Origin of the sequence: Actinomyces sp. HMSC075B09, assembly GCF_001812395.1 — a bacterium.
Classification (GTDB): domain Bacteria; phylum Actinomycetota; class Actinomycetes; order Actinomycetales; family Actinomycetaceae; genus Gleimia; species Gleimia europaea.
This window is the reverse complement of the sequence record NZ_KV808735.1, coordinates 156,937-214,607: the sequence shown is the minus strand read 5'-3', so window position 1 is coordinate 214,607 and position 57,671 is coordinate 156,937. Positions and strand designations below refer to the sequence as shown.

Here is a 57,671-nt window from a genome sequence, read left to right as displayed (position 1 = left end):
GCTCCATGCGGCACCCGATTCAAAACCACTGCTATCGCGATGTTCCTCGCCGCCGCATCCTGGAGCATTCGCCATGGAACCGCATCTGCATATCGGGCTGCTGTAGTCACAAAAACCCATAGGTCAGCCGCGTCCAGCAACTGCCGTGCAAGCGCCCGATTATCCGCAACCACCGAATCCAAGTCGGGCGCATCAATGATTGCAAGGCCGCCTGGGACCTGCTCATTTGCGCGAAGCTCCAGCTCATTCCCCACGTCCTCACTCGGAGCAGAGGGCGGCGCATCCGTAGCTACCCGGCGACGAGGCAGGGTGGGAAGTATCCTCTCATTTTCAAACCAGCGCGCATCTTCTGCGCGATGAAGCAAAAGCGGGCTCCTGGTAGTTGGCCGCTTAGCGGACGAGGCAGACACGTGCTGGCCCACTAGCGAGTTCACGATCGTTGATTTACCCGCTCCCGTAGAGCCTCCCACCACGCATACCAACGGCGCATCCAGGCTTTGCAACCGCGGCAAGATATGATCCCCCAGGCGCCGCGCCGACCGCTTCGCCACCTCTCGCGCATTAGCTGCTTCGGGCAGATCCAGCGGTAGCGCAACGTCGGCAAGCACACCCTCAAGCGCGCTTAGAGAAACATATTCTTCCACCTGCTACTCCCCCAGTATGACTGCGGGCTTCAAATCTCCAGCCGGTGGCGTCCACGTCTGCGGATCAGCACTTTGCTGCTCGCCCGAGCGAATGTCCTTTACCTCGTGCATACCATCCTCGCCAATGAACCACACGAACGGAATGCCACGCCTATCCGCGTAACGGATCTGCTTTCCAAACTTCTGCGAGTTCGGCGAAACCTCAGTTGCGATCCCGCGTGCGCGTAGCGCTGTAGCGACATCTTCGGAGGCCTCCCGCGACTCTTCGTTCACTACGGCAACGAAGACAGCGGTTGGAACCGAGCGCGAGGCAGTTGCAAGCCCCTCGGCCAAGATACGCGAAACAATGCGAGATACCCCGATAGAGATGCCCACGCCCGGATAGGAACGCTTCCCATCCGATGCGAGTGAATCGTAACGGCCACCGGAGCAGATAGAACCAAGATCCTTGTGCCCCTCGAGTTCAGTTTCGTAAACCGTGCCCGTGTAATAGTCCAAGCCGCGCGTGATCTTAAGCTCAGCGCGCAAACGGTGCGGCGCCCGCTTCTCTCCGGCGGCCAACAGCGCACCAAGTTCCTCTAAACCTTCATCCAGGATCTCATTGGAAACGCCAAGCCCGCGCACCTCATCCAGCACCTTTTGATCATCGCCAGAGATTTGGGCAAGCTTCAAAAGCTGATCAATCTGCTCGGATTGGAAGTCAAACTCTTCCATCTCCGCGCGCACTCCCTCAGGCCCTATCTTGTCGAGCTTGTCGATAGAACGCAGCGCCTGTTCCACGTTTTCAACACCGATTCCCTCGCAAAACCCCTGCACGATCTTACGGTTATTGACCAAAACAGTTACGGGAGGGATTGGGAGCTTAGAAAACGCCTCTAAAATCACCAGGGGAATCTCCACCTCGTGGTGGAACGCGAGCATGCCATTACCCACGATGTCGATATCAGCCTGTGTGAACTCGCGGAAACGGCCATCTTGCGGGCGTTCACCGCGCCACACCTTCTGGATCTGGTAGCGGCGGAATGGGAACTGAAGTTCACCAGCATTGTCCAGGACGTAACGCGCAAACGGCACCGTGAGGTCGAAATGCAGGCCGAGTGTGCGGTCTTTCTTGGAATCAGAACGCTCTTGCAACTTGTCTTGCAAACGTTCTAGCAGGTAGACCTCCTTAGAGGTTTCCCCCTTGCGAAGCAAGTCATCCAAGGTCTCGACAGCGCGAGTTTCAATGGAGGCAAAGCCGTGGAGTTCAAACGTCTCACGCAATTGGTCAAGGATGTGCTGTTCCACAATCCGCTCCGCGGGAAGCCATTCGGGGAAACCGGACAGTGAGGTACGTGCTGGCATTATTTTCTTCCTATTAGTAACTGATTATTAGCCGAGTTCTTTTGCTCGTTTAACGTAAGGATTCGTGGCCTGTTCATTGCGCCAGTTCGTTGCGGGACCGTGGCCGGGAAGCATCCACGTATCCGGATCCAAAGCATTAGCCAGGGTGCGTAGCGAGTGACGCATTTGTGTCTCATCGCCGCCGGGTAAGTCGGTACGTCCAACCGATCCGGCGAAAATCACGTCGCCCACAAACGCAACCGGTTGCGACATCTGCAACGGCCCCAACCCAGTGCGGATAGACGGTAGAGCAGCATTGGTCTCAAAGGTCTCGCCGGCAGAAATCTCCATTAGGAAAAGGGCCGAGCCTTCCGTATGTCCGGGCGCGGGCAACATCAGCATATTAAGGCCATCGATCGGCTGGAACACCTGGCTTGGAACCTCCTGCAAATGTGCGGGCTTGTTCCACGTTCCGAAATTTCCAAAACCAATCGAGTGTGACAGCGGATCTTCCATTCGGTACATGTCCGGGCCCGGCACGTACACGGTCGTGTCAAACTGCGCGCATTCCCAAACGTGGTCGAAATGCCCGTGCGTTAGCAAAACAGCACCGGCAGATAAGCCTGCGCTTTCCAAAAATGCTTTCACGGGTTCGCTTGTTCCTACGCCGGGATCCACCACTAGCGCGTTAGCGGCTTCATCTGGCACCACTACGTAGCAGTTCTCCCCCAGAGCTACAGATTCGATCCGTTCAATCCTCATAGCTCTAACTTTAGCGGAAACCGCGTAGGCTCACCGCAACTGCCTTGGCTCACCAAGCAGATGAATGTTGGACAAAGTGTGAAATGACACTAAATCGACGTAGGATGAGCATTGCGGAACCATCCGCTGTGCACATTGTCGAACGGTCAGGCGAATGCCAACCCCGTCCTCGTTAGGAATATCGTGAGCGATCAAAAAGAACCTATTAACGCTAAGGCTGGCGATCTAGAGATTTCAACAACCGAAGAAACCAAAGTTCCCATGGTGGTTGTGCCTGCTTCTTCAAGCGAAGACCCCACCGCTTTTGGCCGGGTGGATGATGAAGGCAACGTCTGGGTTAAGGAAAATGGAGGCGAACGCCAAGTTGGTTCGTACCCCGATGGTGTTCCCGACGAGCCCCTCGCTTTGTACACCCGCCGATTTGAAGACCTTGAAGCAAAGGTAAACCTATTCGAGATGCGTCTTCCTACCCTCGCAGCAAGGGAGATTGAGCAGACACTGAAGTCACTGGACGAGGAAATCAAGGAACCCGCTGCCGTAGGTAATCTGGACGCATTGCGTGAGCGCGTTGCGAAACTCCACGAGGCTGCGAAGGAACGTAAGGAAGAAGCCCTAGCTGAGCGGGCTGCTGCTAAGGCCCAGGCGCTGACCGATCGCGAGGCCGTCGTTGCAGAGGCCGAGTCTATTGCCGCACAGGATCCCGAACGCACCCAGTGGAAGAATTCCGGGCAGCGTCTGCGCGATCTCTTGGACGAGTGGAAGGCTCTGCAGCGTAAAGGACCGCGCCTTGACCGCGCTGATGAGGACGCCCTGTGGAAGCGGTTCTCTTCTGCCCGCACGCGTTTTGATCGTCATCGCCGCCAGTTCTTCTCGGCACTGGACGCGCGTCAGGCCGAAGTTAAGCGCGTCAAGGAGGCCCTAATTGAGGAGGCCACCGCGCTACAGAACTCCACCGAATGGGGTCGCACTTCCGCGGCTTACCGCGATTTGATGGATCGTTGGAAGCAAGCCGGCCGCGCCTCCCGCAAGGAAGATGACGCACTGTGGAAGCGTTTCCGCGAAGCACAGCAGGTATTCTTCGATGCTCGCCGCGCAAACTCCGAGGCCGTAGATTCGGCTTACCGCGAGAACCTAAAGGTAAAGGAAGCACTCCTCGAAGAGGCTGAGGCGCTCCTTCCCATTGAAGATCTTGAAGCCACTATCGAGAAGCTACGCGGCATCCAGGATCGTTGGGAGGAGGCCGGTCACGTTCCGCGCGCGGACATGAACCGCGTTGAAAACCGCATGCGCGCCGTTGAAAAGGCAGTTCGTGACGCAGAGGAAGAGCAGTGGCGCCGCACCGATCCAGAAACGAAGGCTCGCGCGGAAGGCATGCTCGGCCAGCTTGCTGACTCGATTGCCGAGCTCGAGGGTGACCTCGCGAAGGCTGAAGCTGATGGCAACGAGAAGAAGGCGGCTTCGATCAGAGACGCGCTTGCAACTAAGCGCGCTTGGCAAGAGCAGATCCAAGGTTCTGTGGACTAGCCCGGCTAACCACACTTTTGGAGGGGAGAGCAACCGCTCTCCCCTCCTTCTTATGTCTACATGGCTACCCAGCTATGGGCGGGGTTGCTTCTGCTTTTTCTTGTTCTTCGCCTTCGTAGAGTGTCCGCCATGAACGCGCGCAGCCTCAAACACTCCGTCCACGCGGCGCAAACCGTTCAACGTGGCGTTAATGTGCGAAGGCTCAGCCATTTCAACAGTGAAGCGCACTGTTGCTACTCGATCCGGCGAAGTGGACATATTGCCCGAGAGAATGTTCACCTGATAGTCCGAGAGCACCTGGGTTAGATCCCCCAGCAGCCGAGCGCGATCCAGCGCCTTAATTTGAATCTTCACCAGATAGTTTGAGGATGCGTTTGTGCTCCACTCGACGTTCACGAAACGCTCCGGATGGTTGCGCTGTAGCGCTACGGCGTTAGAACAATCCGGTGAGTGTACGGAAACCCCCTGCCCGCGGGTAATGAACCCAATGATCGGGTCGCCCGGCACCGGCGTGCAACACTTCGCGATCTTGACCCACACGTCACCGCCGCCCATGCCTTCAACGAGGACGTCCGAGCCGGCTGTGGTGGGATCCCATCTGTTTTGATGCGCGCCCGGCGTGACTCCCTCGGAGAGAGTTTCTTCGGTTCCGAAATCCCCACCGAGGGATTGCATGATCTTTTGCATCACGCTCTGGGCAGAAATCCCGCCCTCCCCAATCGCGGCATAAAGCGAACCGATGTCGGGGTAGCCCATGGATGCAGCGATTCCCACGATGGTGTCGTGATTCATGAGGCGTTGTAGCGGCAGGTGTTGCTTGCGCATGGTGCGGGCAAGTTTTTCCTTGCCGGCCTCGATGGCCTCTTCTCTGCGCTCCTTGGAGAACCACGCTTTGATCTTTGAACGCGCCCGCGAAGACGCCACGAAGTTCAGCCAGTCCCTGCTAGGGCCTGCGTTCGGAGCCTTCGAAGTGAAAACCTCAACGATATCGCCGCTCTCCAGTTTCGATTCGAGGCTAGAAAGCTTGCCGTTCACGCGTGCGCCTACAGTTGTGTGTCCCACCTCGGTGTGCACAGCGTAGGCGAAGTCTACGGGAGTTGCGCCCGCGGGTAGAACCTGCACCTCGCCCTTCGGGGTGAACACGTACACCTCGTCGCCGGCAATTTCGTAACGGAGCGAATCCAGGAACTCTTCCGGATCACCGGTTTCGCGCTCCATTTGAATAAGGCCTCGCAACCAGTTCATTTGCTCTTCCGGCTTCATCCGGTCCGAGTCGGCGCTCGAGGTCTGGGACGCGTTGGGATCCTGCTTGTACCGCCAGTGCGCAGCCACACCGTACTCGGCGCGGTCATGCATCTCATAGGTACGCACCTGGATCTCAACTGGCCGCCCACCCGGCCCCATCACCGTGGTGTGGAGCGACTGGTATAGATTGAACTTCGGCGTTGCAATGTAGTCTTTGAAACGTCCTGGCATTGGCTGCCAGCGCGCGTGAATAGCGCCGATAACCGCGTAACAGTCGCGCACCGACTCAACGAGCACTCGCACGCCCACGAGGTCGTAAATATCGTCAAACGCCTTACCGCGCACAATCATCTTTTGATAGATCGAATAGTGGTTCTTCGGCCGCCCCGAAACCGTGCCACGCACGCCGTTCTCCCGAAGATCGTCCTCGATAGTTAAAACCACTTCACGCAGGAATTTGTCACGCTCGGGTGCGCGCTCGGTGACCAACCGGTCAATCTCTTGATAAATCTCCGGATAAAGCGTTTTGAAGGAAAGCTCTTCAAGTTCCCACTTGATCGTGTTCATGCCCAACCGGTGCGCAAGCGGCGAATAAATCTCGAGCGTCTCGCGCGCCTTCCTCTGCGCTGATTCGCGCGGCACGTACTGCCACGTGCGGGCGTTATGAAGGCGGTCCCCCAGCTTAATCAAGAGCGTACGGATGTCTTTAGACATAGCCACAATCATTTTGCGAAGCGTCTCAGACTGCGCCGCCGCCCCGTACTTCACTTTGTCTAGCTTTGTCACGCCATCAACGAGGAGTGCTATGTCCTGACCAAAATCAGCGCTGAGCTGTTCAAGTGTGTACTCGGTGTCCTCAACCGTGTCGTGGAGCAAAGCGGCCACGAGAGTTGGAGGGGTCATGCCGATCTCTGCGAGGATAGTTGCAACGGCGACGGGGTGCGTAATATACGGCTCGCCGGACTTGCGCATCTGTCCTTCGTGATACCTCTTTGCAGTTACGTACGCGCGTTCAATGACATCGGTTTCAGCCTTCGGGTGATAGGCCTTTACAGCACGGATAAGGGGCTCAATCTCGGGTGCGGTTGAGCGTCTGCGCGACCCGAACCACAGCAGGCTGGACCGCACGCGCGAACCACTTACCGGATTAGCGCTGTCTGTGTTACCAGTATTCGACGTCATTCCCTCATGTTATCTCAAACACAAAATGATATTTGAAATTACTGTATGCCCGTCCCATGCGGGACGGGCATACAGTATTGGCTTTGGGTTAGCGAAGAGTTAAAAAATCACGCCAGCTTCAACGGGAATTCCCTCGAGCTTCGCGCGCCCTCCAAGCTCTGAAAGCTCCAGTAGAACGTTCACCTCAACGACCTCGGCCCCACATTGCTTGATCAGTTCAACTGCTGCAGCGGAGGTTCCGCCAGTTGCGAGCACGTCATCGATGATGAGAACGCGACTGCCCTCCTTAACGGAATCAGGACGGAGCTCCATGCGAGCCTCGCCATACTCGAGCGTGTAGTTTACGCCAATCACAGGTCCGGGAAGCTTCCCTGCCTTGCGTACCGTAATCATGCCCACGCCAAGCGCAGTTGCAAGCGGAGCGGCCAGAATGAAGCCTCGCGATTCCAAACCGGCAATCGCATCAACGCGGCCACGGTAGTGGTCTGCAAGCGCATCGATAAGGGCCTTGAAAGCCTCACCGTTAGCGAGCAGTGGCGTAATGTCGCGGAAGAGAACACCCGGATCCGGGAAGTCAGGAATCTCACGCAGATTGTCTTTGATAAGCGGTTCAATCCGACTACGCAGTAGGTCTTTACTCATTGCCCTTACTTCCTCTTCTTACGCTTTGGCTGTGCGGCTTGGCCCAGGTGATGACCGGGCTTGAGATTCGACGTATGTACGGTCTCGAACGTCGAGTCATTATCTGACGCGTCGGTACCGACCTTCACTAGCTTATCCCCGCGCGCCTCTAGAACGCTCTTGGTGTGGCCACCGATGCGTTCGCGCTTGCCCTCAAGCATTACCAGTACGGCCGGCGCGATGAACACGGAGCTGAAAGTACCGACCGTCATGCCTACAAACAGGGCGAGCGAAATATCAGTCAGTGTGCCCGCACCAAGCAGGAAGGATCCGAGGAACAGAATAGACCCAACGGGCAGGAGCGCGATGATAGACGTGTTAATAGAACGCACGAGCGTTTGGTTAACCGCCAGGTTTACTAGCTCACCAAACGTGTAGCGGGTTTGCTTTGTAACGTTGCGGGTAAGCTCGCGCACACGGTCAAACACAACCACGGTGTCATACAGCGAGTACGCCAGAATCGTGAGGAAGCCAATTACCGTAGCCGGCGATACTTCCACCTGGATAAGGCTGAAGAATCCAACCGTTAGGAAAACGTCGTGAAGTAGCGCCCACAGAGCGGACAGCGACATCGTCCAAGAACGGAAGTAGAACGCCATCATGGCGCCCACGAGAACCAGGAAGATCACGAGCGATTGCAACGCCTTCTTGGTCACATCTGCACCCCAAGATGGACCGATGTTGGTTGCATCAACGTCACTTTCAGAAATGCCGTAAGCCTGCGCCAACGCTGCTCGAACAGTAGCGGTCTTATCCGCACCGATGTCCTGGCTTTGCACGCGCAGTCCGTCGGTGCCAAGCTGAGAGACCTTAACCCCTTCGCCTACGCCGTTGGCCTTCATCACGTCGTACGCGAGCTGCTGCTCGGTGGTTTGTACGTGCGCGAGGGCAAACTGAGATCCGCCGCGGAACTCGATTGACGGGTTGAGCCCGCGAACCGTGATCAAAAGGATCGATATCAAGATCACCACTGCACCCGTGGTGAACCAAACCTTACGGTTCTTAATGAACGGGTAGGATTTCTCTCCCGCATATAGGGCATTGCCCCATGAAGCCATACTCATTGTTACTTCCCCTCCTCTTCCGTGGAGGCATCCTCGGCGGTGTCAACCACTGCCGCCTCGGCTTCCATCTTTGCCGCTTCTTCAGCCTCACGACGCTGCTGTGCAATCGACTTACGCCCCGGCTGGTCCGCGCTCTTTGCGTGCTTCTCATTTCGCTTCGGCTCACGGAAGCGGCCTCGGCCTGCGTAAATCGCGGCAGACTTAGCGCCCAGGTGCTCCGGATCAAGACCGGAGAGCTTGTGACCACCGCCAAAGAACTCGGTGCGAACGAGGAGTTCCATAAGCGGGTGGGTGAACCACAGGATGATTGCAAGGTCGACGAGGGTGGTCAGGCCCAGAGTGAATGCAAAGCCCTGCACGCCGCCAACTGCCAAGAAGTAAAGGACCGCAGCAGCCAGGAGGTTCACGAGGTCAGAGACGATAATCGTGCGCTTTGCACGATCCCAGCCTTCGCTCACTGCCGAAACCAGCGGGCGTCCGCTCCGCACCTCATCGCGAATACGTTCAAAGTAGACGATGAATGAGTCTGCGGTAATACCAACCGACACGATCAGACCGGCCACGCCAGCCAGGGAGAGTCTGTATCCCATGAGCCATGAAAGGAGCGTGATGAGCGTATAGACGATCACACCCGCTGCAATGAGCGAGCCGCCTGCAAGTATCGACAAGCCGCGATACTGCCAGATCAGGTACAGCAACACGAGCACGAGGCCGATGATGCCGGTTAGGAGGCCGGTGCGCAGGTGGTCTGCGCCAAGCGTTGCGGAGATACGTTGCTCGGACTCAACCGTGAAGTTAAGCGGGAGCGAACCAAACTGGAGCTGATTAGCCAAAGCGCGGGCCGAATCTGCGGTGAAGTTACCTTCGATAAGCGCCGAACCATTCGGAATAACGCTGTTCATGCGAGGGGCGGAAATCACGTTGCCGTCCAACACCACTGCGAAGCGGTTACGCGTGGGATCAACCGATTGTAGATCTACCAGACGCTTGGAGACATCCGCGAAGATGTCAGTACCTTCCTTGTCGAACTGAAGCGAAACAATCCACTTACCTGTGGATTGGCCCTGCTCATTTCGGTTCATGCCCGCCGTTGCAGAAGTTAGGTGAATACCTTCAAGATCAACCGGGCCGAGAATGTACTTCTCGTTTCCCTCAACATCGCAGGCAACCAGTGGTTGCGCCGGATCGTCAACCGATCCCTTCGCGCGCTGTTCGGGCGCCTTACAGTCCGTGGTAAAGAAAGTATGCAGAACCTGCTCGGTAACCCAGTTCGGATCCGAATTATCCTTCGGCTCAGCCACCGGCTTATCGGAAATCTCGCCGTCCTTGTTCGTATCCGCGAGGGTATTAGCAAGCTCTTCCGGTGTCAGCTGCGACAAATCCGGTCCCTCAGCAGCCGTAGGCTCGGCCTGTTCTTCTGCGGGCTCAGTTTCTGAGGGCTGCGCGCTGGGGTCAGTCACGTTCTGATCCGTGCCTTCCCCCGATTGAGCGTTCTTGTATTTCTCCGGGTCAACAACCGCGGGATCACCCGCAGCAAGGACCGGACGGAACCTCATAACTGCAGACGAGCGCACGAGGTTCAAAGTTTCCTCGCTAGGCTCACCGGGCAGCGCCACAACAATGTTGCGCCCCGCCTGGCTCGTGATCTCAGCCTCAGCAACGCCGGATGCGTCAATACGTTTGCGGATGATCTCGATAGCCTGATCCAGGTCCTCCTGAGCGACGGTGACATCCTTAATGTCCTCGCCCTCTTGCGGAGTAGGCGTCAAGATCAGCTGCGTACCACCTTGCAAATCGAGTGCAAGGCCGGGCACCATGCTCGCACTACCGCGTGCAGACCCAATTCCGAGCGTTATTAATGCAATTATTATGAGGATCCCAAGGCTCATCAACTTACGCCCGGGTCTACTCGCTTTCTTAGCCACTTTGGTTCCTTGTTATTTTCTTGCGCCTAAAACTGGCACCTAGTTCTCTTCGCGAGGCTTATCCGACTTAGTGAAGGAGTCATCCCAAATGTCCTCGGCGTCCTCTTCGCCGCCGTCCGTATCCTGCACCGGCGCTTCTGGCAAATCCTCTTGCACAGGTTCCACAGCGGCCTCTTCTTCGGGCTGTGCGGTGATCTCGCCCACCTCGTCTACGTTCTCGTCATCACCCGCAAGAGTGGACTCAAACGGAGGCTCAGCTGCCATCGCGATAGCGCGGCGATCCCAATATGTTTCGTCACCGCTCGGCGACTGCAGAATGTAAACGTCACCATCAATATCCGACACGATGCCGTAATACCCAGAAGCGGTACGGACCCAAGAGCCAATGCCAATCTCGTCGTGCATCTTCTCGAGCTGCTCCTGCTGCTTCTTTCTTCCACGCGAAGACATAAACATCAACACAGCGAGCATGATGAGAAGGATGATCATGAATTCCAAGGGTCGACTCCTAAATATCGTTTGTATCCTAGGTGATTCTATTGTTATTGCCGCCCAAATGCACCCTTCTAGTACCCATAAGAAGTTCGCGTTTGGTCACATTCGCGCTTTTAACCGTCGAATAGCGTTCCCGGCTCTGGCGGGGTAAGTCCCATATGGTTCCACGCCTGAGCGGTTGCCGCTCTGCCGCGCGGGGTGCGAATCATGAAACCTTCCCGCACCAAGTAAGGCTCCGCCACGGTCTCAACAGTTTCCGGCTCTTCTCCAACCGTAACAGCCAGCGTTGCAAGCCCCACCGGACCGCCCCCAAAACGGCGCACTAACGCCTCCAACACGGCGCGGTCCAACCTGTCCAATCCCTGCGGATCCACCTCGAACAGTTCCAGGGCCGCCCTCGTCGACTCAAGATCAATATGCCCGTCGCCGTGTACCTGCGAATAATCGAGGACGCGGCGGAGCAGCCTATTCGCAATGCGCGGTGTTCCCCTGGATCTACGCGCGATCTCTGCGCCCGCTCGCTGATCCAAACGTGCACCAAGCAGGTTTGCCGAGCGTTTTACCACAAGTTCGAGTTCATCTGCCTCGTAGTACTCCAGGTGCGCAGTGAAACCAAAGCGATCGCGCAAAGGGGCGGGAAGCAGGCCGGACCTGGTGGTTGCTCCCACCACGGTGAATGGCGGGAGGGTGAGCGGAATTGACGTGGCTCCTGGACCCTTGCCCACGATAATGTCTACGCGAAAATCTTCCATTGCCAGGTAAAGCATCTCTTCTGCAGTGCGGGCAAGGCGGTGAATCTCGTCGATGAACAAGATATCGCCCTCCTGCAATCCGGACAGGATCGAGGCGAGGTCCCCAGCATGCTGAATCGCAGGCCCGGAGGTGAGCCGCAGCGAAGAGTTCATCTCGTTGGCCACAATCATTGCGAGCGTTGTTTTGCCAAGCCCGGGAGGGCCCGCCAACAAAATGTGATCGGGCGTCGTGTTGCGGTGATGTGCAGCAGAAAGAACCAGGTCAAGCTGCGCGCGAACCGTTTGCTGGCCAATAAAGTCTTCAAGTTGCTTTGGGCGTAGAGCGGCTTCTGCTGCGCGCTCTATATCGCCCGCGTCCGCGCCCACTATACGATCAGTATTCTCATCCACGGTTACCTCCCAGGTTTACCAGCGCGGCGCGCAGCATGTCGGAGGCATTCAAACCGCTGCCCGCAAACTGATCGACAGCAGCCTGAGCCTGCTGCTTTTGCCACCCCAAGCTCTGTAGCGCGGCAATGACTTCATCAGCAACCTCATCAGCCACCGGTTGCGGCTCCAAAGTAAGACCCTTCGCCGGCCCGAGCTTGTCACCAATCTCCAAAATCATGCGTTGCGCCGACTTCTTGCCGATGCCCGGAATCTTCTGCAGCATCTTCTCATCAGCCGCGGCCAAAGCGCCTCGTAACTCATCTGGCGTATACACGTTCAGTGCAGCAAGCGCAGTCTTCGGGCCAATACCGGAAACCCCTTGCAAAATATCGAACGCCTCAGACTCGTCCTCAAGGAGGAACCCAAACAGGGTAAGCGAATCCTCTCGGACCACCAGATTCGTATAGACATCCACGTCTTCGCCGCGGCGAATTTCAAGCAACGAGCGGCCGGGCATGTACACCCGCATACCGAACGCCCCTGCCTTAATCACGGCAAAATCCGGGTCGATCGACGCCACCTGCCCACTTAGCGAAGAGATCATTGTGCTCCTTTAGTCCTGCAACAACCCTAACGCTTACCCTGGACACGGGGATCAACCGCACCCTTACGGCGCGTTGTCGCGATCGCGTTTGCCCACTGCTGCTGAGCCGCAGTCATCTTCCCTCGAGCGGAGACGCCACCGGACAGTGACACATTAATATCACCATCCTGGCCGGCGCCCTGAAGCCCCGTACCGCGCCACGCGTGACAGATAGCGATTGCGAGTGCGTCCGCCGCATCGGCCGGCTTAGGCACCTTTTGCAACCCAAGCACGCGCGCAACCATATGCTGTACCTGCGCCTTACCGGCAGTGCCCGAACCTGTGACCGCCGCCTTCACCTCCGAAGGTGTGTGAATCGCGAGTGGCAACCCTGCCCTGCCCGCGCACAGCATCGCCACACCCATGACCTGCATCGTTGTAGTTACCGACTGGAGGTTATCCTGAGCGAAAACGCGTTCAATAGCCATTACCTCGGGCTCGTAGGTTTTTATTGCGAGGTCTATTTCATCCCCAATTTTTGCAAGCCGAAAATGTGTGGCCAGAGACTGCGAGCTACGGGCCACCCCAACGTGAACGAGGCTGGTACGACGCGCGGCATCGACGTCAACAACGCCGATGCCGCAACGGGTCAAACCCGGATCAATACCGAGTACGCGCACTACTCTTCCTCTTGGAATTCCTTTAGTACTTCGTCGGAAGCCGTGAAGTTGGTGTAGATATCCTGCACGTCGTCAGACTCTTCCAAAGCATCAATCATGTTCATGATCTTGCGCACGCCTTCAGCTTCCAGCTCCACCTTGGTGGAAGGCACAAAACCAACCTCAGCCGAGTTGTAGTCGATGCCCTCCTCCTGCAAAGCGGTACGGACGGCCACCAAATCATTTGGCTGGCACAAGATGTGGAATTCATCGCCCTCGACCTCTACCTCTTCAGCGCCTGCATCAAGCACGGCCATGAGGATCGAGTCTTCATCCGTATCGCCCTGGTTAGGCACCTCAATAATGCCCTTACGAGCAAACAGGTACGAAACCGAACCCGGATCGGCAAGCGAACCACCCGAACGCGTGAAAGCAACGCGCACATCCGACGCGGCGCGGTTGCGGTTATCGGTCAAGCACTCAACTAGAACTGCAACGCCATTGGGACCATAACCTTCATACATGATGGTTTCCCAGTCAGCGCCACCGCTTTCTTCACCCGAACCGCGCTTGCGCGCGCGTTCAATGTTGTCGTTGGGAACCGAGTTCTTCTTTGCCTTTTGAATAGCATCGTAAAGGGTTGGGTTAGCATCCGGATCGCCACCACCCGTGCGAGCCGCTACCTCAATGTTCTTTACAAGACGAGCAAAAAGCTTGCCGCGCTTCGCGTCAATTGCAGCCTTCTTGTGCTTGGTAGTTGCCCACTTTGAATGCCCTGACATGAAGAACCTCCCAAAACTGTTTTAACCGCTTAGTTACGTTTTATTGTACTCATCGATTTTAACGCAAGAACGCACGCCTTCGTTATCTCGCCATTTCGCCAGCAAGCGCGGCAACTGGCTGGGGAAAACATTCTCTCTCCCGCACAGCTCCATTACCTCGTCCACATGGAACCAGCGCATTTCATCTAGTAGGTTGCGCTCGTCGTTGCTCCAATGCGAATAGTCCAACTCCACCGCGGCCACGCGCGCTAAAAAGAACTGTTCGATTTGCCTACGCGTGCGGTCAGCGAAGAACATTTTCGCATCCCTGCAGATGACCGGGCCTTCCAGATCACGCGCATCCAACTTGATGCCCGTTTCCTCAAAGCACTCGCGCACCGCCGCTTCGCGATGGCTCTCCCCCGCTTCTAAGCCGCCGCCCACCGTGAACCACCAGGAGTGACCCAAATCATTTGCATCATGGCCGTGCACAAGTAGCACGCGGCCCGCCTCGTCAATCAAAATGACTCGAGCCGCATGGCGAGTTGGTAATCCATCTTCACCAATCGGCCATTCGTACTCTTTTTCAAGCACGAGGAGCCTCATCGTCGAAGTCAAACGGTTCAGGCATTGGTGCGCGCCCAGCAAGGTGGAACATCCGCACGTCCGCCTGTGAACGTAGCCTTACCACCTGCGCTACCTGCTGATTATAAAAACGCCTTGCCGCGCGTAGTTCGAAGCCATTGATGCGCAGTTTTTGGGCAATCTGCGGATTCTCGCGCTCAACCTGGTCCCAAACCCGCACGAGCCAGGCTGAAATATCAGATTCGCTTGCTCCCGTGTGGTCGCTTTGCCCCGCCGGTGCAGTTGCAAGTAACTGTGCTAACTCGTCGGATGGGAAGTCCGCCCCAAAAGAACCATCGTTCAATGCGGTTTTGAGGATTTGCCGGCGGGTCTTCAAATGGTTGAACATGACCACTCGAGCCTGCTCCACCTGCCTATGCAAGCGGTCTACTCGCCGCGCTCGCGAAACCAGCCACAGTCCCACCAGCACAAGCAATACCAGGGTTACAGCCAAAACCTTTACTCCCACGGCTAATCCCTTCTGTTAGCAAAATACTGGCGCAACGAATCTATCAGCGTATCCGTGTTCTCCACCTCCACACTGGCAGTTCCAACCACGGTGGCGTATACCGCGAGGATCTTGTCCGTCACTACACCCCAGTCGTACATCTTCGACGCCTCGTGCCCCGTTTCGGCCAACCGGGCAGCCTCTTCAGGGCGGGCGAGGACGTCGTTAATAACCCGCGCTAAATCGGCCGAGTCAGCCGAAGTGAATAGGCGCCCCAGAGCTCCCCCATTGAGCACGAGGCGAAAAGCCTCAATATCAGAAGCAATCACCAGCGTCCCGGCCGACATTGCTTCAACCAGGACGATCCCAAACGACTCTCCTCCAGTTTGCGGTGCTATATAAGCAGTTGCCCCGTGATAGAGCGAGTTGCGAGTCTGCGGATCCACGTCCCCTGCAAACTCGACGTTGTCCGGGTACCTCTCCATCAGCTCGCGCACCGGCGCATCATCGCCGCGCCCGGCAATTATGAAGCGGACATTCGGATGCCGGGCCACAACCTCGTCTATTGCGCCGGCAAGCACGTGCAATCCCTTGCGCGGCTCATCGATGCGTCCAATCCAAAACAGGGTCGGGCGCTCCCGCGTGCCCTTCCACTTTTCAATATCGGGTGCATTCGCAAACGGCTCGCGGTAAACCCCGTTGGGAATGATGACCGCGTCACCGCCCTGGTGTTCAATGAGGGTTCTACGCGCCTCGTTGGACACCGCGATCCGCCCGCTAATGCGATCGAGTAGAGGCCGCAGAATGGGAACGGCCAGCTTCAACGACCTCGATTTCACCATTGAGGTGTGGAACGTGGCAACGATAGGGCTTTTCGAGTTCGCCAAGGCAATCAGCGAGATTGAGGGGGCCAGAGGCTCATGAATATGCACAACATCGAATTTGCCTTCTTCAAGCCACGCTTTTGTTTCACTCACTGCTTTGGGACTGAGAGACAACTGGGCAACCGAACCGTTGTAAGGCACCGAGTAAGACCCAGAGACCTTGCAAACAAATTCGGGAACATCGGCCTTTTCAACCGGGGCGAGCACACTTACCTCATGCCCGCGACGAAGAAGCTCAGTTGCAAGATCATTCACGTGATATTGCACGCCACCAGGCGAATCAAACGAGTACGGGCAAACAATCCCGATCTTCACTGCGTGTCCTCCCTCTTGGCACGCTCCCTGGCGCGAGCGAGCCGCGCGGGATCCAAATCCTCTACAAACAGCGGTTGCATCATGTGCCAATCCGCAAGGTTCGATCGAATGAGCGGCACAATAGCGTCCACCCAACGCTGTGTGTCAGCCGGTATGTCGCCGGTTACCTCTACCTGCCTGGCATGCAGGTGATAGGTTGCTTCCCGACCCGGCAGGCGGCTCATGTGCAGGGCAAATAGCGGAGCGTCCAACTGACTAGCAAGAGCGGCCGGCCCAGCCGCAACCAGCGCACTATGACCGCCAAAGTCTACTTCAATGCCGCTACCTGAAATATCGCGATCGGCAAGCAGAGGAACCATCACATGCTTGCCCCGTACGTATTCGCGGAGCTGCTCGAACACACCCCTTTTTGCAGCGAACACTTTCATGCCAAACGCTGCGCGGCTTTCCACAAAGTAGTCGAATAACTCCGGTGGTTCGAGCGCCTCTGCAACCGTAACGACCGGGGCAAGATGAAACGAGGCGAAGGCCGCAGCTAGATCCCAATTTCCCCCGTGGGTCATCGCGATAACGATAGGGCCGTCCTCTTGGGCAACCGCTTGAGCCAAATCGTCGTCAACAGACATACTTCGTGTAATCCGCGTTTTGCTCCACCCGGGCAGCGAGGGAGACTGAGCGAACATTTCAAAATAGGATGCAAATGCCTCGCGAATATGCGCGCTATCCAACGGCTTATCGCTAAGGCGCTGATGGTTTGCAATCAGTTGCTGCTTGGACTTGGAGTCAAATAACGAGGCCACAACGCCGCTACCTCGACCAAGACCCGCCGCTACCCGTGGGGGTACGTGTCCGAGCGCCTTAAAAGTCGTAACGAGGCCGTGGCTCACTTACCGCTCAGCTCCCGCTTCACAGCGAAAATGCGCTGAGCCACCGTAAAGAGTGAAGCAAAGGCAACCCAGGTGAGGGCGAGCGCCATGACCCAAAGCGGTAGCCCCAAGCCAACCAGGAACGCTCCCACAAGCCCAACGATTAGTCTGTCCGTACGCTCGGCAATACCCACCTTCGCCTGCGCGCCCACAGCCTCGGCTCGGGCTCGAGCATATGAAACCGTCACCGCGCCAATCATCGAAATGAGGCCAGCTATGAACGCCCAGGTTCTCTCCGAGGAAGGAGCGTAGTGCGCGGCGATCGCAAAAGTGAGGGAGCCGAACACGGCACCATCACTGAGCCGGTCAAGAGTGGAATCGAGGAAGGCCCCAAAGGTGGATGAGCTACCGGTCAGCCGCGCGAGAGTTCCATCAAGCGAATCTGCGAATAGGATAACTGCCAGCACGATTGGTCCGATTATCCATTGTCCAGTTCCTAGAAGGCCTACAGCGGCCGCGATAGAGAGGACTGTACCCACTACCGTCACTTGGTTCGGCGTGACGCCAAGGCGAGCGAGCACCTTGGCTGGCCCCGTGAAAACCTGCTTTACCAGTCCCCTACCATGATTTCCGAGCATTACACACGCTCCCAGTTTGCAACCAGAATCTGCCTCGCATCCTCAATCAGCTGCGGCACAGCCTTGGTCTGCCCAATCACGGGCAAGAAGTTCGCATCCCCCTTATACCGGGGTACAACGTGCTGATGCAGGTGCGCCGCAATACCTGCGCCCGCTACCTCGCCCTGATTCATCCCCAGATTGAAGCCCTGCGCCCCCACTGCCGTGGTGAGTACCTCCATCGCGCGCACGGTTAGCTCCGCAATCTCATTGCGCTCTTCCACGCTTATGTCCGGATACAGCGAAATATGCCTATAGGGGCATACCAGTAGGTGGCCGGAGTTATATGGGAATAGATTCATGAGGACGAACGCGTGCTCACCTCGATGAACAATCAGGCCCTCTTCATCGCTTAGCGAAGGCGCGCGACAAAAGGGGCAGTCGCAGCTACTAGTCGTTGCCGGCTTTTCTTCGCCCTCAACATACGCCATGCGGTGCGGCGTCCACAGACGCTGGAATGCGTCCGGGACCCCCGCAAACTGAAGTGAGCTTTCTACCTCCATCAGTTATTTCGCCGTTCCTTCACCGCTGTGACAATGCGTGCTACTGCCTCGTCAACGGGTACGTTGTTGTCTTGCGAACCATCCCTGAAGCGGAATGAAACCGCGCCGGCCTCTGCGTCCTCACCGCCCGCAATCAAAGTGAATGGAATCTTATCCTTCGACGCGTTGCGGATCTTCTTACCAAAACGGTCATCCGACTTGTCCACTTCTACGCGAATGCCTTGCGCACGGAGCTTGCCCGCGACTTCCTCCAAGTAGTCCGTGAAGACGTCGGCAACCGGAATCGCCCGAACCTGTACGGGAGCGAGCCACGCCGGGAAAGCACCCGCGTAGTGTTCAGTGAGGACAGCAAAGAAACGCTCGATGGAGCCAAACAGAGCGCGGTGAATCATCACCGGACGTTTGCGCGTACCATCAGCCGCCGTGTACTCCAGCTCGAAACGCTCGGGCAGGTTGAAGTCCAACTGGATCGTCGACATTTGCCAAGTGCGACCGATAGCATCCTTAGCCTGTACTGAAATCTTCGGGCCGTAGAATGCTGCACCGCCCGGATCTGGAACTAGATCCAAACCCGAAGCCGTAGCTACTTCTTCGAGCGTACGAGTTGCCTCTTCCCACGTCGCATCGTCACCTACAAACTTGTTCGGATCCTTCGTGGACAGCTCCAAGTAAAAATCATCGAGGCCGTAATCGCGAAGCAAGTCCAGTACGAACTCAAGGAGACCGGTTAGCTCATCCTTCATCTGTTCACGCGTGCAGTAGATGTGCGCATCATCCTGGGTAAACCCGCGCCCGCGCGCGAGGCCATGGACCACGCCCGACTTCTCGTATCGGTAAACCGTGCCGAACTCAAACAGACGTAGTGGGAGGTCGCGGTAAGAACGCCCCTTCGACGCAAAAATCAGATTGTGCATAGGGCAGTTCATCGGCTTCAGGTAATAGTCCTGCCCCTCCTTCACAACCTTTCCGGTCTCTTCATCAACAACCTCGTCCAGGTGCATAGCCGGATACATACCGTCCTTGTACCAGCTCAGGTGGCCCGACTTCTCAAAAAGCGCACCCTTGGTGATGTGCGGCGTGTACACGAAGTCATAGCCGGCCTCAATATGACGCCTGCGTGAGTATTCCTCCATCTCCATGCGGACAATGCCGCCCTTCGGGTGGAATACGGCCAAACCGGACCCAACCTCGTCCGGGAACGAGAACAGGTCAAGCTCGTTGCCCAGCTTGCGGTGATCACGCCTCTCAGCTTCCTCAAGACGGGTGATGTAAGCCGTCAGTTCATCCTTCGATGGCCATGCAGTACCGTAAATACGCTGCAGCTGATCGTTGGCCTGGTTACCCAGCCAGTAAGCGGCCGAAGTCTTCATCAACTTAAAGCCGTTTCCGATCAGCTTCGTATTAGGAATGTGTGGGCCGCGGCAAAGGTCGGTCCAAACCGTCTCATCCTTGCGATTGCGGTTGTCGTACATCGTGAGCTCACTGCCCCCGACCTCAACAGAAGCTCCCTCGGCGTCTGTATTCCCCTTTGATGAGATGAGGTGAAGCTTATACGGCTGATCAGCCAGTTCAGCCTCGGCTTCCTCTGCAGACACGACGCGGCGGCGGAAAACCTGGCCCTCCTTCACGATCCGCTTCATGCGCTTCTCGATCTCTTTGAGATCCTCGGGGGTAAATGGGTCTACGTTGCCGAAATCGTAGTAGAAGCCATCCTTGACCGGCGGACCGATTCCCAAGTTAACCTGCGGGTTGATGTCCTGTACCGCCTGTGCCATTACGTGCGTACACGAGTGACGCAAAATGGCCAAACCTTCGTCAGAGCTGATATCAATGCCTTCGACGGTAGCGCCCTGCGGAATCTCCAGGTACAGATCCTTAGCCTCGCCGTTTACTCGCATCGCGATAATCGTGCGCTGATCCTTGAAGAACTCCGTACCGGTGGTACCCGCCTCAAAAGAGACTTCTTCACCATCAATTTGCGCCCTGATTTCGGCCACGAGAACTCCTAATAATCTTCCAAACGAATTACTAGTTGTTATCGTACCGCGCTCGCACGGTCCAGTGTAAAAGGTAGCCGGCTATCGAACCTTGTTGAGGAGCTTTTCACCCAGGGCTCGCGCACCCGTATAGGCCCGTTTCCCCTGCTTCGCGATGCGCAACCCATCGTAAAGGACAGGATGAACTGGAAGATCCCATGCGCCATCGACCTCGGTCGCAGCCGCGGCGAAGCGACGCTTGTATATGCCGAGCTCATACAGTTCAGGGAACCGTGTTGAATCCACGCCCATGAGGTCAAGGCTAACGATGCCCTCTTTGCCCAGCTCCAGAGTTGTCCAGCAATCCAAGTACTCGCTGGCCAGCACTTGCCTACCCGCGCTAGAGTGCGCGCCATAGTAGGCTGCGGCTTCGCCGTCATTCATAACAACCATTACCCAAGCGACTATGGCACCCTCGTAGCGCACCCCGTACAGACGCGCGTGATTCGGGCGAAGCGCGTCCAGCATGTTCCAGTACACGCTGATCGGGTGAATCGAGAAACCATTTCGATTCGCCGTCTCTGCAATGACATCGTAAATCTCATTGAAAGCCTCGCGGTCAATATCGGTGAGGTCAACCGCCTGAGCTCCCCCCTCTTGCGCGCGTTTGAACGAGCGACGCATAGAGCGACGCCCCTCCTTAGGCATTGCGGCAAGCATTTTTTCCATATCGCCACCGCACGTGTCGATGAGGACCGTCCTGTCATAGGACATCGTATTAATCAGCTCTTTCAGATCCGGAGCCGAATACCTCGCGTGCAGGCGCACGAACGCAACCTTTGGATCACGTTTCTTGACCTCTAAGACAAGTGCCTCACGGAGCGCAGCCTCGTTGTCAGGCGACTGCGAACGCAACCAAACGGGGCCTTTTTTTGCCCACAGGAACTTCACGCCGCGAATATCGTGTTCAGTTAGGGAAATTAGTGCGATAGTCCGCCCGGATTTCACAAACTCATAACGACCGAAAACCTTGCGGCCAACCCGCGTTTCAAAATCGTCCCATGCACCAGATTGCTCGACTGGAAGAGGCTTCACGCCAGCTGCCTTAACTTTCATTTCTTCAGCCGAGATGCGAATCAACTCATACGTCATGGAACTCCCCGTCTACAGATGCTTCAACAATGCTACATGTTAAACCGGTTTGGAATAGCCCGTCGCAATAAGGCAAGGAAGGAGAAAGTATTGGTGGGCGATACTGGGTTCGAACCAGTGACCTCTTCCGTGTGAAGGAAGCGCGCTACCACTGCGCCAATCGCCCGAGGTGGGTACCGGATTCGAACCGGTGTATACGGCTTTGCAGGCCGCTGCCTAACCACTCGGCCAACCCACCAAAGTTGGATTACCAGCGACCTGGCCCCAACAGAGCGGATGACGGGACTCGAACCCGCGACCCTCACCTTGGCAAGGTGATGCTCTACCAACTGAGCCACATCCGCGTACTGGACGCACCATTTAGCACGTTGCTATTTGGTGCATGCGCTACTTTACGCGATTTATTTCAGTAGAACAAATCCGCGCAACAAGCCTAGGGCTCGACGATTAAAGACTGTAGAGAACTCAGCTTTGTGCTGCTTCCTTCTTCATCGAACTTCTTCAGCACTTCGTCGATTGGTGTCTCGTCCTTACCGGGGCGAGCTGCCAGTAGTGCCCACAAAATGCATGCCAAATCGATGATTTCTTGCATGAACGCGCCAACTACAGCCGGCATCATGCCGGTTGCACCGATCAACATGAGGATTATCGAAAGGCCCACGCCAATACCAATCGCTTGCATGGCAACCCTCATTGTTCGCTTACCGATGGCGACAGACCTCGCGGCACGGTAAATGTCATCAAGCATCACAACCACATCGGCAGATTCAGAAGCAGCGGATGAGCCTCGCGCCCCCATTGCGATGCCAACATCTGCAACTGCTAGGACGGGAGCATCGTTAACACCATCGCCTACCGCCGCAACCGGATGTTTAGCCGATTTCACTGCGTCAACTTTCTGCTTGGGAAGCAGGGAGTAGCGGACCTCATCAATACCAACCATGCCGGAAATGGATTTCGCAGTTTCCTCACCATCACCGGTAATCATCATGACGTGTTCTACGCCAAAGTCTTTGAAAGCTGCAACCGTGGTGGCCGCGTCTGGACGCACCTTATCTTCCAGGCTAAACGCGCCCGCCCACTTACCATCAACGCGCGCGTGGACCAGTATCTGCCCAGAATGGAGCTTCACTTGTTTCATGCCATCACTTAGCCACGAACCAGAGCCAACCTCTACCTTGTGACCAAGTACCTCTCCAGTAACACCCTTGCCGGTTGTCTCGGTAACGTTTTGCGCTAAAGGCACCTGAATGTCCAGCTGTTTTGCAGCCGCAACAATCGCAGAAGCAAGGACGTGTGCGGAGTAGCTTTCAACGGCAGCAACCATGGAGAACAGTTCTGCCCCGTCAACACCCTCCGCCACGTAAATGTGAGAGAGCTGCGGGTCACCAAAAGTAAGAGTGCCCGTCTTATCCATTGCAACCGTGTTGATTTTTGAAAGGCGCTCAAGCGTGCCCGAATCTTTGATAATGATGCCTTCCTTCGCCGAACGGTTCATGCCGCCCAGGAATGCGACCGGCGCCGCAATGAGGAGCGGGCACGGCGTTGCTACAACGAGCACCTCAGCGATGCGAACTACGTCGCCCGAAATCCAGCAGGCAATGCCAGCAATGATGAATGCGAACACGGTGAATGGAACCGCAACCTTATCCGCCAGGCGCACCGCCGGCGCCTGAGAATCCTGCGCCTGTCGAACAAGCTCAATGATCTTTTGATACTGCGACTGTGCTGCAACCGCTGTAGCGGTCATAATGATCGCATCCGCGCCATTAACGCCGCCAGAAAGCAGCTCATCTCCCTTGCGGCGTTCCACCGGAAGAGGCTCTCCAGTCAGCGAGGATTCCTCAGTCAGAGCAAAATCGGACTCCAATACGCCATCCACTGGCACCACTTCACCTGGACGTACAAGCAGGCGAGCACCGAGTTCAACTTCTTCGATCGGCACGTCCTTGGGCACCCCGGCGTCATCTAATACATGGGCGACGGTAGGCGCGCCCTCCAAGAGACCCGTTAGCTGGGACCTCGCTCTATTGCCGGCGAAGTCTTCCAACGCCTCACCGCCCGAAAGCATGAGGCAAACGATCAGGGCGGCCCAATACTCGCCCACCAAAACCGTGGAGGTTATCGCAGTTATGGCCAGAAGGTCTACGCCCCAGGCGCCTCCCATGATTTCCTTGACCATGTCCCACGCAAGAATCAGGGCCATCACAAGAGCGAACGCGGATACGTACCAGCGCACCCAGCCCACATTGCCAAGCTCAAGGAGGCCGGCCGTTACACCAACAAATAGCGTTGCACCAACTTGCGGGTACGACTTGAAGAACTTAAAAACGGAATGCATAGCCACATTGTCATATACGAAAATCTGGCTTTCTAGCATGAGTAGGCTGTCCTAACTATCGCAGGAGCCCTCTGCAAACAGCGGGTTCTGTAATTAAGAATCGGGTGCCCGGTAGATACCAGGCACCCGATTCATTTGGCGTCGCTACGATTCACGCCGCATACATACCGTTACTGCGCGTTCTTCCTCCGAACGACAGTGAGAACCGCTCCTGCTACAAGCAGAATCACTGCAGCAGGCCACAGGGGCGCTACACCGGTCTTTGGCAGATGCGGAGTAGGCGGAGTGGTTGGCTCAGTGCTCGGCTCTGTGGTTGGAGGAGGCGGAGTCTTGTAGTTCTTGACGCTTACGTCTACAGGAACCGCCACGGGATTGCCCTCATCGTCCTGTTCAGTCTGCAAAGGAACCTCAAATGGAGTGTACTCATTCAGGATCTCATAATCCTTAGGGGCACTAATTTCGCGCGCAAAGTAATTGCCCGGCTCCAGGGCAGGTTCTCCTTCGGGCGTAAACGTACCATCTGCTCCAGTGGTAAACGAACCATCTGCGTTAAAGCCTTCTAGCACGACCTTGCGAACCAGCTTGGTTTCGCAGTTGGCTGGGGCGGTATTGAGCATCTCCTGTAGTTCACTCGGTGAGGACGGGGTGCGCACCGGGCAAACGGTAATCTCTTCCGTATTGGTCAAATCTGGTTCAACACCACAGGGGGATGGTTTATCGTTGACCAGCTGATATAGCTCAAAGTGTGCACCTGCCAGAGCGGTGCCGTCCCCATCCTGCTTAGAGAGCTTGAACGTGCCCGGATTCTTCTTGTAGGTAAAATACATGTGCTGGGTCTCTACGCCCGGCGTCTTGTGATACGACAGCTCGAAGTTTGGCGCCTCGGACTTAACATAACCAGGCATATCCATGCGCCCGTCTTTAAGGATAGGCAGGTCGTTGTCAACGTATGTATAACCCGGGATATCCTTCCTCACGGACTCAAAAGTCGGCTTGTAAGGAATGTTCTTTTCCCCGTAGGGCATGAACGTTTTCGACTCACTATCCCAATTCATCATTGTCAAACCCGAGAGCGACGTCCAGTTTCCTAGTTGCCCTACGTAAAACTCGTACGGGTAACGCGCTAGTGCATAATTCCCAGATCCATCTTGGAACTTAACTTCTCCCGGATTCTCCACTACCCCAGCTAACTCGGGGTAGATGTCGGTGATGCTCTGCTGCGCCATCACAGGCTCTAGCAGCTGATCTTCCAAACATGTAATGGTGGTGTAAGTAGATCCCTCGATCGGGCCGGACCAGAATGACTGGCGTCGATTCGGAATTTTTGCCTCTTCGTCGACATTCTGTACCGCACGGTATTCAGAATCGAGAACATAGCGATAGTCGGCGTAGGCTGGAATGCTCACGTACAGGCCGTTTGCCTTTGCGCCAATCGAACCACCTTGCGTATCGCCAGTAGAACCGGTACCAATAGACATACCCGCATGATCTCCATCGGCAGGCAGGTAAGCGTCCCACTGGAACGTGTGTTCCTCATCGTTATAAAATTCGTCGTCGAACACTACGTGCACTGGTTCGAAGAAATCTCGCGGGTTATTGTTACCCAGGTGCCTCCATGACCCGTCGTTGTTCTTCACGACCACGCTATCTTGACTGGATGGGTCATATTTTTCGGCTGGTACCGGTTTGCCGTCCATCGTGAAGTTCTCGACCGGCTTCCAGGTATAAGGATCGTTGTCACTTCTTCTGGTGTACTGCCACGTCACGCCAAGGCGAAAATTAAGCGTTGGAGCCATGTCCGGATCAACGGTGTCGTATTTAAACTTCATCGTGGTGCGCACGCCATCACATGGATTAAGTTTCGCTCTGAAACCAAAGTGTGAAAGCCGCGTAACTTCGTTCTCATCGGACCTTATACAACCATCGCCCGGATCGCCCTGCTTCCAGTTTTTGTCAACCTGGCCGTGGATCCACTCAAAGCTCAAGTCGTAGTCAGGGAACGGTCTTTCAGCTGCCTGTGCGGGAGCAGACGAAATGGTATTAAAAACCAAAAGCGTCACGAATAGCATCGCACTCAGCGCCAGTGCGACCCCTCGTTTTAATACTAAGAATCTTGAATCAGTCAAGGTCTTCACCTTCAAAGTGTTGCGGACACATCTGAAGTAGCCAAGATTCCAGATGATGTCCGTGTACGGATGGGTACAATAGGACTATATGCCTATACAGGCAGAAAACAAAGCAAAACGAGAAAAGCGGCTCCTTCGGGCCGCTTGGATGGTGGGCGATACTGGGATCGAACCAGTGACCCCTTCCGTGTCGAGGAAGTGCGCTACCGCTGCGCCAATCGCCCGAGCGGATGACGGGACTCGAACCCGCGACCCTCACCTTGGCAAGGTGATGCTCTACCAACTGAGCCACATCCGCGTAAGTGTCGTTTAACGAACATCGACAAGCTTAACGGACATTCTAGCTTTTGGCAAAACCAACACAGCCCCGCCCCAAACAGCTATATTCTGCGGATTACTCGCGCAAAACTCATCTAGATGCAAAGATAGGTACGGTGATCTTAGTTACGCCCTCATTAAACATTTGGCTCTGCTCTCTGGGCCTGATCGCGCTCATATCGACGATTCTCATACCGTTTGCATGGCGCGAGCACCGAAAGAATAAAAAGCCAAGCAGCGGCGCGACAGTTGTTCCGAGTATGGATGTGCTGGCCCATGAAATACGCACGCCCCTTTCTCTAATCAAAGGGGCGGCTGAGCTCCTTGAATCTGCCGGCCCCCTCACCGAAGAGCAAAAACAGTTCACCAAAACCATCCAAGCCAACGCTGAACATGCCATCACAACCGCAGAAGACTTCCTCACACTTGCCAAACTCGATGCGGGTGAGGGGTACCTTGCAGTCGAAAATTTTGACCTCCGTGAGCTTACTCGCGACACGGCCCGAGAGATGCGCTCAATCCACGACTTTCCGATCCTCCTGACCGACTCTGGCGAACCGCTTCCCATCACCGCCGATCCTGCCCTAATAAAACACGTGCTTTGGAACCTCATCAATAACGCTGTGCGTCACGCAGGAGCGGACAGCCAAATCCTTGTTCACACCTACCCCAGCGCGAATAGCAGGTGCATCGAAGTTCGTGACCTCGGCTCCGGAATCAACCCCAGCGAAAGAGACTCACTCTTCGTTCCATTCCAGCAACTCGGAGCAAACGGACAAACACCCGCCGGGCAGGGCGCCGGCCTCGGCCTCGCAATCGTCGATAGAATCGTTACACTTCACGGCGGAGAAGTGCTTGTAGATAGCCTGTGGGGGCGCGGAACGTCCATTCACGTTCTCCTGCCAAACACTCCAACGCAGCCGGTTAGGAAGCGCAAATGAAATACCTTGCACTCGTTGTCGATGACGAGAGGCAAATGACAGAAATTGTCAGCTTCGCCCTCGAAACAGCCGGGTTTGACACAGTCACCGCGCACGACGCTGCCCACGCATGGCAACTCTTCCAAAGCCGGCCGGTTAGCCTCGTAATCCTCGACCTCATGCTGCCCGACATTTCCGGAGCAACCCTCGCCAAACGGATTCGAGCGAGCTCGGATGTGCCCATCATTATGCTCACAGCGCTTGGTGACACCGCGCAGCGCGTTGCTGGCCTTGAGGCGGGAGCCGACGACTACATTGCGAAACCGTTTTCGCCCCAAGAACTAATCCTTCGCGCCAAAGCAATCGTTCGCCGTACCATGCCAGCGCCGGCCGAGCCCGTCACCAACGTCGGGCCGGTAATGATCAAAATGGACGCGGTATACGTAAACGGGACGGCGGTAGACCTTTCTGAAATCGAACGAAAACTATTTCGCTGCCTGCTCAATCACCGGGGTGAAGTTGTGCCTGTGCGCACCCTCCTCAACGAAGTGTGGAACACCGCAGCGACTGCGGGAGGGCGCAACATGGTGAAAACCACGGTTTACCGGTTGCGAAAGAAGCTGGAAGCGGCGGGATTACCCGAAAGCACTATCCAATCAGTACGCGGACGCGGCTACACACTGTCTATGTAACAAAGCTGTTACCAAGTGTGACCGTCGCACGCGAAGGTGTTACTCCCCCGCAGTCAAACTGGGAACGTAGGCCAAATGGCTAAGTCCAATTCTCGACTGCACATTGGAGTGCCAAATGAACAACTCTTCGATTCCAAAGTGGCTGCGCGCCCCCGCACCGGCAAAGCGCCTACCCCAGGACGTCGTTGACCACATGTACCCCCGCCTTCGACTCCAAGTATTTCTTGGCATTTTCATCGGCTACGCGGGCTTCTACCTAATTCGCAACAACATTTCTGCGGTCGCTCCGCTCCTCATGAAAGATACGGGCATCGACACCGTAGGCATCGGTATCATCGCTAACGCTGTGCTGTTCTCCTACGGCCTGTCCAAGTTCTTCTCGGCGATGCTGTCCGACCGTTCGAACGCGCGCTACTTCCTTCCCCTTGGCCTTGCACTTTCGGCTGTAATGAACCTCCTCGTTGCATTTGCACCGTGGACTACCGCCTCTGTTGGCATCTTCGCAACCGTTATGTTCATCAACGGCTGGTTCCAAGGAATGGGCTGGCCCCCGTGCGGGCGTGTACTCGTTCACTGGTTCTCCACCTCAGAACGTGGCTGGAAAACTTCCCTTTGGAACACCGCCCACAACGTTGGTGGCGCAGCTCTTCCCGCCCTGATCGGTGTTGGTCTTGCCTGGACTTCCAACAGCTGGCAGGCAGCCTTCTGGGTACCGGCCGTCGTTGCCCTTATCGTTGCGGTAATCGCATTCTTCTTGATCCGCGACACCCCTGAATCAATCGGCCTGCCCCCAATCGAGGAATACCGCGACGACCCGGCTAAGGTCAGCGTAGACGATGGCGTGCGTATGTCCGCGAAGGAACTCATCTTCAAGCACGTTCTCACCAATCACACCATCGTCATGCTTGCGGTTGCGAACGTATTCGTATATTCACTACGCTACGGCGTGCTCTCCTGGATCACTGTGTTCCTCGCCGACAAGCATCACGCCGAGATTGGTTCTGGCCTGGTTGGCTACGCCGTGTTCGAACTCGCTGGCATCCTTGGCACCATCCTTTGTGGCTGGCTATCCGACTCCGTATTTAAGGGCTACCGCTCCGGCACCGGCATTCTGTTCACCATTGCAACTGCAGTCGCCATTGCTGCCTACTGGCTCATGCCGGTTGGTACCCCGATGTGGGTCCTTATCACCCTCGTTGGCCTTATCGGCGGCCTCATCTACGGCCCGGTCATGCTGATCGGCCTCCAGGCAATCGACTTGTCGCCCCGCAACGTTGCAGGCACCGCAGCGGGCTTCACGGGTCTGTTCGGCTATCTGCTGGGCGCTACCCTCGCTTCTACGGGCGTTGGCATCATCGTCCATAAGTTTGGCTGGGACGCCACCTTCATTTGCTTCATTGTTTTCGCCATCATCACTGTGATCTTGTTCGCGATCGTTGGTCGCGACGAGAAGAGACTAATGGCGCAGCGAACTGCAGGCCATCAGGCCCAGTAGACATCCACCTGGATGAATGGGAATCAAAGTGGGGCGCGGTTTTACCGCGCCCCACTTGGCTACACTTACACCATGCGTATCCGACTCCGCTTGGTGATGGGCGCCCTCATGTGTGCCCTCCTCACTGCGGCGTGCGCGCCGACAAGCGAGCTCATATTCCTGTGTTCTAACGACGAATCTGTATGCGAACAGTGGCGTGCAGATTTTGAACACGACTCGGGTATCTCCACCCGATTTTTGCGCCTACCCACTTCCGAAGCCCTCGCACGTCTAACTTCCACGCGCGGCGAACCTGAGTTCGACATCTGGGTGGGCGGACCCTCAGACGGCTACGTCCTCGCTAAAGAACGAAACCTCCTACAGCAATACAGGCCAACGGGTTTTGATACCATCCCTGAGCGGTTTAAAGACGCAGACGCAGCTTGGTTTGGCGTTTACGGATCCGTACTGGCTATTTGCACAAACCCAGAAGTCATCGAAGCAAACGATCTCCCCCGCCCAACGAGTTGGAAAGACCTGGAAGATCCGCGCCTCAAAACATGGATTTCGGCGTCCTCTCCCCTCACTTCAGGTACCGCGTTCACCGCGCTATGGACGCAGGCGAAAATTTTTGGATCCGAGGCGGATGACCACCTCGAAAAGGTTTACGCAAATGTCGCGCGGTTTACCCACTCGGGGACTGCGCCCGCAAGCGTGATTGCGGCGGGGGACGCAGCAGTCGCAATTTCCTTCGCACCCTACTGTGAGCAACGGTTTGGGTCCGGGGCGCGGCTTGATGTGACGTATCCGAGCGAGGGCACGTTTTACGAAGTTGGTGGCGCTGGACTTCTTGCGGGCACACGCTCCCAAGCTGAGGGTGAGGCAATGTTGGACTGGCTATCGAGCAGGTCTGGCCAGGAAGCCATGGCGAAGGCCGGTATTTCCCAAAGTCCGATTAGTAGGCAGTTGCCGGACAATCTGGAGAGTCTCTTGGCAACGTCGAATGTGAACATCATGGATGCGACTTCAGATGAGGTGGCGCAAGATCGGGCGCGGTGGATGGAATGGGCAGCGAATCATCTGGAGTTTTCGAAATGAGTTGGAGGCGCCTACAAGCTCGCATGCCCGCGATCTTCGACACGATCGCTACCATTATTCTGGTTTCTAGCATGTTGGTTGGTTTTGGCTATCCGGCATTCGTTTTGATTCTTAGTGCTGTGGTAAGCAAGACAAATGTGGCGGGCAACGAAGTGCTGGAACCCGTGTTTTGGTCAGTGCTTGACAGTTCTATCGTTGCTTGTATTGCCACTGTTCTCGCAACTATTTTGACCGCCCTTAACCGATCTTTACCCCGCTCCCTCTCCCGCATTTTTGACGTGATCATTCTTATTCCCGCAACATTTTCCCCATTTGTAATCGGGGCCGCTGTCTGGCGCGGGGTGGGGCGCGGAGGCATTTTGGATCCGGGGTTCTTCCCTCCCTTCTTCGGCCGTCTCGCCGTAATATTTACATTCACTTTGGCTTTGTCGCCCTATGCTTATGCGCTACTGCGCCTATCGACTTTAAAGGTTCCGCTAGCGCTAATTGATATTTGTCGCGTGAACGGAGCTGGCGAATGGAAGATTTTTAGGCACACCGTGTGGCCCAGAATGCGGCGCGGATTACCCCTTGCCTGGCTGGTGGTCTTCATTCTGTCCGTCTCTGATCCGGTGGTTCCCTCCCTTCTGTCATATCCGCATCCAAACGCCTCACGGGCGGTGTGGACACTGACAACAGCGCTCGGTGACACCGGCGGGGCGGCGCGCATATCCTTGGTTCTGCTGATGACGACTCTTGGGCTTGGAGCTATAGCTTTTCGCGCTTTGGAATCGCGCGACCTGCTGGGCGCGTTTCGCGGTTTCGAACCAGATAGTAACCGCACTTCGTTCTCTCAGCCGGTGGGCTTGGCGCTCTGGCCACGGGTGGCTACGGTAAGTGCCTTGGCCATAGTAACCACTGCTCCAGTGATATTCATGGTTGCTCGGGCGGGAACGAACCAGACTTCCTCATCCCCCATGGTGATCACCACTGCGCTTGTCATCTCGCTATTCACGGTTGTCGGTTCTATTGTGATTGCCGGTAGTGGACTTTGGTTGAAAGCTCGCCGGCCCGGCCGCCACGTGGTTGATATGCTCTTCGGCCTGGCCCTGATGGTTCCCGGTGCCACCACAGGAAGCGCGCTCGGCCTCGCTTACGGGCCCTCCTCGCATCTTGCGGTAAACCTCTCCTCAACAGCGCAACCGGTCATGGCGTCACTACTAACCGTCGCAGCCTACCTGACTTTGAGCGCGCCGCTTACCTACGTGAGTGTACGCGCCTACGGACGAGTGCTCCCCCGGCAGGATTTTGAAACTGCCCTCATGCTTGGTGCAAGCGTTGCGCGGGCGGCTCGAGTGAGCGCACAAACCTGGTTGCGCCAATCTGTGGCTATGTCCATCACCATCGTGCTTGCCGTTAGCGCCGTGAGTGTTGCCCCCATCATGTGGGTCACTTCTCCATCCACACCGTTGCTCGTACCCTACCTATACCGGCTTATTGATCACGCACAATTTGGGTCCGCCGTCCTCCTCGCCCTCACAATCTCTGCCATCATTTTGCTGTTACTGTTTATTTCGTCCCTGCTACTCAGGATTCGCACTAGGAGCCGAGGGAGCCAGTTTTGAAACCCAGCTTGAGCGTGCAAAATCTGAACCTCAACCGTCACGGCCGTAGTGTGCTTAAAGACATCGATCTTGCGGTCTATCCAGGCGAACTTGTTGTTCTCCTTGGACCCTCCGGCGCGGGCAAATCCACACTTTTGCGAGTCATTAGCGGCCTCACGCGTCCAAGCTCGGGCATGGTGCGCATGGGAGAAAAAGACATTAGCTCTCTGCCGCCCCAGCAGCGTCCAAGCGCCATGGTCATGGATTCGCCCGCGCTCTTTGGCCACATGACTGTACAACAAAACATCGCTTTTGCCGTAAATCGCGACCTGTTCGATTCGACTCCTGACGAGCAGGTTCTTGTGGCAATGACGGTGTTGAACATCCGTGACTTGGCAAATCACTACCCGGCAGAGCTTTCCACCGGTCAACGCCAAAAGGTGTCGCTGGCCAGAACCCTGGTGCGCCGGCCGCAAGTACTCCTATTTGATGAGCCACTGGCTCACGTTGACGCATTTTCGGCCAAAACCCTGCGCCGCGAAATCCTGCGCGTACACAAACGAATGAACTGCGCGTCTATATACATCACACACGACGTGAAAGAAGCCTTCTCTATCGCAGACCGCATCGTCTACATGGAAGACGGGGCCATTGTGCAAGATGATCTGCCACAAGAGATTCACGACGGGCCCGCGACCCTTTCAATCGCTAAACACCTTGGTGCAACCACGATCATTTCCACCTTAGCGAATACGAAGAGGCTAGTTTCCGGTGAGGTGGTGGCGAGCGCGCATGTTCTTGGCAACGACCTGACCATCGCCGCATCGCCAAACATCGACGAAGGCGAGGGCGTGCCGATCGTCATCGTCGGATACCCCGACTCGGTAGATATCCATCCTGCCAAGTCTGCCTCCCGATTTCCTATCCGCGGCAACATCGGACAGATAGTTCAAAGCACATACACGGGCGAAACCTACCGGCTTCGCATAGAAACCGAACGCGGGGCGATCAGCGCTGATGTTCGAGCCAACGAGCTTGCCGGTAGTGAAGGAGACCGCGTCAGTATCACGCTACGCGAGGATCTACTTTGGGCATTACCCGCCCAAAACTAGCCGCCATCGCCTTGGCCGCATCGAATACGATTTATGCAACAAAATAAACAAAGCTTCGCCATCGCATGGTTTGGCGCCTTAGAGTATGACACGCTAGGAGCATGCAAATTTGGCCTGGAGAACCCTACCCGCTCGGCGCAACGTTCGACGGAACGGGAACTAACTTCGCAGTATTTTCTTCTGTGGCAGACTCGGTAGAGCTCTGCCTGCTAGACGAAGACCGCAATGAACAACGTATCGCGCTTACCGAAGTAGACGCCCACGTGTGGCACGCCTACCTGCCCGGCATACTGCCCGGCCAGCGTTACGGCTACCGCGTATACGGACCCTACGACCCCGAGAATGGGCACCGGTGCGACCCCACCAAACTTCTACTTGACCCATATGCCAAAGCGATCGACGGGCAGGTAACCGCCTCGGAATCCCTATACTCATACAAGTTTGAGGATCCGAATGAACGAAACGAAACAGACTCGATTGCAGACACCATGGTCTCAATCGTTATTAACCCATTTTTTGATTGGGGCCATGACCGTCCACCAAACCACGAGTACCACAACACGGTCATCTACGAAGCCCATGTAAAAGGCATGACTGCGCGTCACCCGGAAATTCCAAACGAAATCAAGGGCACGTACGCGGGCATGGCTCATCCTGCCGTCATTGAACACCTCACGCAGCTTGGCATCACCGCGGTGGAGCTCATGCCAGTCCACCAGTTTGTAAACGACCCGCACCTACAAGAAAAAGGGCTATCGAACTACTGGGGCTACAACACCATCGGATTCTTCGCCCCTCACAACGCCTACGCCACTCAAGGGGGTGGCCAGCAGGTGCAAGAGTTCAAACAAATGGTCAAGGCCTACCACGAAGCCGGTATCGAAGTGATCCTAGACGTTGTGTACAACCACACCGCTGAGGGAAACCATATGGGCCCAACCCTGTCATTCCGCGGCCTGGACAATGCCGCTTACTACCGCCTCGTTGACGAGGATAAACGGCACTACTTCGACACGACGGGCACCGGCAACTCGCTGCTTATGAACTCTCCCCACGTGTTGCAGCTAATCATGGATTCGCTACGGTACTGGGTAACCGAAATGCATGTGGACGGCTTCCGCTTTGACCTTGCCTCCACTCTCGCACGGCAATTCCACGAGGTGGATCGCCTTTCCGCTTTCTTCGACCTTATTCACCAAGATCCCATCGTCTCGCAGGTCAAACTCATCGCAGAACCGTGGGACGTGGGCGTTGGAGGCTACCAGGTGGGCGGATTCCCTCCCCTGTGGTCCGAATGGAATGGCCAGTACCGCGACACCGTCCGCGACTTCTGGCGCGGTGAGTTTTCTTCCCTTCCCGCATTCGCCTCCCGCCTTTCCGGTTCGGCTGACCTCTACGAGCATTCTGGCCGCCTACCGATGGCATCTATTAACTTCGTAACCGCCCACGACGGCTTCACCATGCGCGACCTCGTCACATACAACGACAAGCACAACGAAGCCAACGGTGAGGGCGGGCGCGACGGCGAATCGAACAACCGGTCATGGAACCATGGAGCCGAGGGGCCCACCGATGACCCCGAGATCATCAACTTGCGGCTGCGCCAACAGCGCAACTTCCTCACCACTCTCGCAGTCTCGCAGGGGGTGCCCATGATTTCGCACGGCGATGAGATGGGGCGCACCCAAGGTGGCAACAACAACACGTATTGCCAAGACAACGAGATCTCGTGGGTGGACTGGGAACTCGACCCCGAGCAAAAGGAGCTACTAGCTTTCGCGAACCGCGTGATTGCACTGCGCCATGATCATCCCGTGTTCAGGCGGAGGCGCTTCTACAAAGGGCTAGCCAAACGCGGCGGCGAATCCGACCTTGGTGAAATCGAGTGGTTCAACTCGAGCGGCCACCACATGACAGAAGAGGAATGGGACCAGGCGTGGGCGCGCTCCACCATGATCTTCCTCAACGGCCTCGCAATCAATGAACCTGACGAGCGGGGCCGGGAAATCATCGACGATGATTTCATTCTTTGTTTTAACGCCTCTCCCGAGGACATTGACTTCACCCTTCCCAAACAAACCTACGGGAAAACCTGGAGCACAGTCCTTAACACGGCTGATGACTTGGACGAGTCGAAACATGACGCCAGCGCTAAGGTGAATGTGACGGCCAGGTCGATACTCATACTTAGGAGCCCGCGAGGTAACGAAGATGAATAATCCACACCCCCACCTTCCAGCGGAAGGAAAACGCACCCCCATATCCACGTATCGCCTCCAGGTGAACGAGAACTTCCCCTTCAGCGCGGCCGAGGAGGTGCTTCCCTACCTGGTTGATCTAGGGGTAACGGACGTCTATCTTTCGCCCATCCTGCAGGCGGCGCCCGGCAGCCTGCACGGTTACGACGTGGTGGACCACACCCACATTTCAGTGCAGCTCGGCGGATTGGAAGCTTTTAAAGCGTTTTCTGATCGCGCTCACGAACTGGGGCTGCACGTCATCGTTGACATTGTTCCAAACCACATGGCCGTGCCCACACCCGTATGGCACAACAAAGCCATGTGGTCCGTGCTTAAACACGGCGCCGAGTCAGGCTATGCGAACTGGTTCGACGTTGACCTCGACTCCCCCATACTGATGCCTGTCCTTGGTAAACGCATTGGCCAGGTACTGGCAGACCAAGAGATCCAACTTGAAAAAATGGTGGTCCCCACAGAGCCTCAATACGGCGAGCAGTGGGTTCTCACATACTACGAGCACGTGTTCCCCGTAGCCAAAGGCACCGAATCACTTCCCCTCTCGGTGCTCATCGAACGCCAGCACTACCGCCTGGCGCATTGGAAGGTAGCCGACGAAGAGCTGAACTACCGCAGATTCTTTGACGTGGGAACACTAGCTGGCCTGCGCATAGAGCAAGAGGAAGTATTCCAAGCCACCCACGCGCTAATCCTCGACCTGGTCCAAACCGGGTACATCGATGGCCTGCGGGTAGATCACCCAGATGGCCTCGCAAACCCAACCGAATATTTCAAACGGCTGCACGAGGCCACGGGCGGCCAGTGGATTGTTGCCGAAAAGATTCTTGAAGGCGACGAAGATCTGCCCTCCAACTGGCCCGTGGCTGGCACCACCGGCTATGACACGGCGTGGCGACTACACGCGCTTCTCACCGAGCCGGCGGGAGCAATGCCGCTTGGAGCGATCATGCAGAACATTGCCGGCGACTCACCTTCCTCACTTCCATCGATCATTCGTACGGCTAAAGCGCAGATCATTGACACCTCACTAGCGGCAGAAGTTCGCCGGGTTGGCACTCTAATCTGGCAGATTTGTCAGGAAGACATTCGTCTACGCGACTACACGTTCCGCTCCCTCATCGATTGTCTGCGTGAACTTGTAATCGAGTTTGACCGCTACCGCGCTTACGTCGCCGCGCTCGAACCCGTTTCCGATGCGACGCGCGCGGTTGTTGAAGACGCTGCTGCGCGTGCCCGCACCCGACTCGATGATGATATAGATGACGCAATGGACGTTATCGTTGCCCTCGTTCTTGGTGACGAGGTTGGCTCCGCTGGCCTAGACGTAAGCGATGAGCGCCGCCGCGAAGTGATGGTACGTTTCCAACAAATCTGCGGAGCCGTACAAGCTAAGGGCGTTGAAGATACTGCCTTCTACCGCTGGACCCACATGACGTCCCTTAATGAGGTGGGGTCTACGCCCGAGGTATTTAGCCTTGACATTGACCGTTTCCACGCCTTTGAGTCCAAACTCCAAAGCAACTGGACGGCAACCATGACGTGCGGCACAACGCACGACACTAAGAGGGGCGAGGATGTGCGCGCCCGCATTTCACTGCTTTCGCAGCGCTCCAAAGACTGGGCTAGCCTGCTGAACGAAATGCGCGCCCTTTCACGCGAGTACCGTCCAGCAAATGTTGATGGACGCGCAGAAAACCTCATGTGGCAAACGATTGTGGGCACGTGGGGAGCAACCGATCGGATCACCGCGGATAGGCTGACCGGATATCTCACCAAAGCGATTCGGGAACAAAAAGAGTGGACCTCGTGGACCAGCTCCGATGAGCGCCGCGAACAGGAGTTCTTGGAATACGCCTGCGCAATCATTTCTGATCCGCAGATCATTGAGCTTTTAGACGAGTGGTGTGAGTCCAACACGGACTTACTGCGCTCGGTCATCCTCCCGATGAAAGCGTTGCAACTAACTTTGCCAGGCGTTGCCGACGTTTACCAGGGCACTGAGATCACCGCGACTTCCCTTGTGGATCCTGACAATCGTCGACCGGTAGACTTCCCGGGGCTCGCACAAATGCTGGACAAAGTTTTTGCCTCGTCCCCGCAGAGCCTAGATGAAGAAAAGATGCTAATCACCGCATCACTACTACGCCTGCGCCGAGACCTGCCTAGCGTTTTCGTATCCAAGGACTCGGGATACCAGGCGCTTCCCACATCGTCAGGCCACTGCGTCGCGTTTGCCCGTACGCTCGCTGGCGAGCCGCGCGTAGTCACGGTTGCAACCAGGCGGAAAGCCGCCCTCGATGAGATCGGCGGTTGGGACGAAGTCTCGGTGGTTCTGCCCGATGGATCGTGGCAAGACGTATTCACCGGCGAGGTTTTCCAGGGCGGAGCGACACCGGCTACGGATCTGCTCGACATTTTCCCGGTATCCGTACTCAAGAAGATTGAGGAAAGCTAAACCGTGAGCATATCGAAGAATATTGAGGATACTCCTGGCCGCGGCCTTGTTCCGGTATGGTCCTCAACTGCTAAGTCAATCAGGTTGGAGTACGAGTTCCAGGGTACCCACTCACTGGAAATGGAAAATCACGCGGGATGGTGGACCAGCCCCTCCCCACTTCCTCTTGGGGCTAAGTATCGCTACAGCGTGGATGGCGGCGCGCCCGTTGCTGATCCCCGCGCTCTACGTCGCCCGAGTGGCGTGCACGGACCGGCGCAAACGTGGGAGCCACCCAAACTGGGGCACTTTGATGCCGGCGATCTGCTTGGAAAAGTGTTCATGGAGATCCATGTCGGCACGTTTACATCCGAGGGAACGCTCCAAGCAGCGGCGCAAAAACTACCGCACCTGGCCGACCTCGGCGTGCAGGTAGTGGAGGTTATGCCCGTTGCGCCTTTCCCCGGCACGTTCGGATGGGGCTATGACGGGGTGAGTTTGTACGGAGTGCATGAGGCGTATGGTGGCCCGGATGGCTTTGTGCACTTTGTTGAGGTAGCGCATGACCTTGGCATCGCGGTGTGTTTAGACCTGGTTTTGAACCACTTTGGGCCGGTTGGAAACTACATTGCTTCGCTCGACAACTACTATTCGAGCAAGCATGAGACACCGTGGGGCGCTGCGCTTGATCTTGACGGACAGAACGCCGCCCACACGCGCGCGTTCTTGAAGGGTGCAGCTTTGCACTGGCTACGAGACATGGGTGTGGATGCCCTGCGTCTAGATGCCGTGCACGCGCTGGATGACGATTCCGACTACCACTTCCTAGCTGAACTTTCCGATGCCGTAGCCAAGTTGGAGAGCCAAACTCGCCGCACGCTCACGCTGATTGCAGAGTCTGATTTGAATGACCCAATCATGGTTACCCCCACCGACATGGGCGGCCGAGGCATGGACGCGCAGTGGGATGACGACGTGCACCACGCCCTCCACGCCGCGTTCACAGGGGAAACACACGGATACTACGCCGACTTCGAGCCTCACGAGGCTCTCATAGCGGCATTCGAGGACGTCTTCTTTCACGCTGGCACGTACTCCTCGTTCCGAGGAAAAGTCTGGGGCGCTCCCGTCCCCAAAGACATGGACCGGCGCCGGTTTGTCATTTCCTCGCAAAACCACGACCAGGTGGGTAATCGAGCGATAGGCGACCGCCCGTCAGAGGCGCTCTCAGATGCGCAACTAGGTTCTGTTGCTGCGCTGGTTTTGCTCTCCTCGTTCACACCAATGCTTTTCCAGGGTGAAGAGTGGGCTTCACGCGCACCGTTCCTGTTCTTCTCAGATCAAGAGGGCGACGAAGACATGGCTCGCGCTATGCGCGAAGGACGCCGCGCCGAGTTCGCATCGCACGGCTTTGATTCGATATACGGCCGCAAAGTTATGGTCCCTGATCCCACTGCCCGCTCCACGTTTGAAACATCGAAACTGGACTGGGAAACCGCGCAATCCGAGTCTGGTGCGCGGATGCTCGCGTGGTACAAGAAGCTCATTAAGATTCGCAAGGAAGAAGCCACCGGTGGCAAACCCATGCGAGTGAGCTTCGAAAAAGACCTGTTGCGGATGAGTAGCGGGAGCCTCGAAGTGTTAGTAAACATGGGCACTAGCCCGGCTCGTCCTGCCGTGAGCCAGGAGCAACGCTTCGTCTTGAGCTGGTCCGGTAACGCGGGCGATCTGCAACCCGGAGAAGCCGCGATATACAAGAGCTAGATACTTGCTTGAACTGCACTCGCTGGCTCGCAATAGCTCAAAACTAAAGATGCCCTGCCTACAACCTGCGCGGGGCATCTTTACAAGCAATGACGTCGCCTATTTAGAGCTCGGTTGGGGGGAACTTTTCAAACACCTGTGCCAGGTGCATATCCCTACCAGCTAGGAATACCGCGCGCTTTAGCGAACGATCCTTCGGATTCTTCAACGGGTTAAACAGGTGCTCACGCGCCAGCTTCTTCATGCGCTGGGAAAGCTCTGGGTCGTCGCACCACTTGGTGGCAACGCGAACTGGGACGAGAGCGTACAGGGCCTCACGCGCGCCAACTTTCAACTCGCTGTCTTTGCCAAACACGAGGTCTTCAATCAAGACGCTCATGGGGTTCACTCCCCCGGCAAAAACATAGCCTGAGTTGCGGCCAATTCGCGGGTTTACCTCGAGGAAATAGGCAACCCCATCGCGCGGATCGATCTTGATGTCAAAGTTTGCGAACCCCTGATAATCAACATTTTCGAAGAAGGTCTTCACCTGATTGAACAGGGCTTCGTTGGGGCCGGTTACCATCGCCACGGGGTTGCCTACCAGGCTGGGACGGTGGTCTTGCAGGCCCACGTGTGCGTGTACGAGCATAACCAGCTTGCCCTTGGTGTTCACGTACGCGGTGATGGAGCGGATCTGACTGTCACCGCCAGGAATGTACTCTTCGATTACAAAATCGCCGGCATACCCATAGCTCTCCAGCTGGGACAAGAAATCATCCAGCTCGGCAGGCGTGTCGAAATAGTAGACCTTGTGTTTATTCGGCATATCCAGCAGGTCAAACTCAGCGGAAAGAGCAGGCTTAGCTACAACCGGATAGTTCAGATCAACGCCGCGCGCGGACGCTTTAACCGTTGCAAAACGCGCGGTGGAGATGCCGGCTGCCTCGCAAATCTTCTTAAACGAGGCCTTATCAGACACGGCCGCGAGCGTTTGGCTTGAGGGCAGCGCAACCTTGTAGCCCTCAGGCAGGCGGTCTCGCACCTCCACGAGGTTTGCGATCTGCGCATCAGAGTTCGTCATAAGGATCAGGGGACGCTGCGAGTACTTATTGGCAACCTGTTCCAAAACCTCTAGCACGCCACTGTTTGTAGTGGCATCTTCCACGGGCACCCAGTCGATGAAGTTTGAGTAGGTTACGGCCTTAGAGGGGGCGGCGGAAATGCATACGACGCGCGTGTCATAGGCGTCATTAAACTGGCGGGCAAGCGCGTAGGCTTCGATACCTCCGCCAAGAATCACCGGCAGACCTTCAAATCGGCCAATATCTGCATTGTTTGCGTCCACTGCGCACTCCTTCAAACAGCTGGCTTAACTCCATCAAGTTTAATGCAACATGTGCTTGGCCTGCGTTTGTACACCGGTAGGCCCGAGATTGACGCGCGAAGTAACATTTTGCACCTGCCCGCCATGCTCTTTCACCTACCCGGGCGCGCCGTAGCGGAAAAGCTCCGTAGTGCTCGGTAGCCTGAATGTGTGTTAGCCGAAGTAAGCGCATCTGGGCGCGTGTCGCCTCCGCAAGAGTTCGTTGAGGCCCTTCTCAGCTTGCGTTCCGCCCCGCCCGAACCCGGCATTGAGTTACAAGAGGTACCCGCTCCTCGTAAAATCGCCCCGTATGCGGCTGCACTTAGAGCCTTCACAGAGGCCGAGGAAGACGAGCTTCCCGTAGCAACAGGCCGTTTTGTGGTGCTGTTTGACCCTGATGGGCAGCCGGGCTGGAACTCCCGGTTTCGCATAATCATGCATGCGCGTTCGCAGGTGGAGCCCGAGATGGGCACAGATCCCCTACTTGGTGAAGTTGTGTGGAGTTGGGCGCATGACGCCCTCGACGACGCGGGAGCGAACGCACACAACATGAACGGCACGGTTACGCGCGAATTATCTGACACATTTGGCGGCCTGAAACTATCCGGTTCCGAAGTAGAGATAGAAATGCGCGCCTCTTGGTCGCCCGCAACAAACGACCTTGGCCCGCACATGACGGCCTGGCTAAAGCTGATTGCCCGCACGGCCGGAACTTACATAGATGACGATCACGCTTTTGCGATAGAACCGATACCGCATGCCTGACCGTCCGCAACCTATCGAGAACATGACCGATTCTGACCCCACCCTGATAGTGCACCCGCACGAAGGCACGCCAGATCCAACCGATACGCCAGAAGACCTTAACCGCGCGATCAAGAAACTCGCAAGTTCCACTATGCCCGTGGCAATTGACGTGGAGAGAGCCTCCGGCTTCCGCTACTCAGACCGCGCCTACTTAATCCAGATTCGACGTGAGGATACGGGCACCTTCCTCATCGATGCAGACGCGCTCCCCCACTTGCACTCTTTGGGCGAAGCACTGCAAAACGCTGTGTGGATCCTGCACGCGGCAGACCAGGATTTGCCAAGCCTGCGCGGCGCAAACCTGCACGCTCCAGAGCTTTTTGATACCGAGGTGGCAGCGCAACTACTGGGGTTTGAGCGTATTGGGCTCGCTGCTGTGTTGGAACAAACCCTGGGCGTAACACTCGATAAGGAGCATCAAGCTTCTGATTGGTCTAACCGTCCACTGCCCCGAAGCTGGCTGCGTTACGCCGCGCTGGATGTGGAATTTTTAACTCAGCTATACAGGGTGCTCAGCCGCGAACTGTATGATGCCGGCCGCTGGGATTGGGCAGAACAGGAATTCGCGCACATTTTGAGTAGAGAGCCTAAACCGGCGGACCCGAACAAGTGGCGTTCGATTCCCGGCGCAGGCAAAATCCGCACGCGCCGCCAGTTGGCGATTTTACAGCAGCTTTGGAGAGCACGCGAGGCCATTGCGAGGGAGCAAGATATTGCCCCAACTCGCTTGATCAGCAACCGCACGCTCGTGTCTTTAGCATTCAAACCTCCGCGAAATAAGCGGGCTCTGCTAAGCATTCAAGAAATGCGCCGCCCGCGCACCCGCAGCCACACCGATGAGTGGATCCGCGCAATCAGACACGCAAAATGCATGTCCGAAACCGATTTACCACCATTACGTAAGCCCGTTGCGCCGGGAACGCTACCGAAAGTGTCTGGATGGCGATCTGCACACCCCGATGAGCTTGCACGCCTTAAAACGATCCGTCGGGCCATTGAGCCGCTCGCTAAAGAGCTAGGCATAGATCCCGCTGTTTTGTTAGAGCCTCGGGTACAAAAGCGTTTAGCCTGGGACGGCCCGGTCCTTCGCCCGGCCGAAATGCGAGAGTACCTACGCCGCCGCGGCGCACGCGAGTGGCAGATTGAACGCGTTGCAGGCGCGCTGGTGAAAGCTACCAACTAGGTCCTGTACTACGGACTCGTATACAAGGTGTCTAAGAAGACGGCGAATGCAGTTAAGCCGAGTAGCAACTAATCGGTATCTGCTCCCGCTATGAAAGCTTGTTCAGCTCCTGCAGGATCTCGCTTGCCGAATGCTTAGGATCCAGGTGAATATCCTCGATTATCTGATCTCGTTTGGCATGGTCCAGGAACTGTTTTGGTACGCCACGGGCCATGACTGGCGTGTACCTGCCCGCCCGTGCGAGCGCTTCGCGCACCGCGGAGCCAAACCCGCCTTCCTGCAGACCATCCTCGAACGTAACAACCAGTTGCGCATTCGCGATCTGTTGCACCAGGTCAGCGCTGACCGGCAGTAGCCAGCGCGGGTCAATGACGGTTGTTGCTACGCCCGCGTCATCAAGCATTCGCGCAACTTCTAACCCATTCTTCACAAGCGCACCCGTAGCGAGGATCACGACCTGAGCCTGATCACCTTCACGCAGAACATCACCCCACGGATGGCGCGAAATAGCTGGAATCGGGTCCGGTAGAGCACCCTTTGCGTAGCGAACTACCGTGGGCGCATCATCTACCTCAACGGCTTCGCGAAGAGCGAGGCGCAAAGTCTCCTCATCGCGCGGCGCATTCAGACGCAGGCCGGGAACAATAGAGAGCATTGCGATGTCCCACATGCCGTTGTGAGAAGCGCCGTCATCACCCGTGATTCCTGCACGATCAAGCACAAAAGTGACGCCTGCCTTATGCAGAGCTACGTCCATAAGCACCTGGTCAAACGCACGGTTCAAGAACGTGGCATAAACCGCGAATACCGGGTGCGCGCCAGCAAAAGCCATACCGGCAGCGGAAGTAACCGCGTGCTGTTCCGCAATGCCTACGTCAATGACGCGATCGGGGAACTCCTCATGCATTGGCAGCAGACCAACCGGCGCCATCATCGCTGCAGTGATCGCTACGACCTTCGGATTTTCCCGCGCGATCTTCACGATCTCATCCGCAAACACTGCCGTCCATCCAAATCGCGAGGGAGCTACCGGCAACCCCGTCTCAGGGTGGATCTTCCCTACCGCATGGAACCGGTCAGCAACGTCCTCCTCTGCGGGAACATAGCCGCGGCCCTTATTGGTGATTACGTGCACCAAAATGGGTTGTTTTGCCGCTTTGGCGCGAGTGAGGGCAAACTCGAGCGCCACCTCGTCGTGCCCGTCGAACGGGCCGATGTATTTAATGCCGAGGTCCGCGAACATTATGCCCGCGCTAATCGCGTCACGCATGCCCTCCTTCATGCCGTGAAGAGCATCGAACGCCATCTCCCCGGGACGTCCGTGCGACAGGAGCTTCTTCTTGCCCCACGCCAATGCCTTCTCATATCCCTCTGACACGCGCAACGCATCCAAGTGGTGTGCGAGGCCTCCAATGGTGGGCGCGTAGGAACGCCCGTTGTCGTTCACAATAATTACGAGGTTGCCATCCGCATGGTCACCGATATTGTTAATCGCTTCCCACGCCAGGCCGCCCGTCAAAGCGCCGTCACCAATAACTGCAACCACGTGGTCTTCACGGCCGGTGCGTTGGTATTCGCGTAGCACACCTTCCGCCCACGACAGCGCGGTTGAAGCGTGCGAGTTTTCTACCACGTCGTGAGGCGACTCCGTCCTCGACGGATATCCAGATAGGCCCCCTTCTTGGCGCAACTTTGAAAAATCCGTGCGCCCCGTCAAGAGCTTATGAACGTACGCCTGGTGGCCCGTGTCAAAAATAATCGTGTCGCGTGGTGAATCAAACACGCGGTGAATCGCCAGCGTCAGTTCGACCACACCTAGGTTTGGGCCCAGGTGGCCACCCGTGCGGGAAACGGACTGCACCAAATACTCGCGAATTTCGCCAGCCAGCACTTCTAAATCGGCAGAAGTGAGGTCCTTCAAATCCGAAGGCTGCTTAATGGAAGCTAAAAGTCTTCCGGGTTTAGGGGCTGGCTTTTCACTCATGAGCACCATCTTAATGGGCAAAGTTCATTCACGATAACTAAAGGCGAAATCAGCTTGCCTGCCCACACAAAAATTAAACGCGCTAAATTAGTAGTTAGGCCTAGAGTGAAGATTGGAACTGAAAATGACGCAAAAACGCCCCTACGGCACTTGGGATTCCCCAATCGGTGTTGACGACCTAACCGCACGAACGGTCACGCTTTCCCAACTTCGCGTGGATCGTGACGCAACCATGTGGGTTGAAGGCAGGGCTAACCAGGGAGGTCGTAACGTTCTGCTTCGCAAAGGCCGCGTAGGCATTACCGAAGAGGTTTTGCCCATGATTGAGGGCACTATCTTGCCTGACGTTCGCACTCGCGTGCACGAGTACGGCGGCCGCGCTTACGCCGTTCACGAGGGCGTTATCGTGTTCTCGCACGCCGGTGATGACCGCGTTTACAAGTTTGATCTTAACGATCAGACTCCCGGTATTATTCCTCTGACCGAGCTATCTAAGCGCCGCTACGGCGACTTCCACATTGCTGATGTGCGCGACGTGGTTTACGCGGTCTGTGAAGACCACACGGGCGAGGGCGAGCCAAAGAACTACCTGGTTTCTATCCCACTCGATGGGTCGGGAGCGCGCGAACCAGAGCGGGTGAAGACGCTTTACGACAAGACTGATTTCGTTGCTGCCCCCACGCTCTCACCCGATGGCACCAAGCTTGCGTGGCTTACCTGGAATCATCCGCACATGCCGTGGACCAGCGCTAAACTCCACGTCGCATCAATTTCTTTCGAGGGCGACATTGACCAAATGGTTACGGTTGTCGGGCAGAAGGACGTAGCCGTTTATGAGCCAAGGTGGACCGCCGCTGGCGACCTCATCCACGTTGATGATTCAAGCGGCTGGGCAAACCTGTACCGCACCGAGGGGTTTGAGTGGCACGAAGGCGAGGACTTGAACGCGTGGACCACGCGCCTGCGCACCCGCCGCCTACACCCCTCCCAAAAAGCTTTCTCTCATCCGCACTGGCAACTGGGTCTGCACTCGTTTGACAACCTGGATGAAGATCATCTGATTTGTTCGTGGGCTGAAGGTCCGTACTGGCACCTGGGAACAGTGCGCCTAGATAACGGACAGCTGGAGACCTGGCACACGGATTGGCGTCCCGTTGGCAACGTCGCGGCCTACAACGGCCGGGTTGTCATGCTTGCAGACTCCGATACGCGCACGCCCGCAATCGTTCAGATCAAGAACGGTGAGGTAACTGAGTTGCGCTCGTCTACCTGGACGGATCTGCCCGAACGTGTGATTTCTAAGCCCGAGCCCATCGAGTGGCCCACCGAGGACGGCGAAATCTCCCACGGATACTACTACCCGCCTGCCTCGCCTTCATTCACGGCGCCCGAGGGCGAACTGCCCCCGCTTATCGTCATGATTCACGGCGGCCCCACCTCGGCGGCTCGCCCGGGCCTCACCTTGTCACAACAGTTCTGGACTTCGCGCGGCTTTGCGATTTTGGATGTTAATCACCGCGGTTCCACAGGTTGGGGCAGGCCTTATCGCGAGCGTCTGAACGGTAACTGGGGCGAGATGGTTGTAAGCGATGCCGAAACCGGCGTCCAATACCTGGTTGATAAAGACCTGGCTGACCCAAAGCGCGTTGCGATTCGCGGCGGCTCCGCAGGCGGTTTCGCCACCCTGCTAGCCCTCGCAACGTCCAAGACATTCACCGCAGGCACATCGCTGTACGGTATCGCGGACCTTGCAGCGCTAGTTAAGGAGACGCACAAGTTTGAGTCGCGCTACATTGGCCGTCTCGTAGGTTCAAGCGATCTTTCCGACCCGGTTTGGGCCGAGAAGTCTCCAATCAACCATATTGAAAACGTTGAAGCCCCCCTCCTCTTGCTACAAGGTAGTGAAGACCACGTGGTGCCACCTTCTCAGGCGCAGATGATGAAGGATGCCCTCGAAAAGCTGGGGCGTACTGTCGAACTAAAGATTTACGAGGGAGAAGGACACGGATTTGTCCGCTCCGACACGATTCAAGATGCTCTACTAACTGAACTGGACTTCTACAAGCAGGCTTGGGGAATCGCCAGTGCCGAGTGAGGCGGGCGGCTTACCGCACCCGCGTGAACTTACTGGAAAGATCCGCCATCTCCTCGTATATAGGCGCACCGGTCAAGCTGCGGTTGCGGTGACGGCCGGTGCCCTTACCGGACTGATGGTCGTGTTCATGCACTACCTGATCATCGGGTGGGAATACCTCATGACCGGCTATACGGACTACGCTCCAACGGGCGGCGCTGCGCATGGCTGGCTTGGGATTGGCTCGTGGTTTGTGATTTTCACGCCCGTAATCTCCGCGCTGATCTACGGTCCGCTGATGCAAAAGTGGGCGCCTACTACGCGCGGTCTGGGCATTCCAGAAGTAATGCTGGCAGTTCGCCGCAATGGCGGCGACATGCCCCGTAACGTTTGGTTTATCAAGGTCATTGCTGCCGCGCTAACCATTGGGGGCGGCGGCTCGGTGGGTAAGGTAGGCCCGGTTGTGCAGACGGGCGCTGCGATCTCCTCAATGATCGCACGCCGCCTGCGTATGCCGGTAAAACGCGTGATGGTACTCGTCGCTTGCGGCGCTGCCGCAGGTGTGTCCGCCACCTTCAACGCGCCCCTGGCTGCGGCCGTGTTCGCGATGGAAGTAATCCTCGTGCAATTTTCCGCAGAGATCTTCGGCCTAGCCGTACTGTCATCCGTATCCTCCGTATTAGTTTCGCGAGCGATCCTCGGCGACAAATTCATCATTAGCCTCCCGGGCGCCTATAACCTGGAGTCACAACTGGATCTGTGGGCCGTTCCCCTAGTGGGGCTACTGTGCGGACTCACCGGTCTATTACTGTCAAAAACGCTCTATTTGCTAGCAGATCTTCTAGACCGAATCGACCGTGGCCCAGAATGGCGCCGGCCCGTGGTTGGCAGCATTTTTCTTGGACTCGGTCTGTGGATGTTCCCCGAACTATTCGGCACTTCGACAACCATCCAAACAGAAGCTCTCTTGGGCGCTTACACAGCTTCAGCTCTGTTGCTACATGCGGGCTTGAAAATACTGTTCTCCACCTACACCGTTGCAATCGGAGGCGCAGGCGGCCTGTTTGCCCCTTCGATGTACATTGGCGCGATTGTGGGGACCGCCATCGGCATGTACCTGGAGCCACTAACTTCCACCAGTCCCGCCGTCTTTGGCGTTATCGGTATGGGGGCGTGCTTTGCGGGAGCTATTCGCGCGCCTATGGCCGCCGTCCTGTTAATCATCGAGATGACCGGTCAGTACGGCCTCATTCTTCCCCTCATGCTTGCCATTGTCATTGCTACCGGAACCTCGAGATTCCTTAGCCGCAAAACGATCTACACCGAAAAGCTTATTCGCCGCGGCGACATCCTCGATGATCCCGTCGATGCCACCTTGATGGGCAATAACGCTGCGAAGACCCTAATGGGCCCCGTTCCAGGCCTGATCGCTACAACCAATACAATCCCGGAAGCCTCTCAAATCATGCGCTCCTCGGAATCTTCACTTCTTCCCGTCGTAGATGAGGAGGGGAAGTTTGTGGGCACCGTATCTTCAATGGAGCTTGCCAGCGCGCGTCTTTCTGACGATACTCCCCCAACTGTGGCTGATCTACATCTGTCCACCGCTTCAGTTCCGGCAAGCGCCACGCCCTCGGTGTTCATGCAACGAATGCTTGCTACGCACGTGGCTGGCATGCCGGTAGTTGAAAGCGGGGAGGTTATTGGCTGGATTTCTTCTGAGGAACTGGTTCGTCGTATGTATCGCGAGCAGCGCCGCGCCTTGGAACGACGCGAAGCCGAGTCTTCCTGGGGCTCTCGCTGGCAACAACGGCACGCCAATCGTGACATCGACGAGGCTACTTCTTAACTCTCCCGGGAAGTCCTCCCATCACTTCGATGCCCTCATTTTCACGAGGAGTTAGCTCGCGTAGCCGGAAGCGGATTCCTTGCCTCCCCGCCTCTCGCCCCCATACACACAAAAGCGGGCGAGGCCAGTTCCCTTCGGCCCCGCCCGCTGAGTGTGCGTTTACTTCACGAGTTCGCGAAGAACGTACTGCAAGATGCCACCGTTGCGGTAGTAGTCCGCTTCACCCGGTGTGTCGATGCGTACAACCGCGTCGAACTCAATCGTGTCACCGTTTTCCTTGGTAGCGCATACCTTAACAGTCTTCGGTGTTACGCCCTCATTCAGCGCCTCAATGCCTGCAATGTCAAAGACTTCGGTGCCGTCAAGGCCAAGCGAATCAGCGTTTTCACCGGCCGGGAACTGCAGCGGCATGACGCCCATACCGATCAGGTTAGAGCGGTGAATCCGCTCGAAGGATTCGGTAATAACTGCCTTCACGCCCAGCAGGCTGGTGCCCTTGGCAGCCCAGTCACGAGAGGATCCGGAGCCGTATTCCTTACCACCGAGCACCACAAGCGGAACACCGGCTTCGCGGTAATTCTGCGCAGCCTCGTACACGGTTGCCTGTGGCCCACCGGAAGTCGTGAAGTCGCGGGTGTAGCCACCCTCAACATCGTCAAGTAGCTGGTTCTTGATGCGGATGTTTGCAAAAGTACCGCGAATCATGACTTCGTGGTTACCACGGCGAGAACCGTAGGAGTTGAAGTCGCGGCGCTCCACACCGTTGTCAACCAGGTACTTACCGGCGGGCGTGTCTGCGCGGAATGAGCCGGCTGGCGAAATATGGTCGGTGGTTACCGAGTCGCCGAGCTTCAACAGTACGCGCGCGCCCTTCACGTCCTTAACGGGATCCGGTTCCATCGTCATGCCCTCGAAGAACGGGGCCTTGCGAATGTAGGTGGAGTCTTCCGCCCAGTCAAACGTTGCGCCGTCCGGCGTTTCAAGGGCGCGCCACTTCTCGTCACCCTTGAACACGTCAGCATAGTCGTGCAGGAACATTTCGCGGTCAATCGTCGCATCGATCGTTTCCTGTACCAGCTTCGGATCGGGCCAGATGTCGCGCAGGAACACGTCGTTGCCGGCCTGATCTTGGCCAAGCGGCTCTGTTTCAAAGTCGAAATCCATGGTTCCGGCCAGCGCGTAGGCGATTACGAGCGGCGGCGAAGCCAGGTAGTTCATTTTGACGTCAGGGTTAATGCGACCTTCAAAGTTGCGGTTACCGGAGAGTACCGAAACAACCGTTAGATCCTCTTCGTTCACAACTGCAGAGACTTCGTCCGGTAGCGGTCCGGAGTTACCGATACACGTGGTGCAGCCGTAACCAACCAGGTTGAAGCCCAGTTCGTTCAAATACGGCCACATCCCGGCCTTCTCGTAGTAGTTGGTAACAACCTGCGAGCCAGGTGCCATTGAAGTCTTAACCCACGGCTTGCTCTTTAAGCCCTTTTCTACCGCATTCTTAGCGAGCAATGCGGCTGCCATCATGACCGACGGGTTTGACGTGTTGGTGCAGGACGTAATTGAGGCGATTACAACATCACCGTGGTCAAGTACCGTCTCGGTGCCGTCAGCAAGCGTGATGCCCACCCGGTGATGAGGACGCTCATCAGCAAGCTTTGGCTCGCTCGGCGGAACGGCATCTTCTTGGCTGCCGAACTTGACCGGGTCAGAAGCTCCCATGGAATCTGCAAGCGATTTGTCGAGGCCCGTTGGCTCCAGGCCCTTGCCGGAAATGTAGTCCGGGAGCGTGCCCGCGAAAGATTCTTTGGCTTCAGATAGTTCGATGCGGTCCTGCGGGCGCTTCGGGCCGGCAATGGATGGAACGACCGTGGAAAGATCGAGCTCGAGGTATTCGGAGTACTTCGCTTCGCGCGATGGATCGTGCCATAGGCCCTGTTCCTTCGCGTATACCTCAACGAGGCGGATAAGGGACTCATCGCGGCCGGTAAGGCGCAGGTAGTCGAGGGTGACGTCGTCGATCGGGAAGATCGCGGCAGTGGAGCCGAACTCTGGCGACATGTTGCCGATCGTTGCACGGTTGGCCAGTGGCACTGCTGCAACGCCTTCGCCGTAAAATTCAACAAACTTGCCCACAACCCCGTGTTCGCGCAACATTTGCGTGATGGTGAGGACAACGTCAGTTGCGGTTGCGCCGGAGGGGATCTCGCCGGACAGCTTGAAGCCCACAACCTTCGGGATCAGCATCGAAACGGGCTGGCCGAGCATTGCGGCCTCAGCTTCAATACCGCCAACGCCCCAGCCGAGGACGCCCAGGCCGTTCACCATCGTGGTGTGCGAGTCGGTTCCCACGCAGGTGTCCGGGTAGGCAACGGTCTTACCGTCTTCTTCCTTGATGAACACGGTACGCGCTAGGTATTCGATGTTTACCTGGTGGACGATGCCCGTGCCCGGCGGAACAACGCGGAAGTTTTCAAACGCATCCTGGCCCCAACGCAAGAACTGGTAGCGCTCGCCGTTACGCTGGTATTCCAGTTCGACGTTTCGAGCAAATGCGCTTTGCGTACCGAACGAGTCGATCTGTACCGAATGGTCAATCACGAGTTCAGCCGGATTTAGTGGATTGATCTTGTTTGGATCGCCGCCCAGGTCAGCCACGGCCTCACGCATGGTTGCAAGGTCTACCACGCAGGGCACACCCGTGAAGTCTTGAAGCACTACGCGTGCGGGGGTGAACTGGATCTCCGTGTCTGGATCAGCCGAAGGATCCCAGTTAACCAGGGCCTCAATGTGTTCTTTGGTGGTGTTCGCACCATCTTCGGTACGAAGAAGGTTTTCTGCCAAAACCTTCAGAGCGTAAGGTAGCTTCGATGCTCCCGGCACAGCGTCGAGCCGGTAAATTTCGTAAGACTTACCATCTACATCAAGATCCGCGCGGGACTTGAAACTGTCTAGGCTGGTCACGTCATCTCCTCGTGAAATATGAGACTGCTCTCCAACATCAATATCTTGATGTCAAGATACTTAATGCTAACACTTTCACTCAACATTTTCGTTGGTTGGCACGCTTTTCGCTGTGTTTCAGATAACAGGCCCGAGAACATGCGGTTTTTACGCATAAAGAACCGCCCTTGGGCGCATACTTTTCGCTACGAGAGCTTTAGTTAAATAGCGCGGCAAGGACGGTTCACTACTGATTAGTATTTGAGGTCGTAGTTGATCTGGTTGATGAGAGGCTCGCCGCGGCGATAACGGCGAAGGTTTTGGGCGAATATCGCGAACGCGCGCTTGAAGTAGTGCTGGCTCGGACCGGAGTTGTGAGGAGTCATCAATAGGTTATCCAGGTCCCACAGCGGCGAATCTTTCGGAACCGGCTCCGTGGCGAACACATCTAGGTAAGCGCCCTTTAGCGTTTGCGCCCTCAGCGCGGCAACGAGGTCTTCTTCAACGGTAAGATCACCGCGCCCAACATTTATGAAAACAGCCTCGCCGTTCATTAGCGCAAATTTGGAGGCATCGAAGAGTCCTCGGGTGGCGTCTGTGGAAGGAAGTACGCATACAACGTAGTTTGCCTGAGGCAGGAGGGATTCCAGCGAATCCATGGTAAACATGGCGTCGAAGTACTGAGGGAGCTCATCGGTAAGGCGATTTCGGATACCGGTAACGTGCATGTCGAAGGCTTTTGCCTTGCGAGCAATTTCGCGCCCGATCGCCCCAGCTCCGACGATCAAGAGTTTCTGATCGGCTAGTTCACTAACCGCAATGGTCTGATCCCAGACCCTATCCGCTTGGTTTTGGAACGCGGTTATCAGGTTGCGTGAGAACATGATCATTGCGCCGAAAACCTGTTCTGCGATGGGCTTTGCCTGCACGCCAGAGGTGTTGGTCAAAACCACGCCCATCTTAGAAAGTTCGCGCAGCGGATAGCGATCTATACCCGCAGAGTAGGAAAACACCCAACGCAGGTTCTGGAACTGATCTAGCTTTGCCGCGTTCAAGGGCGCGTTATTCAAGATGATTTCGATGTTCTCCTTATCGGGAAGCATCGAATCAAAATCGGAGTAAACCTTCCACTCTTCCGCATTCCCAAACTCCTGACGCATAGCCTGGTCAATTTGGTCAGCATCGATCTTCACAAAGCCGCCGCTATCAGTTATTGCAATCATCGCGGTTCCTCCTACTGGTAGAAGCTTTATTCCACACTACAGCCATGCCAATACACGCGGCTCGGCTAGTTTGGCACGAGGTTACTTTCGAGTCAGAACGGAAACTATCTCCACGTGGTGGGTTTGCGGGAACAGGTCGAGGGCAGTGAACGCCTCCAGCTCATATCCGGCATCAAAAAGGCCGGCGAGGTCACGTGCACCCGCGGCCGGATCACAGGACACCAGCACAACCCGGCTGGCCCCCACCGCCGCGAGCGCACCTATGACATCTTTACCGGCACCACTGCGAGGAGGATCCAAAACGATAGTTCGCGGCCTCTCCCCCAGGTCAGACCATGCGCGCATGATGGACTTTGAGTTCACCCGTCCGGCACGCAGATCACGATCAACCTCAACTCCACGCAGGTTCTCCCTAGCGTAGCCAACTGCCTCTTTTGATCCCTCAATCGACACGATAGCGCCGCGCGGGCCGAGCTCGCGGCCCAAGAACTTTGTGAACAGTCCCGCCCCGGCGTAGAGCTCAATCACGACGTCGCCCTCTTCTACGCGCGCACCGTCAAGCACGAGCTCTACCAGGTCAGCAGGAGCGCTAACGTGAGCCTGCCAAAAGCCCGAGGCAGCCACCGAGAACTTCTCAACCGTTCCGCGAGCGCGCACCTGCCAATCGGCCCGGTCACTTACGCGCCGGTTTGCGCCGTTGAATACCTGGTTGCCAATTACAACTCGGCGTCCGCCATCGCCCGGGGCAACTATGCGAACTTTCTTGCCGGGACGCAGATACTGCTTCCAGGGAGTATCGCCTAACATGCCAAGTTCGAGGATCGGTTCCACAGCGAGGGGCATGGTTTCAATTTCGACCAGCTCGTTTGAGTTTTCTTTCTTCATTGCGAGGCGCCTTGCCGGTGATACCTCAAAATCAACTCGAGTGCGCCAGTTTAAGCCGCGGGGGTCACTTGCCGGGTGAACCTGCAGGGCGCTTTCTCCCACGGCGCCTACGACTCGTTCGAGGGTGTTTGTTCCCCCGACTCGCGCCAACTGGTCTTTAATAACTTCCGTTTTCCATTCGCGCTGGTATTCGAGGGCAACGTGTCCGAGGTCGGCGCCGCCTACACCACTCGCTGCGGCCTCGGGCCAAATATGCGCCACACGGCGATCGGAAGGCTCCAAAATGTTTATGGCACTTCCGTAGGAAACTTTGGAGCGGCGGCTATCTACGCGCACGTCTACGAGCTCTTCCGGGATTGCTCCGGAGATGAACAGAGGCCGGCCATCCACGAGTGAGAAGCATGTTCCCCCATGGGCGGGACGTAGCGCCCTGACCTGTTTGATGATGTCCGGGCTTTCACCGTTGGTGTGCATAATCTTTCCTTAATCTGCCCAGGGCACGAGTGTTACCAACACGCCGGGTTCGTCTAGGAGTGTCTTTTCGAGGTGTTTCATTTCCGTGTTGTGCAAACGCCCAAGTAAGGCGGTTCTGAACATTACATGAGGGAGCACCACGTTTACGAGTCGGTTCGGGTGTGCTGCCCGGGTTCGACGCACGTGCTCGATGATTGCTTCGGTTGGCCTGGAAGGGCCGGCATCGAGGACGGTGAGGTTCGCTCCGAGGTTTTCCTCGCGCCATTTCTTGAGCGCTTCTTCACTATCACTGCCGCCGGTATCTACATGGATCAGTTCGATCGAGTACGGCCTGGTCGATTTGATCCATTTGGTTGCGCGCGTGAGCGCTGGCCCCATACTTTGCGCGATGATCATGTAGTGCACGCGCCCGGGCGTGATTGGGTCTTCAGTGGTGGTTTCACCGGCGCCAACTCCGTAGTTTAGGTAGTGGCGGCGTACGGTGTACAGCACGAAGTAGAGCAGCAGAATGAGCCCGGCCACTACCCAAGCGCCCTCGAAGATGCCAGAGGCTACGACTAACACGAGCACTACCACACTGATCACGAGGCCACCTAGTGCCATCAGACGCGCACGTCTCATTTTGTTCCTCTCTGGGAAGTGCCCTTCATTTTTCAGTTTCGCGTTCCAGAATTTCACGGTTGACCAGCGGGTTAGGGTGAGCGATAAGAACCCTGACACTGCAAGCATCGGAACGAGGATACGGAACTGGGCCGATCCCACCAGTATCAGACCAATCGCTCCAAGGGTGAAGATGAAAGGGGTAAACGCCATCCGTGTTGGATCGTTCATGAGGTGGACGGGAAGCAGATGGAAGTTGGCTAGTTCACCGCTAAGCTTGTCCGCGCTGTGCAGTACCGTCCTCGCTGATGCTATCGCTGCAATAATCAAAACGATCGTCGTTACCAGCAAGAACCATTCTTCCACGCCTACCGTGCGCAGGGCCGCGTAGAAGGTGTTGCGCCGTCCAATGAACCGCGCAGAATCAACGTCGCGGATGTTGAGCATGGCGAGCATGGCTGTCATCGAGGCAGTTAGGCTCATTGAAATCTTTGCAATACCAGCGTGCTTAACATGCGGGTAAGAAAAGTAAGAAAGGTCTGCGGTTAGGTGTCTAAGGAGCAGCGCGGGGGCGAGGACAACGCCAAGCCCAAGGCCAAGGGCAGGCACGATTCCGCGCGCAAACGGCGAGCGGCTTCCAACCTCGGTTGTGACTATCGCAAGGTCTGCCGAGGAGGTTTGCGAGAAGTACGGCGATGACCCGATCATGCCGGCGGTCAAAAACAGCAGCAGGAGGAAGCTAAGCACAACTATGGTTGCACCGACCCTGGTTGAGCGCGGCGCCACTTGGAATGTCTGTAGCATTGCAATGGCAACAACGGCGCATATTGCAATCGGCGTGCGCGCGGGAATAAGCACAGGCCACATGGATCCGAGCAAGAAACTAATCGAAGCCCCTGCGATAGCGAACGTCACGATATATTCAGAAAGTTGCGCCGCCGCCGTGAGAGTGGACATTCGGGTGCCAAGCGAATCATCGACGCCCGCGAAGTCCCCTACGTACCGGCGTCTTGCTAGTAGAACCGGAATGTCAGAAATCGTGATCAGCGCAATAAGCGGAACCGCAAACACTGTGAGCCACGCCGCGATTGAGGCATCTAAGTAGCCCAGTGGTGACAGCACGTGCAGTAGCGCATCCGGCTGCCAAATTGGGATCAAAACCAGTAGAGAAGCCGAAGCGAGGAACGCGGATGCTCGCGCCAGCGGATATGCTCCGCCCTTCGCTCGCCTAATACCCGCGCTCATTGATGTCATGTCCCCAACTCTACAGGCACACGAAGCGAGCGCGTTCTTGATAGTTTTATTAAATGCACTTTGTTGTCATGGGAGCCGGGCGCGTTGGAACAACGCTTGCCACGCTTTTAGATCAAAGAGGCCACTCGGTGGCTGTAATCGACCAAAATCCCGAGGCCTTTCGGCGTCTGCCCGCAAACTTTACTGGCCGACGCGTGACTGGCGTTGGATTTGACCGCGACACGCTACGGCAAGCCGGCATTGAAGATGCCTACGCTTTTGCGGCAGTGTCTAACGGAGATAACTCGAACATCATTTCTGCAAGAGTGGTGCGTGAAACCTTCAAAGTTGAACGCGTTGTGGCCAGGATCTATGACCCAACTCGTGCGGAAGTATACGAAAAGCTTGGTATCCCCACCATTGCCACGGTACGGCGAACAACCGAAGCGGTGCTGTCTTGGATGATGCCACCGGACGTCAACCGCGTGTGGACGCACCCCACCGGAGATGTTGCACTGGTTTGCGCCCGGCCTGCATCGAGCTGGTACGGATTGTCCTTCGCTATGGTTCGCCAGCTAACCGAATACCCCGTTGTGTTCGTGTCCCGCCAAGGCCACATGGACGTGGCTAACGATGACCTAATCGTTCAAGAAAATGACGAACTTTACTTCGCGATCTCACTGGCTGAGGAAACCAGGATCCGCGAAATCCTTGCCAACGATCCAGCAGTGGGAGCATAAATGCTTATCGTAATCGCCGGAGCAGGTTCGGTTGGGCGCTCTATCGCACGCGAACTTCTACTAAAGAAACACGAAGTTACCCTCATTGATCGTCTGCCCGACCAGATGCGTGTCGCCACTGTGGCTGAAGCTGATTGGATCCTGGCAGACGCATGCTCGCCCGAAACTCTTGACGCCGCAAACGTGGGCAACTGTGACGTCATGGTTGCCGCAACCGGAGACGATAAAGCAAACCTCGTCATCTCTTTGCTAGCCAAAACAGAGTTTGGCGTGCCGCGCGTTGTTGCCCGCGTGAACAACCCAAAAAACGAGTGGATGTTCAACTCAACCTGGGGCGTTGACGTGCCCGTGTCCACTCCGCGCGTCATGACCGCCCTCGTTGAAGAAGCCGTGAGTGTTGGCGCTTTGGTTCGCCTCTTCCAATTCCACGAGGCCGGCACCGCAATCTATGCCATAACGCTTCCCGCAGATTCACGCGCAAGCGGAAAGAAGATCGCCCAGTTGGGGCTGCCTTCCGACGCGCGCGTGCTCACCGTACTACGCGACGACGCGCCCGTTGATAACGAGGACGAGTTCGAACTTGCCGCCGGAGACGAAGTGGTTCTAATGCTGTCTTCATTTGAAAAGTCTCTTGGCCAAGACGTCGAGCAGGTGTTCGGCTCCAAATAGGCCGGGCGCGTAGGGCTCCGCCCCGACGCAAATTTAGAAACCGCGCACCGATCTAGTCAGTAGCTGTCGCGTTGCCCTTGGACTTCGTCTGCACGACTTCCCGGTACGGCCGTAGCTGAACCCATGTAACC

General features: G+C 56.5%; 45 protein-coding genes and 5 tRNA genes (2 of these 50 only partly in view). 16 read left to right on the top strand and 34 right to left on the bottom strand.

Annotated elements, in window-relative coordinates:
* The 3 genes in view from HMPREF2854_RS05550 to HMPREF2854_RS05540 are tightly spaced (at most 27 nt apart) and all read right to left on the bottom strand, a layout consistent with a single transcriptional unit that may run on beyond the window.
* Window positions 1-644 carry the 5' end (the start) of a GTPase domain-containing protein gene (locus tag HMPREF2854_RS05550; RefSeq protein WP_070620158.1) on the bottom strand. Its footprint begins 1,063 nt before the window's first position, so the window shows 644 of its 1,707 coding nt (coding positions 1-644); its start codon is at window positions 642-644; its stop codon lies beyond the left edge, outside the window.
* 3 nt (window positions 645-647) lie between these two features.
* Window positions 648-1,988 carry a histidine--tRNA ligase gene (gene hisS, locus HMPREF2854_RS05545; protein WP_070620156.1) on the bottom strand — a complete coding sequence of 447 codons (1,341 nt, stop codon included), beginning with the start codon at window positions 1,986-1,988 and terminating at the stop codon, window positions 648-650.
* A 27-nt stretch (window positions 1,989-2,015) separates the two neighbouring features.
* On the bottom strand, window positions 2,016-2,729 hold the full coding sequence (locus tag HMPREF2854_RS05540) for an MBL fold metallo-hydrolase (protein WP_034507629.1): 714 nt from the start codon (window positions 2,727-2,729) through the stop codon (window positions 2,016-2,018).
* A 183-nt stretch (window positions 2,730-2,912) separates the two neighbouring features.
* Here HMPREF2854_RS05540 and HMPREF2854_RS05535 point away from each other — a divergent pair, with 183 nt between their 5' ends.
* Window positions 2,913-4,253 (top strand): DUF349 domain-containing protein, encoded by a 1,341-nt coding sequence (locus tag HMPREF2854_RS05535; RefSeq protein ID WP_070620154.1) that lies wholly within the window; start codon window positions 2,913-2,915, stop codon window positions 4,251-4,253.
* A 72-nt stretch (window positions 4,254-4,325) separates the two neighbouring features.
* Here the strand turns inward: HMPREF2854_RS05535 and HMPREF2854_RS05530 are convergent, their stop codons facing one another.
* The 24 genes from HMPREF2854_RS05530 to HMPREF2854_RS05415 all read right to left on the bottom strand — a co-directional run bounded on the left by HMPREF2854_RS05530 (window position 4,326) and on the right by HMPREF2854_RS05415 (window position 26,179).
* A complete protein-coding gene (locus tag HMPREF2854_RS05530) occupies window positions 4,326-6,680 on the bottom strand; it encodes a RelA/SpoT family protein (protein WP_070620152.1) in 2,355 nt (784 codons plus the stop codon).
* Window positions 6,681-6,779: 99 nt separating this feature from the next.
* Window positions 6,780-7,322: an adenine phosphoribosyltransferase gene (locus HMPREF2854_RS05525; RefSeq protein ID WP_034507624.1), complete on the bottom strand. Its 543-nt coding sequence runs from the start codon at window positions 7,320-7,322 to the stop codon at window positions 6,780-6,782.
* Between the two features lie 5 nt (window positions 7,323-7,327).
* The gene (gene secF, locus HMPREF2854_RS05520; RefSeq protein WP_070620149.1) at window positions 7,328-8,425 is read right to left on the bottom strand and encodes a protein translocase subunit SecF; all 1,098 of its coding nucleotides are present in this window, start codon (window positions 8,423-8,425) and stop codon (window positions 7,328-7,330) included.
* Window positions 8,426-8,427: 2 nt separating this feature from the next.
* Complete coding sequence (gene secD, locus HMPREF2854_RS05515) at window positions 8,428-10,350, bottom strand: protein translocase subunit SecD (RefSeq protein ID WP_070620146.1); 1,923 nt, start codon at window positions 10,348-10,350, stop codon at window positions 8,428-8,430.
* 39 nt (window positions 10,351-10,389) lie between these two features.
* The gene (gene yajC / locus HMPREF2854_RS05510; RefSeq protein WP_070620143.1) at window positions 10,390-10,839 is read right to left on the bottom strand and encodes a preprotein translocase subunit YajC; all 450 of its coding nucleotides are present in this window, start codon (window positions 10,837-10,839) and stop codon (window positions 10,390-10,392) included.
* A gap of 119 nt (window positions 10,840-10,958) precedes the next feature.
* Window positions 10,959-11,987, bottom strand: a complete 1,029-nt coding sequence (gene ruvB, locus HMPREF2854_RS05505; RefSeq protein ID WP_070620140.1) for a Holliday junction branch migration DNA helicase RuvB — start codon at window positions 11,985-11,987, stop codon at window positions 10,959-10,961.
* Window positions 11,980-12,570 (bottom strand): Holliday junction branch migration protein RuvA, encoded by a 591-nt coding sequence (gene ruvA, locus HMPREF2854_RS05500; protein ID WP_070620137.1) that lies wholly within the window; start codon window positions 12,568-12,570, stop codon window positions 11,980-11,982. Before ruvA ends, ruvB begins: the two co-directional genes overlap by 8 nt.
* Before the next feature lie 26 nt (window positions 12,571-12,596).
* Window positions 12,597-13,229 carry a crossover junction endodeoxyribonuclease RuvC gene (gene ruvC / locus HMPREF2854_RS05495; RefSeq protein ID WP_034507610.1) on the bottom strand — a complete coding sequence of 211 codons (633 nt, stop codon included), beginning with the start codon at window positions 13,227-13,229 and terminating at the stop codon, window positions 12,597-12,599.
* Complete coding sequence (locus HMPREF2854_RS05490; protein ID WP_070620135.1) at window positions 13,229-13,990, bottom strand: YebC/PmpR family DNA-binding transcriptional regulator; 762 nt, start codon at window positions 13,988-13,990, stop codon at window positions 13,229-13,231. Before HMPREF2854_RS05490 ends, ruvC begins: the two co-directional genes overlap by 1 nt.
* A gap of 33 nt (window positions 13,991-14,023) precedes the next feature.
* Window positions 14,024-14,563 carry an NUDIX hydrolase gene (locus tag HMPREF2854_RS05485; protein WP_186822492.1) on the bottom strand — a complete coding sequence of 180 codons (540 nt, stop codon included), beginning with the start codon at window positions 14,561-14,563 and terminating at the stop codon, window positions 14,024-14,026.
* Window positions 14,556-15,062 carry a hypothetical protein gene (locus HMPREF2854_RS05480; protein ID WP_070620129.1) on the bottom strand — a complete coding sequence of 169 codons (507 nt, stop codon included), beginning with the start codon at window positions 15,060-15,062 and terminating at the stop codon, window positions 14,556-14,558. Before HMPREF2854_RS05480 ends, HMPREF2854_RS05485 begins: the two co-directional genes overlap by 8 nt.
* A 2-nt stretch (window positions 15,063-15,064) precedes the next feature.
* On the bottom strand, window positions 15,065-16,240 hold the full coding sequence (locus HMPREF2854_RS05475; RefSeq protein WP_070620125.1) for a glycosyltransferase family 4 protein: 1,176 nt from the start codon (window positions 16,238-16,240) through the stop codon (window positions 15,065-15,067).
* Window positions 16,237-17,127, bottom strand: coding sequence for a phosphatidylinositol mannoside acyltransferase (locus tag HMPREF2854_RS05470; protein WP_083309411.1), 891 nt, complete (start codon window positions 17,125-17,127; stop codon window positions 16,237-16,239). The genes HMPREF2854_RS05475 and HMPREF2854_RS05470 overlap by 4 nt, the downstream gene beginning before the upstream one ends.
* Window positions 17,124-17,744, bottom strand: a complete 621-nt coding sequence (pgsA, locus tag HMPREF2854_RS05465) for a phosphatidylinositol phosphate synthase (RefSeq protein WP_070620123.1) — start codon at window positions 17,742-17,744, stop codon at window positions 17,124-17,126. The genes HMPREF2854_RS05470 and pgsA overlap by 4 nt, the downstream gene beginning before the upstream one ends.
* Entirely contained in the window at window positions 17,744-18,286 is a 543-nt protein-coding gene (locus HMPREF2854_RS05460) for an HIT family protein (protein WP_070620120.1), read from the bottom strand. The genes pgsA and HMPREF2854_RS05460 overlap by 1 nt, the downstream gene beginning before the upstream one ends.
* Window positions 18,286-20,283, bottom strand: a complete 1,998-nt coding sequence (gene thrS, locus HMPREF2854_RS05455; protein ID WP_070620117.1) for a threonine--tRNA ligase — start codon at window positions 20,281-20,283, stop codon at window positions 18,286-18,288. Before thrS ends, HMPREF2854_RS05460 begins: the two co-directional genes overlap by 1 nt.
* Before the next feature lie 81 nt (window positions 20,284-20,364).
* Complete coding sequence (locus HMPREF2854_RS05450; RefSeq protein ID WP_070620114.1) at window positions 20,365-21,414, bottom strand: lipid II:glycine glycyltransferase FemX; 1,050 nt, start codon at window positions 21,412-21,414, stop codon at window positions 20,365-20,367.
* Window positions 21,415-21,505: 91 nt separating this feature from the next.
* Window positions 21,506-21,580, bottom strand: a tRNA-Val gene (locus tag HMPREF2854_RS05445).
* A gap of 1 nt (window position 21,581) precedes the next feature.
* Window positions 21,582-21,652: transfer RNA gene (locus HMPREF2854_RS05440), tRNA-Cys, on the bottom strand.
* A 33-nt stretch (window positions 21,653-21,685) separates the two neighbouring features.
* Window positions 21,686-21,758: transfer RNA gene (locus HMPREF2854_RS05435), tRNA-Gly, on the bottom strand.
* A gap of 89 nt (window positions 21,759-21,847) precedes the next feature.
* Window positions 21,848-23,755 carry a heavy metal translocating P-type ATPase gene (locus HMPREF2854_RS05430; protein WP_261666669.1) on the bottom strand — a complete coding sequence of 636 codons (1,908 nt, stop codon included), beginning with the start codon at window positions 23,753-23,755 and terminating at the stop codon, window positions 21,848-21,850.
* Window positions 23,756-23,925: 170 nt separating this feature from the next.
* Window positions 23,926-25,881 (bottom strand): SpaA isopeptide-forming pilin-related protein, encoded by a 1,956-nt coding sequence (locus tag HMPREF2854_RS05425; RefSeq protein ID WP_148130906.1) that lies wholly within the window; start codon window positions 25,879-25,881, stop codon window positions 23,926-23,928.
* Between the two features lie 149 nt (window positions 25,882-26,030).
* Window positions 26,031-26,105 (bottom strand) — tRNA-Val (locus HMPREF2854_RS05420).
* A 1-nt stretch (window position 26,106) separates the two neighbouring features.
* Window positions 26,107-26,179 (bottom strand) — tRNA-Gly (locus HMPREF2854_RS05415).
* A 286-nt stretch (window positions 26,180-26,465) separates the two neighbouring features.
* Between HMPREF2854_RS05415 and HMPREF2854_RS05410 the strand changes: the two genes are divergently transcribed.
* The 9 genes from HMPREF2854_RS05410 to treZ all read left to right on the top strand — a co-directional run bounded on the left by HMPREF2854_RS05410 (window position 26,466) and on the right by treZ (window position 39,534).
* Window positions 26,466-27,140: a sensor histidine kinase gene (locus HMPREF2854_RS05410; protein WP_186822491.1), complete on the top strand. Its 675-nt coding sequence runs from the start codon at window positions 26,466-26,468 to the stop codon at window positions 27,138-27,140.
* Window positions 27,137-27,811 carry a response regulator transcription factor gene (locus HMPREF2854_RS05405; RefSeq protein WP_070620105.1) on the top strand — a complete coding sequence of 225 codons (675 nt, stop codon included), beginning with the start codon at window positions 27,137-27,139 and terminating at the stop codon, window positions 27,809-27,811. Before HMPREF2854_RS05410 ends, HMPREF2854_RS05405 begins: the two co-directional genes overlap by 4 nt.
* Before the next feature lie 115 nt (window positions 27,812-27,926).
* A complete protein-coding gene (locus HMPREF2854_RS05400; RefSeq protein ID WP_070620102.1) occupies window positions 27,927-29,306 on the top strand; it encodes an MFS transporter in 1,380 nt (459 codons plus the stop codon).
* 72 nt (window positions 29,307-29,378) lie between these two features.
* The gene (locus tag HMPREF2854_RS05395) at window positions 29,379-30,383 is read left to right on the top strand and encodes an extracellular solute-binding protein (RefSeq protein WP_158237784.1); all 1,005 of its coding nucleotides are present in this window, start codon (window positions 29,379-29,381) and stop codon (window positions 30,381-30,383) included.
* Window positions 30,380-31,987, top strand: coding sequence for an ABC transporter permease (locus tag HMPREF2854_RS05390; protein ID WP_070620096.1), 1,608 nt, complete (start codon window positions 30,380-30,382; stop codon window positions 31,985-31,987). Before HMPREF2854_RS05395 ends, HMPREF2854_RS05390 begins: the two co-directional genes overlap by 4 nt.
* A gap of 14 nt (window positions 31,988-32,001) precedes the next feature.
* Window positions 32,002-33,078: an ABC transporter ATP-binding protein gene (locus HMPREF2854_RS05385; RefSeq protein WP_261666672.1), complete on the top strand. Its 1,077-nt coding sequence runs from the start codon at window positions 32,002-32,004 to the stop codon at window positions 33,076-33,078.
* Between the two features lie 101 nt (window positions 33,079-33,179).
* Complete coding sequence (glgX, locus tag HMPREF2854_RS05380) at window positions 33,180-35,297, top strand: glycogen debranching protein GlgX (RefSeq protein WP_070620090.1); 2,118 nt, start codon at window positions 33,180-33,182, stop codon at window positions 35,295-35,297.
* Complete coding sequence (treY, locus tag HMPREF2854_RS05375) at window positions 35,290-37,791, top strand: malto-oligosyltrehalose synthase (protein ID WP_070620086.1); 2,502 nt, start codon at window positions 35,290-35,292, stop codon at window positions 37,789-37,791. The genes glgX and treY overlap by 8 nt, the downstream gene beginning before the upstream one ends.
* A gap of 3 nt (window positions 37,792-37,794) precedes the next feature.
* On the top strand, window positions 37,795-39,534 hold the full coding sequence (gene treZ / locus HMPREF2854_RS05370; RefSeq protein WP_070620084.1) for a malto-oligosyltrehalose trehalohydrolase: 1,740 nt from the start codon (window positions 37,795-37,797) through the stop codon (window positions 39,532-39,534).
* A 103-nt stretch (window positions 39,535-39,637) separates the two neighbouring features.
* On the opposite strand, the gene HMPREF2854_RS05365 is transcribed toward treZ, so the two are convergent.
* A complete protein-coding gene (locus tag HMPREF2854_RS05365; RefSeq protein ID WP_083309408.1) occupies window positions 39,638-40,861 on the bottom strand; it encodes a carboxylate--amine ligase in 1,224 nt (407 codons plus the stop codon).
* Window positions 40,862-41,050: 189 nt separating this feature from the next.
* On the opposite strand from HMPREF2854_RS05365, the gene HMPREF2854_RS05360 reads away from it, so the two are divergent.
* Window positions 41,051-41,644: a DUF3000 domain-containing protein gene (locus HMPREF2854_RS05360; RefSeq protein ID WP_070620081.1), complete on the top strand. Its 594-nt coding sequence runs from the start codon at window positions 41,051-41,053 to the stop codon at window positions 41,642-41,644.
* Window positions 41,637-42,869, top strand: a complete 1,233-nt coding sequence (locus HMPREF2854_RS05355; protein WP_070620078.1) for a ribonuclease D — start codon at window positions 41,637-41,639, stop codon at window positions 42,867-42,869. Before HMPREF2854_RS05360 ends, HMPREF2854_RS05355 begins: the two co-directional genes overlap by 8 nt.
* Before the next feature lie 88 nt (window positions 42,870-42,957).
* Here HMPREF2854_RS05355 and dxs read toward each other — a convergent pair whose 3' ends face one another.
* Complete coding sequence (dxs, locus tag HMPREF2854_RS05350; RefSeq protein ID WP_070620076.1) at window positions 42,958-44,862, bottom strand: 1-deoxy-D-xylulose-5-phosphate synthase; 1,905 nt, start codon at window positions 44,860-44,862, stop codon at window positions 42,958-42,960.
* Window positions 44,863-44,977: 115 nt separating this feature from the next.
* Here dxs and HMPREF2854_RS05345 point away from each other — a divergent pair, with 115 nt between their 5' ends.
* Window positions 44,978-46,948, top strand: a complete 1,971-nt coding sequence (locus tag HMPREF2854_RS05345; RefSeq protein ID WP_070620073.1) for a S9 family peptidase — start codon at window positions 44,978-44,980, stop codon at window positions 46,946-46,948.
* Complete coding sequence (locus tag HMPREF2854_RS05340) at window positions 46,938-48,776, top strand: chloride channel protein (RefSeq protein ID WP_070620071.1); 1,839 nt, start codon at window positions 46,938-46,940, stop codon at window positions 48,774-48,776. Before HMPREF2854_RS05345 ends, HMPREF2854_RS05340 begins: the two co-directional genes overlap by 11 nt.
* A 159-nt stretch (window positions 48,777-48,935) precedes the next feature.
* Here HMPREF2854_RS05340 and HMPREF2854_RS05335 read toward each other — a convergent pair whose 3' ends face one another.
* The 4 genes from HMPREF2854_RS05335 to HMPREF2854_RS05320 all read right to left on the bottom strand — a co-directional run bounded on the left by HMPREF2854_RS05335 (window position 48,936) and on the right by HMPREF2854_RS05320 (window position 56,152).
* Window positions 48,936-51,737: an aconitate hydratase gene (locus HMPREF2854_RS05335; RefSeq protein WP_070620069.1), complete on the bottom strand. Its 2,802-nt coding sequence runs from the start codon at window positions 51,735-51,737 to the stop codon at window positions 48,936-48,938.
* A gap of 233 nt (window positions 51,738-51,970) precedes the next feature.
* Window positions 51,971-52,939, bottom strand: a complete 969-nt coding sequence (locus tag HMPREF2854_RS05330) for a D-2-hydroxyacid dehydrogenase (RefSeq protein ID WP_070620064.1) — start codon at window positions 52,937-52,939, stop codon at window positions 51,971-51,973.
* Window positions 52,940-53,020: 81 nt separating this feature from the next.
* The gene (locus HMPREF2854_RS05325; protein WP_070620061.1) at window positions 53,021-54,298 is read right to left on the bottom strand and encodes a class I SAM-dependent RNA methyltransferase; all 1,278 of its coding nucleotides are present in this window, start codon (window positions 54,296-54,298) and stop codon (window positions 53,021-53,023) included.
* A gap of 9 nt (window positions 54,299-54,307) precedes the next feature.
* Window positions 54,308-56,152 carry a hypothetical protein gene (locus HMPREF2854_RS05320; RefSeq protein WP_070620059.1) on the bottom strand — a complete coding sequence of 615 codons (1,845 nt, stop codon included), beginning with the start codon at window positions 56,150-56,152 and terminating at the stop codon, window positions 54,308-54,310.
* Window positions 56,153-56,205: 53 nt separating this feature from the next.
* Between HMPREF2854_RS05320 and HMPREF2854_RS05315 the strand changes: the two genes are divergently transcribed.
* Window positions 56,206-56,871 (top strand): potassium channel family protein, encoded by a 666-nt coding sequence (locus HMPREF2854_RS05315; RefSeq protein ID WP_070620057.1) that lies wholly within the window; start codon window positions 56,206-56,208, stop codon window positions 56,869-56,871.
* A complete protein-coding gene (locus HMPREF2854_RS05310) occupies window positions 56,872-57,540 on the top strand; it encodes a potassium channel family protein (protein ID WP_034507474.1) in 669 nt (222 codons plus the stop codon).
* Window positions 57,541-57,592: 52 nt separating this feature from the next.
* Here HMPREF2854_RS05310 and HMPREF2854_RS05305 read toward each other — a convergent pair whose 3' ends face one another.
* Window positions 57,593-57,671 carry the end of a DUF3159 domain-containing protein gene (locus tag HMPREF2854_RS05305; RefSeq protein ID WP_070620049.1) on the bottom strand. It continues 635 nt past the right edge of the window, so only the last 79 of its 714 coding nucleotides appear in the window; its start codon lies off the right edge, out of view; it ends in the stop codon at window positions 57,593-57,595.

Excerpts from the sequence above, each read along its gene's own strand:
- hisS (WP_070620156.1), bottom strand. The coding sequence starts at position 1,988 with ATGCCAGCACGTACCTCACTGTCCGGTTTCCCCGAATGGCTTCCCGCG.
- HMPREF2854_RS05540 (WP_034507629.1), bottom strand. The coding sequence starts at position 2,729 with ATGAGGATTGAACGGATCGAATCTGTAGCTCTGGGGGAGAACTGCTAC.
- HMPREF2854_RS05530 (WP_070620152.1), bottom strand. The coding sequence starts at position 6,680 with ATGACGTCGAATACTGGTAACACAGACAGCGCTAATCCGGTAAGTGGT.
- HMPREF2854_RS05525 (WP_034507624.1), bottom strand. The coding sequence starts at position 7,322 with ATGAGTAAAGACCTACTGCGTAGTCGGATTGAACCGCTTATCAAAGAC.
- secF (WP_070620149.1), bottom strand. The coding sequence starts at position 8,425 with ATGAGTATGGCTTCATGGGGCAATGCCCTATATGCGGGAGAGAAATCC.
- yajC (WP_070620143.1), bottom strand. The coding sequence starts at position 10,839 with ATGATCATCCTTCTCATCATGCTCGCTGTGTTGATGTTTATGTCTTCG.
- ruvA (WP_070620137.1), bottom strand. The coding sequence starts at position 12,570 with ATGATCTCTTCGCTAAGTGGGCAGGTGGCGTCGATCGACCCGGATTTT.
- HMPREF2854_RS05490 (WP_070620135.1), bottom strand. The coding sequence starts at position 13,990 with ATGTCAGGGCATTCAAAGTGGGCAACTACCAAGCACAAGAAGGCTGCA.
- pgsA (WP_070620123.1), bottom strand. The coding sequence starts at position 17,744 with ATGCTCGGAAATCATGGTAGGGGACTGGTAAAGCAGGTTTTCACGGGG.
- HMPREF2854_RS05460 (WP_070620120.1), bottom strand. The coding sequence starts at position 18,286 with ATGGAGGTAGAAAGCTCACTTCAGTTTGCGGGGGTCCCGGACGCATTC.
- HMPREF2854_RS05450 (WP_070620114.1), bottom strand. The coding sequence starts at position 21,414 with ATGACGTATGAGTTGATTCGCATCTCGGCTGAAGAAATGAAAGTTAAG.
- HMPREF2854_RS05430 (WP_261666669.1), bottom strand. The coding sequence starts at position 23,755 with ATGCATTCCGTTTTTAAGTTCTTCAAGTCGTACCCGCAAGTTGGTGCA.
- HMPREF2854_RS05405 (WP_070620105.1), top strand. The coding sequence starts at position 27,137 with ATGAAATACCTTGCACTCGTTGTCGATGACGAGAGGCAAATGACAGAA.
- HMPREF2854_RS05400 (WP_070620102.1), top strand. The coding sequence starts at position 27,927 with ATGAACAACTCTTCGATTCCAAAGTGGCTGCGCGCCCCCGCACCGGCA.
- HMPREF2854_RS05395 (WP_158237784.1), top strand. The coding sequence starts at position 29,379 with ATGCGTATCCGACTCCGCTTGGTGATGGGCGCCCTCATGTGTGCCCTC.
- HMPREF2854_RS05390 (WP_070620096.1), top strand. The coding sequence starts at position 30,380 with ATGAGTTGGAGGCGCCTACAAGCTCGCATGCCCGCGATCTTCGACACG.
- glgX (WP_070620090.1), top strand. The coding sequence starts at position 33,180 with ATGCAAATTTGGCCTGGAGAACCCTACCCGCTCGGCGCAACGTTCGAC.
- treY (WP_070620086.1), top strand. The coding sequence starts at position 35,290 with ATGAATAATCCACACCCCCACCTTCCAGCGGAAGGAAAACGCACCCCC.
- HMPREF2854_RS05355 (WP_070620078.1), top strand. The coding sequence starts at position 41,637 with ATGCCTGACCGTCCGCAACCTATCGAGAACATGACCGATTCTGACCCC.
- dxs (WP_070620076.1), bottom strand. The coding sequence starts at position 44,862 with ATGGTGCTCATGAGTGAAAAGCCAGCCCCTAAACCCGGAAGACTTTTA.
- HMPREF2854_RS05345 (WP_070620073.1), top strand. The coding sequence starts at position 44,978 with ATGACGCAAAAACGCCCCTACGGCACTTGGGATTCCCCAATCGGTGTT.
- HMPREF2854_RS05330 (WP_070620064.1), bottom strand. The coding sequence starts at position 52,939 with ATGATTGCAATAACTGATAGCGGCGGCTTTGTGAAGATCGATGCTGAC.
- HMPREF2854_RS05325 (WP_070620061.1), bottom strand. The coding sequence starts at position 54,298 with ATGCACACCAACGGTGAAAGCCCGGACATCATCAAACAGGTCAGGGCG.
- HMPREF2854_RS05320 (WP_070620059.1), bottom strand. The coding sequence starts at position 56,152 with ATGACATCAATGAGCGCGGGTATTAGGCGAGCGAAGGGCGGAGCATAT.
- HMPREF2854_RS05315 (WP_070620057.1), top strand. The coding sequence starts at position 56,206 with ATGCACTTTGTTGTCATGGGAGCCGGGCGCGTTGGAACAACGCTTGCC.
- HMPREF2854_RS05310 (WP_034507474.1), top strand. The coding sequence starts at position 56,872 with ATGCTTATCGTAATCGCCGGAGCAGGTTCGGTTGGGCGCTCTATCGCA.